General features: G+C 60.0%; 51 protein-coding genes, 1 pseudogene and 1 riboswitch (1 of these 53 running past the window's edge). Of the genes and pseudogenes, 19 read left to right on the forward strand and 33 right to left on the reverse strand.

What is annotated here, in order from left to right:
- On the reverse strand, window positions 1-287 hold a 287-nt coding region (locus tag BMZ46_RS27075; protein ID WP_139184879.1), incomplete at its 3' end, for a helix-turn-helix domain-containing protein.
- A gap of 323 nt (window positions 288-610) precedes the next feature.
- Between BMZ46_RS27075 and BMZ46_RS27080 the strand changes: the two genes are divergently transcribed.
- Window positions 611-1162 (forward strand): cytochrome b, encoded by a 552-nt coding sequence (locus tag BMZ46_RS27080; protein ID WP_074692051.1) that lies wholly within the window; start codon window positions 611-613, stop codon window positions 1160-1162.
- Between the two features lie 32 nt (window positions 1163-1194).
- On the forward strand, window positions 1195-1788 hold the full coding sequence (locus BMZ46_RS27085; protein ID WP_039768113.1) for a YceI family protein: 594 nt from the start codon (window positions 1195-1197) through the stop codon (window positions 1786-1788).
- Window positions 1789-1926: 138 nt separating this feature from the next.
- Here BMZ46_RS27085 and BMZ46_RS27090 read toward each other — a convergent pair whose 3' ends face one another.
- The 4 genes from BMZ46_RS27090 to ahcY form a co-directional block, all read right to left on the reverse strand.
- Entirely contained in the window at window positions 1927-3801 is a 1875-nt protein-coding gene (locus BMZ46_RS27090; protein WP_074692054.1) for an RNA helicase RhlE2, read from the reverse strand.
- 222 nt (window positions 3802-4023) lie between these two features.
- Window positions 4024-4836: a substrate-binding periplasmic protein gene (locus BMZ46_RS27095; RefSeq protein ID WP_039767962.1), complete on the reverse strand. Its 813-nt coding sequence runs from the start codon at window positions 4834-4836 to the stop codon at window positions 4024-4026.
- A gap of 148 nt (window positions 4837-4984) precedes the next feature.
- Window positions 4985-5830 carry a methylenetetrahydrofolate reductase [NAD(P)H] gene (gene metF / locus BMZ46_RS27100; protein ID WP_007959683.1) on the reverse strand — a complete coding sequence of 282 codons (846 nt, stop codon included), beginning with the start codon at window positions 5828-5830 and terminating at the stop codon, window positions 4985-4987.
- Between the two features lie 195 nt (window positions 5831-6025).
- Window positions 6026-7435: an adenosylhomocysteinase gene (gene ahcY, locus BMZ46_RS27105; RefSeq protein WP_039767963.1), complete on the reverse strand. Its 1410-nt coding sequence runs from the start codon at window positions 7433-7435 to the stop codon at window positions 6026-6028.
- Between the two features lie 22 nt (window positions 7436-7457).
- Window positions 7458-7556, reverse strand: a riboswitch (S-adenosyl-L-homocysteine riboswitch).
- 192 nt (window positions 7557-7748) lie between these two features.
- On the opposite strand from ahcY, the gene BMZ46_RS27110 reads away from it, so the two are divergent.
- Window positions 7749-8156 (forward strand): acyl-CoA thioesterase, encoded by a 408-nt coding sequence (locus BMZ46_RS27110; protein ID WP_011336338.1) that lies wholly within the window; start codon window positions 7749-7751, stop codon window positions 8154-8156.
- A 73-nt stretch (window positions 8157-8229) separates the two neighbouring features.
- On the forward strand, window positions 8230-9135 hold the full coding sequence (locus BMZ46_RS27115; RefSeq protein ID WP_074692057.1) for a formate/nitrite transporter family protein: 906 nt from the start codon (window positions 8230-8232) through the stop codon (window positions 9133-9135).
- On the opposite strand, the gene BMZ46_RS27120 is transcribed toward BMZ46_RS27115, so the two are convergent.
- Both BMZ46_RS27120 and BMZ46_RS27125 read right to left on the reverse strand, forming a co-directional pair.
- The gene (locus tag BMZ46_RS27120; RefSeq protein WP_039767965.1) at window positions 9136-10401 is read right to left on the reverse strand and encodes a cation:proton antiporter; all 1266 of its coding nucleotides are present in this window, start codon (window positions 10399-10401) and stop codon (window positions 9136-9138) included. It abuts the gene before it with no gap.
- A gap of 105 nt (window positions 10402-10506) precedes the next feature.
- Window positions 10507-11676, reverse strand: coding sequence for an MFS transporter (locus BMZ46_RS27125; protein WP_007959692.1), 1170 nt, complete (start codon window positions 11674-11676; stop codon window positions 10507-10509).
- Between the two features lie 219 nt (window positions 11677-11895).
- On the opposite strand from BMZ46_RS27125, the gene BMZ46_RS27130 reads away from it, so the two are divergent.
- The gene (locus tag BMZ46_RS27130) at window positions 11896-12729 is read left to right on the forward strand and encodes an EamA family transporter (protein WP_074692060.1); all 834 of its coding nucleotides are present in this window, start codon (window positions 11896-11898) and stop codon (window positions 12727-12729) included.
- A gap of 39 nt (window positions 12730-12768) precedes the next feature.
- Window positions 12769-13152, forward strand: a complete 384-nt coding sequence (locus BMZ46_RS27135) for an MAPEG family protein (protein ID WP_039767967.1) — start codon at window positions 12769-12771, stop codon at window positions 13150-13152.
- Between the two features lie 49 nt (window positions 13153-13201).
- Here the strand turns inward: BMZ46_RS27135 and BMZ46_RS27140 are convergent, their stop codons facing one another.
- A complete protein-coding gene (locus tag BMZ46_RS27140) occupies window positions 13202-14374 on the reverse strand; it encodes a murein transglycosylase A (RefSeq protein WP_074692063.1) in 1173 nt (390 codons plus the stop codon).
- A gap of 128 nt (window positions 14375-14502) precedes the next feature.
- Here BMZ46_RS27140 and BMZ46_RS27145 point away from each other — a divergent pair, with 128 nt between their 5' ends.
- The gene (locus BMZ46_RS27145; protein ID WP_074692066.1) at window positions 14503-14952 is read left to right on the forward strand and encodes a c-type cytochrome; all 450 of its coding nucleotides are present in this window, start codon (window positions 14503-14505) and stop codon (window positions 14950-14952) included.
- Between the two features lie 42 nt (window positions 14953-14994).
- On the opposite strand, the gene BMZ46_RS27150 is transcribed toward BMZ46_RS27145, so the two are convergent.
- The 4 genes from BMZ46_RS27150 to BMZ46_RS27165 all read right to left on the reverse strand — a co-directional run bounded on the left by BMZ46_RS27150 (window position 14995) and on the right by BMZ46_RS27165 (window position 19512).
- Window positions 14995-15390 carry a DUF1090 domain-containing protein gene (locus BMZ46_RS27150; RefSeq protein ID WP_039767970.1) on the reverse strand — a complete coding sequence of 132 codons (396 nt, stop codon included), beginning with the start codon at window positions 15388-15390 and terminating at the stop codon, window positions 14995-14997.
- A 97-nt stretch (window positions 15391-15487) separates the two neighbouring features.
- Window positions 15488-17164, reverse strand: coding sequence for an NAD-dependent DNA ligase LigB (ligB, locus tag BMZ46_RS27155; RefSeq protein ID WP_074692069.1), 1677 nt, complete (start codon window positions 17162-17164; stop codon window positions 15488-15490).
- Between the two features lie 143 nt (window positions 17165-17307).
- The gene (gene metK, locus BMZ46_RS27160; protein ID WP_011336330.1) at window positions 17308-18498 is read right to left on the reverse strand and encodes a methionine adenosyltransferase; all 1191 of its coding nucleotides are present in this window, start codon (window positions 18496-18498) and stop codon (window positions 17308-17310) included.
- 18 nt (window positions 18499-18516) lie between these two features.
- Window positions 18517-19512 (reverse strand): ArsR/SmtB family transcription factor, encoded by a 996-nt coding sequence (locus BMZ46_RS27165; RefSeq protein ID WP_074692072.1) that lies wholly within the window; start codon window positions 19510-19512, stop codon window positions 18517-18519.
- Window positions 19513-19783: 271 nt separating this feature from the next.
- Between BMZ46_RS27165 and tkt the strand changes: the two genes are divergently transcribed.
- From tkt to fba, 6 genes are all read left to right on the forward strand, one after another.
- Entirely contained in the window at window positions 19784-21781 is a 1998-nt protein-coding gene (tkt, locus tag BMZ46_RS27170; protein WP_039767973.1) for a transketolase, read from the forward strand.
- Between the two features lie 181 nt (window positions 21782-21962).
- Window positions 21963-23015, forward strand: coding sequence for an erythrose-4-phosphate dehydrogenase (gene epd / locus BMZ46_RS27175; RefSeq protein WP_039767974.1), 1053 nt, complete (start codon window positions 21963-21965; stop codon window positions 23013-23015).
- A 12-nt stretch (window positions 23016-23027) separates the two neighbouring features.
- Window positions 23028-24191, forward strand: coding sequence for a phosphoglycerate kinase (locus tag BMZ46_RS27180; protein WP_074692075.1), 1164 nt, complete (start codon window positions 23028-23030; stop codon window positions 24189-24191).
- A 34-nt stretch (window positions 24192-24225) separates the two neighbouring features.
- Window positions 24226-24447 carry a hypothetical protein gene (locus tag BMZ46_RS27185; protein ID WP_007959706.1) on the forward strand — a complete coding sequence of 74 codons (222 nt, stop codon included), beginning with the start codon at window positions 24226-24228 and terminating at the stop codon, window positions 24445-24447.
- 57 nt (window positions 24448-24504) lie between these two features.
- On the forward strand, window positions 24505-24837 hold the full coding sequence (locus BMZ46_RS27190; protein WP_074692078.1) for an MliC family protein: 333 nt from the start codon (window positions 24505-24507) through the stop codon (window positions 24835-24837).
- A gap of 125 nt (window positions 24838-24962) precedes the next feature.
- Window positions 24963-26027, forward strand: coding sequence for a class II fructose-bisphosphate aldolase (gene fba, locus BMZ46_RS27195; protein WP_007959708.1), 1065 nt, complete (start codon window positions 24963-24965; stop codon window positions 26025-26027).
- Window positions 26028-26100: 73 nt separating this feature from the next.
- On the opposite strand, the gene BMZ46_RS27200 is transcribed toward fba, so the two are convergent.
- Window positions 26101-27300: a type II toxin-antitoxin system HipA family toxin gene (locus BMZ46_RS27200; protein ID WP_074692080.1), complete on the reverse strand. Its 1200-nt coding sequence runs from the start codon at window positions 27298-27300 to the stop codon at window positions 26101-26103.
- Window positions 27297-27548: a helix-turn-helix domain-containing protein gene (locus tag BMZ46_RS27205; RefSeq protein WP_039767977.1), complete on the reverse strand. Its 252-nt coding sequence runs from the start codon at window positions 27546-27548 to the stop codon at window positions 27297-27299. Before BMZ46_RS27205 ends, BMZ46_RS27200 begins: the two co-directional genes overlap by 4 nt.
- Window positions 27549-27635: 87 nt before the next feature.
- On the opposite strand from BMZ46_RS27205, the pseudogene BMZ46_RS27210 reads away from it, so the two are divergent.
- Window positions 27636-27914 (forward strand): annotated as a pseudogene (locus tag BMZ46_RS27210) (class II fructose-bisphosphate aldolase); the annotation flags it as partial.
- Between the two features lie 332 nt (window positions 27915-28246).
- Here the strand turns inward: BMZ46_RS27210 and BMZ46_RS29245 are convergent.
- The 6 genes from BMZ46_RS29245 to BMZ46_RS27230 form a co-directional block, all read right to left on the reverse strand.
- Window positions 28247-28453, reverse strand: coding sequence for a hypothetical protein (locus BMZ46_RS29245; RefSeq protein ID WP_134334140.1), 207 nt, complete (start codon window positions 28451-28453; stop codon window positions 28247-28249).
- A 337-nt stretch (window positions 28454-28790) separates the two neighbouring features.
- Window positions 28791-29300 carry a hypothetical protein gene (locus tag BMZ46_RS29255; RefSeq protein ID WP_134334139.1) on the reverse strand — a complete coding sequence of 170 codons (510 nt, stop codon included), beginning with the start codon at window positions 29298-29300 and terminating at the stop codon, window positions 28791-28793.
- Window positions 29301-29532: 232 nt separating this feature from the next.
- Entirely contained in the window at window positions 29533-29976 is a 444-nt protein-coding gene (locus tag BMZ46_RS27215) for a hypothetical protein (protein ID WP_074692086.1), read from the reverse strand.
- 196 nt (window positions 29977-30172) lie between these two features.
- The gene (locus BMZ46_RS29260) at window positions 30173-30661 is read right to left on the reverse strand and encodes a hypothetical protein (protein ID WP_134334138.1); all 489 of its coding nucleotides are present in this window, start codon (window positions 30659-30661) and stop codon (window positions 30173-30175) included.
- A 494-nt stretch (window positions 30662-31155) separates the two neighbouring features.
- Window positions 31156-31515 (reverse strand): DUF6124 family protein, encoded by a 360-nt coding sequence (locus BMZ46_RS27225; protein ID WP_074692089.1) that lies wholly within the window; start codon window positions 31513-31515, stop codon window positions 31156-31158.
- Between the two features lie 366 nt (window positions 31516-31881).
- Window positions 31882-32550, reverse strand: a complete 669-nt coding sequence (locus BMZ46_RS27230) for a polysaccharide lyase family 7 protein (RefSeq protein ID WP_074692091.1) — start codon at window positions 32548-32550, stop codon at window positions 31882-31884.
- A 351-nt stretch (window positions 32551-32901) separates the two neighbouring features.
- Between BMZ46_RS27230 and BMZ46_RS27235 the strand changes: the two genes are divergently transcribed.
- From BMZ46_RS27235 to BMZ46_RS27245, 3 genes are read left to right on the forward strand one after another with little or no spacing between them, the layout of a single operon-like run.
- Window positions 32902-35025 carry a putative bifunctional diguanylate cyclase/phosphodiesterase gene (locus BMZ46_RS27235; protein ID WP_074692094.1) on the forward strand — a complete coding sequence of 708 codons (2124 nt, stop codon included), beginning with the start codon at window positions 32902-32904 and terminating at the stop codon, window positions 35023-35025.
- A 41-nt stretch (window positions 35026-35066) separates the two neighbouring features.
- A complete protein-coding gene (locus BMZ46_RS27240) occupies window positions 35067-35558 on the forward strand; it encodes a M48 metallopeptidase family protein (RefSeq protein ID WP_007959720.1) in 492 nt (163 codons plus the stop codon).
- Window positions 35559-35582: 24 nt separating this feature from the next.
- Window positions 35583-35879 (forward strand): winged helix-turn-helix domain-containing protein, encoded by a 297-nt coding sequence (locus BMZ46_RS27245; protein WP_007894945.1) that lies wholly within the window; start codon window positions 35583-35585, stop codon window positions 35877-35879.
- A gap of 42 nt (window positions 35880-35921) precedes the next feature.
- On the opposite strand, the gene BMZ46_RS27250 is transcribed toward BMZ46_RS27245, so the two are convergent.
- On the reverse strand, window positions 35922-36374 hold the full coding sequence (locus tag BMZ46_RS27250) for a GNAT family N-acetyltransferase (protein ID WP_064599990.1): 453 nt from the start codon (window positions 36372-36374) through the stop codon (window positions 35922-35924).
- Window positions 36375-36630: 256 nt separating this feature from the next.
- Between BMZ46_RS27250 and BMZ46_RS27255 the strand changes: the two genes are divergently transcribed.
- Window positions 36631-37368, forward strand: a complete 738-nt coding sequence (locus tag BMZ46_RS27255) for a substrate-binding periplasmic protein (protein ID WP_064599988.1) — start codon at window positions 36631-36633, stop codon at window positions 37366-37368.
- Window positions 37369-37374: 6 nt separating this feature from the next.
- On the opposite strand, the gene yccS is transcribed toward BMZ46_RS27255, so the two are convergent.
- The 9 genes from yccS to betI all read right to left on the reverse strand — a co-directional run bounded on the left by yccS (window position 37375) and on the right by betI (window position 51173).
- Complete coding sequence (gene yccS / locus BMZ46_RS27260) at window positions 37375-39558, reverse strand: YccS family putative transporter (RefSeq protein WP_074692097.1); 2184 nt, start codon at window positions 39556-39558, stop codon at window positions 37375-37377.
- 110 nt (window positions 39559-39668) lie between these two features.
- Complete coding sequence (locus tag BMZ46_RS27265) at window positions 39669-40847, reverse strand: BaiN/RdsA family NAD(P)/FAD-dependent oxidoreductase (RefSeq protein ID WP_074692100.1); 1179 nt, start codon at window positions 40845-40847, stop codon at window positions 39669-39671.
- Window positions 40848-41014: 167 nt separating this feature from the next.
- Complete coding sequence (dbpA, locus tag BMZ46_RS27270) at window positions 41015-42400, reverse strand: ATP-dependent RNA helicase DbpA (protein ID WP_007959732.1); 1386 nt, start codon at window positions 42398-42400, stop codon at window positions 41015-41017.
- Between the two features lie 121 nt (window positions 42401-42521).
- Window positions 42522-43949 (reverse strand): multidrug transporter subunit MdtD, encoded by a 1428-nt coding sequence (gene mdtD / locus BMZ46_RS27275; protein WP_039767988.1) that lies wholly within the window; start codon window positions 43947-43949, stop codon window positions 42522-42524.
- A gap of 151 nt (window positions 43950-44100) precedes the next feature.
- A complete protein-coding gene (locus BMZ46_RS27280) occupies window positions 44101-45438 on the reverse strand; it encodes a TldD/PmbA family protein (RefSeq protein ID WP_074692103.1) in 1338 nt (445 codons plus the stop codon).
- Window positions 45438-46880 (reverse strand): TldD/PmbA family protein, encoded by a 1443-nt coding sequence (locus BMZ46_RS27285; RefSeq protein ID WP_074692106.1) that lies wholly within the window; start codon window positions 46878-46880, stop codon window positions 45438-45440. Before BMZ46_RS27285 ends, BMZ46_RS27280 begins: the two co-directional genes overlap by 1 nt.
- Window positions 46881-47163: 283 nt before the next feature.
- Window positions 47164-48867, reverse strand: a complete 1704-nt coding sequence (gene betA, locus BMZ46_RS27290) for a choline dehydrogenase (protein ID WP_039767991.1) — start codon at window positions 48865-48867, stop codon at window positions 47164-47166.
- Window positions 48868-48998: 131 nt separating this feature from the next.
- The gene (gene betB, locus BMZ46_RS27295; protein WP_039767992.1) at window positions 48999-50471 is read right to left on the reverse strand and encodes a betaine-aldehyde dehydrogenase; all 1473 of its coding nucleotides are present in this window, start codon (window positions 50469-50471) and stop codon (window positions 48999-49001) included.
- Window positions 50472-50579: 108 nt separating this feature from the next.
- Window positions 50580-51173, reverse strand: coding sequence for a transcriptional regulator BetI (betI, locus tag BMZ46_RS27300; RefSeq protein WP_064599977.1), 594 nt, complete (start codon window positions 51171-51173; stop codon window positions 50580-50582).
- 483 nt (window positions 51174-51656) lie between these two features.
- Between betI and BMZ46_RS27305 the strand changes: the two genes are divergently transcribed.
- Complete coding sequence (locus BMZ46_RS27305; protein WP_223290698.1) at window positions 51657-53597, forward strand: BCCT family transporter; 1941 nt, start codon at window positions 51657-51659, stop codon at window positions 53595-53597.
- 241 nt (window positions 53598-53838) lie between these two features.
- On the opposite strand, the gene choV is transcribed toward BMZ46_RS27305, so the two are convergent.
- The 3 genes from choV to BMZ46_RS27320 form a co-directional block, all read right to left on the reverse strand.
- Window positions 53839-55017, reverse strand: coding sequence for a choline ABC transporter ATP-binding protein (gene choV / locus BMZ46_RS27310; protein WP_011336304.1), 1179 nt, complete (start codon window positions 55015-55017; stop codon window positions 53839-53841).
- Window positions 55014-55859, reverse strand: coding sequence for a choline ABC transporter permease subunit (choW, locus tag BMZ46_RS27315; protein ID WP_039767993.1), 846 nt, complete (start codon window positions 55857-55859; stop codon window positions 55014-55016). The genes choV and choW overlap by 4 nt, the downstream gene beginning before the upstream one ends.
- A gap of 76 nt (window positions 55860-55935) precedes the next feature.
- Window positions 55936-56822, reverse strand: the 3' portion of a protein-coding gene (locus BMZ46_RS27320) for a choline ABC transporter substrate-binding protein (protein WP_074692109.1). The gene runs 64 nt beyond the window's last position; only the last 887 of its 951 coding nucleotides appear in the window; the start codon falls outside the window, past its right edge; it ends in the stop codon at window positions 55936-55938.

The raw sequence follows: 56822 nt of genomic DNA on the forward strand, positions 1-56822 counted from the left end.
TTCGCCAGCGCCAACTGCTCCTCAAGCTCTTTGATTCTCTGCTCGGGAGTTAAGGGCAAAGTGGGCTCGTCCATCGGTCGGTTCCTTTGGGAACGAATGGAGGCGCCTTGGCTCCAGTCTTGCCGACCATGCTTGCGTAACCAAACCAACACCGTCGACCGACCCTGAATTCCGTAGCGCCGTTGAGCCTCTTTATAACTCAACTCGCCTTTTTCGACTTGGTCGACAACCGACAATTTAAAAGTCAGCGTGTAATCGCGTTGACTGCGTTTTGCGCCCGAATCCATTGCACCCTCCTGATAAGAAGCCAGAAGGTGTAAACCTTATTCAGGACGAGACACGGTGAATGAAAAAGCGCGGCTTTCAGGCCGCGCTTTTTTTTGCCTGAAAGATCGCCATCGCGAGCAGGCTCGCGATGGGATCAATGCGGGCACTGAAATTTGAAGACCTCTCAGCTAACCTCCAGTCACACTTTTGTCTTTAATCTTTCCTTAACTCCCCTGTTCAAGACTCTTGATCGTATTTCTCGATATTTCAAAGCGAAATTTTCCGCTTTAATTCGATAGATAACTCGCTAGTCTTGGTTCGCAGTTCTCACAGGATTTGGGCAATGCAGCTACGTAACTCTTCTTCGCGCTACGGTTGGGTCAGCATCTTCATGCACTGGGGTGTGGCGCTGGCGGTCTTCGGGCTGTTCGCGCTCGGTCTGTGGATGGTGGGGCTGGATTACTACAGCACCTGGCGCAAAGACGCGCCGGATCTGCACAAGAGCATCGGTCTGGTGCTGCTGGGTGTAATGGTGTTGCGAGTGTTGTGGCGCTTTGTCAGTCCACCGCCGCCAACGCTCCAGAGCTACAGCCGCATGACCCGCATCGGTGCGAAGTTCGGCCATGGGTTTCTTTACCTTGCTCTGTTCGCCGTGATGATTGCCGGTTACCTGATTTCCACCGCAGATGGTGTCGGGATCCCGGTGTTTGGCCTGTTTGAAGTTCCTGCACTGGTTTCCGGACTACCGGATCAGGCAGATACCGCCGGTGTGATTCATCTCTGGCTGGCGTGGGCGCTGGTAATTTTTTCCGGCCTTCATGCGTTGGCAGCATTGAAGCACCACTTTATCGATCGTGATGCGACCCTGACACGAATGCTGGGACGCAAAGCCTGATGTTCAACCTCGACTCCAAAGGAAAACAAAGCATGTTGAAAAAGACTCTGGCCGCTCTGGCAATCGGCTCTGCCGTCCTGTCCGCCAATGTGATGGCCGCTGACTACGTAGTCGACAAAGAAGGCCAGCACGCCTTCGTCGACTTCAAGATCAGCCACCTGGGCTACAGCTACATCACCGGTACCTTCAAGGACATCAGCGGCAAGTTCAGCTTCGATGCTGCCAAGCCTGAAGACAGCAAGATCGAGTTCGACGTGAAGACCGCCAGCGTGTTCACCAACCACGCCGAGCGTGACAAGCACATCTCCAGCAAAGACTTCCTGGACGTGGGCAAATACGCTGATGCCAAGTTCGTCTCCACCAGCGTCAAGTCCACCGGCAAGAACGCCGATGGCAAAGACACTGCCGACGTGACGGGTGACCTGACCCTGCACGGCGTGACCAAGCCGATCGTGGTCAAGGCCACTTTCCTGGGTGAAGGCAAGGATCCATGGGGCGGCTACCGTGCCGGCTTCGAAGGCACTACCAGCATCAAGCGTTCTGATTTCGGCAAGATGATGGACCTGGGTCCACAGTCTGACAAAGTCGACCTGTACATCTCGTTCGAAGGTGTCAAAGCGAAGTAATTTTCGCCGGCCATACAAAAACGCCCCCGGTCTTGCGATCGGGGGCGTTTTTAATTGCCTGCCGCCACTTTCGTTTCAGCGGCGCACAAAAAATGCCCCGGTTTTCAGGCCGGGGCATTTTTCATTGCAGTCGAAAACTCAGCGATTGCGGGTCAGCAAGGCCGGTTTTTCACCGCGTGGGCGGCTTGGCAGTTGATCCAGTTGCTCAGGCGTCGGGAAGCGGTCGGCTTTCGACTCCTTGTGCATGATCTTCGGCCCGCTGCTGCGCGGGTTCTGCACGGCCGGTTCAGCGCGTTGCTGATCGTCACGGGCCGGGCGGCGGTTGCGCGAGTTTTCGTCGCGACGACCCTGACCGTCACGCGGTGCACCGTTGCGTGGGCCACTGCGTTTGCCTGGCGGGGTGCCGGTGCTCGAGCCGTTGCTGTTGCGCGGGCCGTTCTGGCGACCTTGCGACTGACCGCCGCGGGGTGCGCCCGAACCTGCGCCTTGCGCCGGAGCGCCTGGACGACGGTTGCGACCACCGGTTGGAGCCTGCTTCGGCACGTAGTCGACGCGGTTACCGAAGTTATCGATATCGTCGTCGAGGAATTCGTCCGGAGCACGGTCAGCAGCGGCGCGTGGCGGCTGGCTTGGCTGGCGCTGTTCGCGGGCCGGAGTGCCTTCACGCGGCTTCTGTTGACGGGCTGGACGCTCGCCACGCTCACCGGCCGGTTTTTCCTTGCCCTTGCCCTTGTCTTTGCCTTTGTCTTTACGACCGCCGCCACCGCCGCCGCCATTCGGACCGTCACCGCGTGGGCCACGAGCATTGCGCGGGTTGCGCATGTCCGGACGTTCACGGGCTTCCGGCTTCTCGGCCTCGATGGTGCTGGCATCGAAGCCCATCAGGTCGCCGTCGGCGATTTTCTGCTTGGTCATGCGTTCGATGCTTTTCAGCAGTTTTTCTTCGTCCGGTGCGACCAGCGAGATCGCCTCGCCCGAACGACCGGCCCGGCCGGTACGGCCGATACGGTGCACGTAGTCTTCATCGACGTTCGGCAGTTCGAAGTTGACCACGTGTGGCAACTGGTCGATGTCCAGGCCACGGGCGGCGATGTCGGTGGCAACCAGGATGCGCACTTCACCGGCCTTGAAGTCGGCCAGGGCTTTGGTGCGGGCGTTCTGGCTCTTGTTGCCGTGGATCGCCACAGCCGGCAGGCCGTGTTTGTCCAGGTACTCGGCCAGACGGTTGGCGCCGTGCTTGGTGCGGGTGAACACCAGCACCTGTTCCCACGCGCCGGCGGTAATCAGGTGGGCCAGCAGCGCACGCTTGTGGCTGGCCGGCAGACGGAACACGCGTTGTTCGATGCGCTCGACCGTGGTGTTCGGCGGCGTCACTTCGATGCGTTCCGGGTTGTGCAGCAGTTTGCCGGCAAGATCGGTGATGTCTTTGGAGAAGGTCGCCGAGAACAGCAGGTTCTGGCGCTTGGCCGGCAGACGCGCGAGGACTTTCTTCACGTCATGGACGAAGCCCATGTCGAGCATGCGGTCGGCTTCGTCGAGCACGAGAATTTCGACGTGGGACAGATCGACGCTGCCCTGGCCGCACAGGTCGAGCAGACGACCGGGGCACGCCACCAGCACGTCAACGCCACGGGACATGGCCTGAACCTGCGGGTTCATGCCGACGCCGCCGAAGATGCACGCGCTGACGAATTTCAGGTCGCGGGCGTAGATCTTGAAACTGTCGTGAACCTGCGCCGCGAGTTCGCGGGTAGGGGTCAGCACGAGCACGCGCGGTTGGCGCGGGCCGTGACGCTGGGATTTGTCCGGGTGACCGTTGGGAAACAGCCGCTCCAGGATCGGAAGGGCGAAACCGCCGGTTTTACCAGTACCTGTCTGAGCCGCAACCATCAGGTCGCGACCTTGCAACACGGCGGGAATGGCCCGCTGTTGCACCGGAGTAGGCTCGGTATAGCCCGCATCTTCGATAGCGCGGACCAAAGCCTCGGAGAGACCGAGGGAAGCAAAGGACATGAGTAATCCTGTTTCAGTTAGGGCTTGGCCCAATGGGAGTCTTGCCTGGCGCGAATGGCGTTTAAGAGGACGCAATCCCGTCCGGTCCTGCTGCGGTTCCGAAGGCACGTCCGGAGCGCTCGCGCGGGCTGAAAAGCTGCGCTGTAGCGGGTCGGGAGGCCTGTTACGGTTCCGGGCGTCCGGGCGTGAGCCTGGCGGGAACGCCGGAGTATAACAGAGCAATCACTGCGCGCCGCTTTCCTGCTGCTCAACGGTTTTGCCGCTGGCGGTGGCGTTGCCCAGCGGTGCCGCCAGGGCGGGGGCCGCGCCGTAGCGAGCGCTGAGCTCGGCATAGGCCGGTTCGCGCTTGAAACGCTTGAGTTCGGCGCCGAAGCGCTGCACCAGCAAATCCATTCCGGCATTGCGTCGCACGGCCAGAAACTGGCTCTGGCGGCTGATGACCGTGGGGTTTTCAGTGATCTGGTTGCGGATATCCAATTCATCGAGCAAATGCTGGCCCACGCGGCGGTCGGTGATCAGCAGGTCGATACGCCCGCGCACCAGTTTGCCGAAATTGGCTTCGTGGGTCGGGGCCGGCTCGCGGGTGAACAGCGTCGATTCGCGAAAGTCGGGGCTGTACAGATAGCCCGGTGAGGTGCCGATGGTCAGGCCCTTGAGGTCTTCGAGGCTGCGAAAAGGGTGCGGGCGGTCGTTGGCGTAAAACATCACGAACTCGACGTCCGACAGCGGTTCGCTCGGATAGAGCAGGGTGGCGTCGCGTTCGTCGCTATGGAAGATGTCCAGCGCGCCGTCGGCCTGGCCGGTTTCGAGCATCGACAGGCAGCGTTTCCACGGCAGGAACTGCCATTCGACTTCGATGCCCAGGCGCTTGAACACGATGGCGGTGGTTTCGTAGTCGAGACCGAGGTTCTTGCCGTCTTGTTCATAGACGTACGGCGCCCACGGTTCGGTGACGATACGCAGCTTCTCGCCCCGAGCGGCAAAGCTCAGGCAAGCAAAAACCAGCACGGCGAATAACTGCGTGATCAAAGGCATGGCTTGAGATTACGACGAGAAACGGCAAAGAGCCAGAAACTGGCCGCAGAAGCTCTGTTTCGGGCGTTTAAAAGCAAAAGATCGCAGCGGCGAAAGCGCTGTAGGCACTGTCGTGGCTGCGATCTTCTGGTTCTGCGGTTACGTCTTTTTAGCGCGGCAGCTTCAGGTTGTTCCAGATCGCCAGGCTCGGTTCGGCCTGGTTCATGGAATAGAAGTGCAGGCCAGGCGCGCCGCCTTGCAGCAGGCGTTCGCACATTTCGGTGACGACCTGTTCGCCAAAACGCTGAATGCTCTGGCTGTCATCGCCGTAGGCTTCCAGCTGCTTGCGGATCCAGCGCGGGATTTCCGCACCGCAGGCATCGGAGAAACGCGCGAGTTTGCTGTAGTTGGTGATCGGCATGATCCCCGGCACGACCGGAATGTCCACGCCCAGCGCCTGCAAACGGTCGACAAAGTAGAAGTAGCTGTCGGCGTTGAAGAAGTACTGGGTGATCGCGCTGTCGGCGCCGGCACGGGCCTTGCGCACGAAGTTGGCCAGATCGTCTTCGTAGTTGCGCGCTTGCGGATGCATCTCCGGGTAGGCGGCGACTTCGATGTGGAAATGATTGCCGGTTTCTTCACGAATGAATTCAACCAGTTCATTGGCGTGACGCAGCTCGCCGCTGGTCATGCCCATGCCGGACGGCAGGTCACCGCGCAGGGCGACGATGCGCTTGATGCCGGCGGCCTTGTACTCGTTCAGCAGGCCGCGCAGGTCGTCCTTGCTGTCGCCGACGCACGACAGGTGCGGGGCGGCGGGGATTTTGACTTCGCTTTCCAGCTGCAGAACGGTGTTCAGCGTGCGGTCACGGGTCGAACCGCCAGCGCCGTAGGTGCAGGAAAAGAAGTCGGGGTTGTAAGTGGCCAACTGACGGGCAGTGGCGAGCAGTTTTTCATGCCCAGCATCGGTCTTGGTCGGGAAGAACTCGAAGCTGTAGCGACGGTCTTGGGACATGGAGGAAGCCTCCAGTTACGAGCGGCAAGCTACAAGCTGCGAGAGAAGCGGTGGTGCGCTGATCTATCGAGCGTGAAACCTGCTGCCTGAAACTGTTTTGAAATAGGGGCAGAGCTTTCAAGCTTCGTACGGCAAGTCCGGCTTTTGACCTTGCTTGCCGCTTGAAGCTTGAAGCTCGCAGCTGCTCTTATGCTCTTAGTAGCGGTAAGCGTGCGGCTTGAACGGGCCTTCGACGGTCACGCCGATGTAGTCAGCCTGTTGCTTGGTCAGTTGAGTGACCACGCCGCCGAAGCCGCGAACCATTTCCAGGGCCACTTCTTCGTCGAGTTTCTTCGGCAGTACTTCAACGGTCAGGCGCTCGGCTTTCTGGGCTGGCGACAGGTCGGCGTACTTCTGGCCGAACAGGAAGATCTGTGCCAGCACCTGGTTGGCGAACGAACCGTCCATGATGCGGCTCGGGTGACCGGTTGCGTTGCCCAGGTTCACCAGACGGCCTTCGGCCAGCAGGATCAGGTAGTCGTCGTTCTGTGGGTCGAACGAGCCAGCACCGGTACGGTGGATCTTGTGTACCTGTGGCTTCACTTCTTCCCATGCCCAGTTCTTGCGCATGAAAGCGGTGTCGATTTCGTTGTCGAAGTGACCGATGTTGCAGACAACGGCGCGCTTCTTCAGGGCTTTGAGCATGTTTGCATCGCAAACGTTGACGTTGCCGGTGGTGGTCACGATCAGGTCGATCTTGCCCAGCAGCGCTTTGTCGATGCTCGCTTCGGTGCCGTCGTTGATACCGTCGATGAACGGCGAAACCAGTTCGAAACCGTCCATGCAGGCTTGCATGGCGCAGATCGGGTCGACTTCGGAGACTTTGACGATCATGCCTTCCTGACGCAGGGACTGGGCCGAACCCTTGCCCACGTCACCGTAGCCGATGACCAGCGCTTGCTTGCCGGACAGCAGGTGGTCGGTACCGCGCTTGATGGCATCGTTCAGGCTGTGACGGCAGCCGTACTTGTTGTCGTTCTTGGACTTGGTCACCGAGTCGTTGACGTTGATGGCCGGGATTTTCAGCTCGCCCTTGGCCAGCATGTCCAGCAGACGGTGCACGCCGGTGGTGGTTTCTTCGGTCACGCCGTGGACGCGGTCCAGAACCTGTGGGTATTTCTTGTGCAACAGCTCGGTCAGGTCGCCGCCGTCGTCGAGGATCATGTTGGCGTCCCATGGCTGGCCATCTTTCAGGATGGTCTGCTCCAGGCACCACTCGTACTCTTCTTCAGTCTCGCCTTTCCAGGCGAAAACCGGGATGCCGGCAGCGGCGATGGAAGCAGCGGCCTGATCCTGAGTCGAGAAAATGTTGCAGGACGACCAGCGCACTTCGGCTCCCAGGGCAACCAGGGTTTCGATCAGCACGGCGGTCTGAATGGTCATGTGGATGCAGCCGAGGATTTTTGCGCCTTTCAAAGGCTGCTCGGAAGCGTACTTGCGGCGCAGACCCATCAGGGCCGGCATTTCCGATTCGGCGATGATGGTTTCGCGACGGCCCCAGGCAGCCAGGGACATGTCGGCAACTTTGTAATCGTTAAAATCTGCAGGCGTGATAACAGCGCTCATGAGAGCCTCCATTCGTAATGTATGCGAATGGGCGCCGTTGTGCGTTTAGTGTCCGGCCTGAGCCGGTCAACGCCCCATCCGAGCCTGACAGGTTGAACCTGCTGCAGCGCCCCTCGGACAGGTGGCGGGAAAACGGTATCAAGTGAAGGTTACCGTTTTGAAACGGGGGCGATTATAGCTTTCTTTGAGCTGCGAGTGGCAAGCCGCAAGCGACAAGTAACAGCGGCTCGGCTTTTAACTTGCAGCTCGTCGCTTGAAGCTTGAAGCTGGGGGCGTAACCCTATTGCACAAACAACTCGGAGGCCGCCCCCCCATGAATTTCCACACCCGCAAGTGGGTAAAACCCGAAGACCTCAACCCCAACGGCACCCTGTTCGGCGGCAGCCTGCTGCGCTGGATCGACGAGGAAGCGGCGATCTACGCCATCGTTCAACTGGGCAACCAGCGTGTGGTGACCAAGTACATTTCCGAAATCAACTTCGTCAGCGCCTCGCGCCAGGGCGACATCATCGAACTGGGCATCACCGCCACCGAGTTCGGCCGCACCTCGATCACCCTGACCTGCGAAGTGCGCAACAAGATCACCCGCAAGAGCATCCTGACCGTCGAGAAGATGGTCTTCGTCAACCTCGGCGAAGACGGCTTGCCGGCGCCGCACGGGCGGACCGAGATCAGGTATGTCAAAGACCAGTTCAAGGATGACGTGCCCGTTACCGAGTAATCGCGTCACACCGGCGAACGGAAGCCGAGCGGCGCGTGTCGTAGCCTTATGACCCCGCCACCGGTTTCCCGCCATGACCACACCAACAGACGGCAAGACCCCCGATCTCTCGGCCAAGGAACAGCACGAAGTCGAGAAAAACCAGCCGCCCCGGGCGGCGGTTCTGCATGAAATCATCCGCAAACAGGGCGACCAGGAACTGGAGCGCAGCATCGCCGCGCTGTGGTGGTCGGCGCTGGCGGCCGGGCTGACCATGGGCCTGTCGCTGATGGGCATGGGCCTGCTCAACTCGCGTCTGCCCGAGGGCGACGAATTCAAGGTGATCGCCAGCTTCGGCTACTGCGCAGGCTTTCTCGCGGTGATTCTCGCCCGCCAGCAACTGTTTACCGAAAATACCCTGACCGCCGTGCTGCCGGTGATGACCAAGCCGACCCTGGCCAATTTCGGCCGGTTGATCCGGCTCTGGACCGTGGTGCTGTTCGGCAACCTGTGCGGGACGATTCTGGTGGCGTACGTGATGCTCGAACTGCCGATCTTCGACAGCAAGACCGACGAGGCCTTCCTCGAAATCGGCCGCAAGGTCATGGAGAACCATGCGAGTCAGATGTTCGCCAAGGGCATCGTCTCGGGCTGGATGATCGCCACCATGGTCTGGATGATCCCGTCCATGGAAAGCGCGAAGATGTGGATCATCATCCTCATCACCTATCTGATGGCACTGGGCGATTTCACTCACATCGTGGTGGGGTCGGCGGAGGTGTCGTATCTGGTGTTTGCCGGCGAGTTGCCGTGGAGTGACTTCTGGGCGGTGTTTGCCGGGCCGACGCTGGCGGGAAACATCATCGGCGGCAGTTTCATCTTTGCCCTGATCAGTCATGCGCAGATCCGCAGCGAAAGCGGCGCGCCGAAAGAAACGGATGCGCCGAAGGAATCTGCGGATCAGGCCGAAAAGCCCGATCCGCAGCAGATCAAAAAATGATCAGTGGTGCGCCGGCTCGGCAGCGGTCACCGGCTCGTCGCGGGTTGCGTGCTTGACCAGTTTGCCGATGGTCAGGCCCTGCAACAGGATCGACGACAGCACCACGATGTAAGTGATGCTCAGCAGCAGATCGCGCTCCGGGCCCAGCGGCAGGGCCAGGGCCAGTGCCACCGAAACACCGCCGCGCAAACCACCCCAGGTCAGGATCCGGATGGTGCCGCGCGGCACCGTGCGCCAGCGCCGCAGCAAGACGATGGCCGGGGCCACGGTGAGCAGCCGCGACAGCAGAATCGCCAGCGCCAGCAGGCTTGCCGCCGCCACGTGCAGCCAGTTGAACGGCAGCAGCAACAGCTCCATCCCGATCAGCGCGAACAGCAACGCGTTGAGCATGTCGTCGAGCAACTCCCAGAAACCGTCCAGGTATTTGCGCGTCATGTCGTTCATCGCCAGGTTGCGACCGAGGTTGCCGATGATCAGACCGGCGACCACCATCGCAATCGGCGCCGACACGTGCAGCTCGGTGGCCATCGCCGAACCGCCGATCACCAGGGCCAGGGTCAGCATGACTTCGATCTGATGCTGCTCAATGCTTTTGATCATCAGGTACACCAGATAACCGATCAGCCCGCCGAACAGCACGCCACCGATGGCTTCATGGGCAAACAGCATGGCCGTGGCGCCGACAGTCGGGGTTTCGCCCAGTTGCGCGATGCCCAGCAGCACGGTGAACACCACCACGGCGGTGCCGTCGTTGAAAAGCGATTCGCCGACGATGGTGGTCTTCAGCGGTTTCGAGGCGTTGGCCGTACGCAGCACGCCGAGTACCGCGATCGGGTCGGTCGGGGAAATCAGCGCGCCGAACAACAGGCAGTAGAGGAAGCTCACGTGCCAGCCGAACAGGGCAAAAATGTAATAGGCGAGGCTGCCGATCACGGCGGTGGCGATCAGTACGCCGAAGGTCGCCAGCAGGCCGATGGGCCAGCGGTAACTGCGCAGGTCGTTGAGGTTCACGTGCAACGCACCGGCGAACAGCAGGAACGAGAGCATCCAGTTCATCAGCAGATCGCCGAAGTCGATCTGGCCGATCAGTTGCTGCACGCGCTCTTCCAGACCGGGGTAACCGAGCAGGCTCAAGCCTTGCAGCAACAGGGAAAACATCAGTGCGGTAACCATCACGCCGATGGTCGGGGGCAGGCCGATGAAGCGGAAATTCACGAAAGTGAGGAGGGTGGTGAGGCAGATGAAAGCGGCGACGAGTTCAAGCATCCGGGGTCCTTTGGATGGGGGTGGAAAGACAGCGCGCCCGTTCATGGACGCAAGGGTTGGATGGGCTGACGCCGGGTGGGGACACAATTGTGTCCCCCGGGAAAATCAGCCGGACACATTGACCGCAGCGACACCCCGACGTTGCAGGTAGATGAAAAACAGCGCCGTCAGCACGGTCAGCACGCCTACCAGCGCGCCGGTCCACGGCAGGTCCGCCAGGTCCGCGCCACTGGCCACCACCAGCCCGCCGATCCATGCGCCGGCGGCATTGCCGAGGTTGAAGGCGCTCTGGTTCAGGGTCGAGCCGAGGTTCGGTGCTTCGTGAGCCTGATCGATGATCAGCAGTTGCAGGATCGGGCACAGGGCGAAGGCAAAAATCCCCCACAGCACCAATGTGATTGCCGCCGGAACCACCGAGCGACTGGTCTGGCTGAACGCCGCCAGAATCACCACCACCGCCAGCGCGACACCCACCAATGACGGCAACAGACGACTGTCGGCCAGGCGTCCGCCGAGCATGCTGCCGCCGGTCAGGCCGACACCGAACAACAGCAGCATCACCGTCACGCCGTGGGGGCTGACGCCGGTGATGTCCTGCAAAATCGGCGCGATGTAGGTGAACACGCTGAACAGGCTGGTGGAGGCCAGCACGCTCATGCCCAGTGCCAGCAACACGTTGACCTTGCCCAGCACCTTGAACTCGCTGGCGAGGTTGGCCTTGTCCATCGGGATATGTTTCGGCAACCACAGCCATTGGGCGAGGGCGGCGATCACACCGATCACCGAGACCGCCCAGAAGGTCGAGCGCCAGCCGGCGTACTGGCCGAGCGCCGTGCCCAGCGGTACGCCGAGAACGTTGGCCAGGGTCAGGCCGGTGAACATCATGGCAATCGCCTGCGCCCGCTTGTTCGGTGCGACCAGCCCGGCGGCCACCACCGAACCGATGCCGAAGAACGCGCCGTGGCACAGCGCGGTGACCACTCGCGCCGCCATCAGCGTTGCGTAGTTAGGTGCCAGCGCGCACAGCACGTTGCCGAGGATGAACATCAGCGTCATGCCCAGCAGCGTGGCCTTGCGCGGCATGTTGGCGGTGCCGATCGCCAGAATTGGCGCACCGAACACCACCCCCAGGGCGTAGCCGGTGATCAACAGGCCGGCGTGGGGAATGCTCACCGCGAGGTCGCGGGCGACATCGGGCAGCAGGCCCATGATGACGAATTCAGTGGTGCCGATGCCGAAAGCGGCAACAGCGAGGGCAAGCAAAGCGAGTGGCATGCGCAAGGTCTCTGTCGGTAGTCTTGACGCTTTGATCAGGCATACGCAGGCCGGCGACCGGTCTCGGGCGAGAACGGGGCAGGCAGGAATTATTGGAATTTATCTGTGCGCAACTGAGTGCGGCGTGGTCGCTTGCAGTATAAACAGCTGCTGACACATCGCGAATCAATAATCTGACTAATTGGCTCAGGTTCAACAACAAGAACAAAGGAGTGGCACGTGCTGGCGACAGCTCTGGTGTTGGTGGCGGCGCTGTTGCACGCAGCGTGGAATACGTTGATCAAGTTCAGCGCCGAGCGGCTGCTGGTGGTGGCCTGCATGGACACCGTGGCGCTGTTGTTCGTGGCGCTGGCGATGCCTTTCATCAGCCTGCCGCCGCCGGAAATCTGGCCGTGGATTCTGGCGTCGGCGGCGTTCGAGCTGCTCTATCGCTATCTGTTGATCCAGGCCTATCGGGTCGGCGACCTGGGGCTGGTCTATCCGTTGATGCGCGGATTGTCGCCACTGGTGGTACTGGCGCTGACCCTGATCTTCGCCGGCGAAGTGCTGACCACCCAGCAAATCTTCGGAATCCTGTTGATCCCGCTGGGCATAGCTTGCCTGCTCTGGCAGGGCGGCGGCGGGAAACATTTGCCGTGGGCGATGCTGCCGGTGGTGGCGCTGATCGGCTTGTGCATCGGTTGCTACACCTACATCGACGGTCAGGCGTTGCGGCGCTGGTCGCATCCGCTGGATTACCTGGTCTGGGTCACGCTGCTCAGTGCCTGGCCGTTCCCGTTGCTGGCGTGGGTGGCCAAGCGGCCGGCGTTCAAGCTGTTCTGGCGCGAGCAATGGAAGCTGGGATTGGCGGTCGGGTTCTGCGTGTTGTTCAGCTACGCTCTGGTGCTGTGGGCGATGCAGTTGGGCTCGATTGCCGAAGCGGCGGCGTTGCGTGAAATCAGCGTGATCCTGGTGGTGCTGTTCGGCATGCGTTACCTGAAAGAACCTTTCGGCCGGCCGCGGCTCTTAGCCTGTGGGCTGGTGCTGATCGGTATGTTGGTGATGAAGTTCTGAGCGCCCGGCAACTCTAAAACTCGAAAGAAGGACGGTGTTATGACGGTGGCTTTGTGGTGTGTGTTGATCGCGATTTTTCTGCCCTATCTGTGCACCGTCGTGGCCAAGGCCTCGGGTGGTTTCAGACTGCGGGACAATCATGATCCCCGGGACTTTCTGGACAGCGTGGATGGCGTGGCGCGCCGTGCCCATGCGGCGCAACTGAACAGTTTTGAAGTGACCCCGGCGTTTGCGGCGGCGGTGATCGTCGCGCACCTGGTGGGCACGGCAGAGCTGGTGACGGTCAATGTGCTGGCGGTGCTGTTCATCACCAGTCGCCTGCTCTACATCATTTGCTATCTGGCGGACTGGGCGGCTTTGCGCTCGCTGGTCTGGTTTGTCGGGATGGTGCTGATTGCCAGCTTCTTCTTCGTTTCGATCTGAACCTGAAAAGATCGCAGGCTGACGAGGCCTGCGATCTTTTGCATTGTGCTTACGGCTTGTCGGCAACCTGCGGCACTTGCGGCAACGCCGCACCTTTCGGCCAGAGCATCCAGATCTGCCCTTGCTGCTTCATGTCGCCCGCCAGTTGCCCGGCGGCATCGCCGGTGCCCCAGAACAGATCCGCGCGAACCTCACCGGCAATCGCGCCGCCGGTGTCCTGAGCAGCCACCGGGCGCACCAGCGGCGTGCCGTCGGGGCGAGTGGTCGACAGCCACAACAGGCTGCCCAGCGGAATCACCTTGCGGTCCACAGCCGCGCTGTAACCGGCGGTCAACGGCACGTTCAGCGAGCCGCGCGGCCCTTCGTTGCTGTCCGGGTTGCGGGTGAAAAACACGTAGCTCGGGTTGCTCGCCAGCAGTTCCGGAATGCGCGACGGGTTGGCCTTGGCCCAGTTGCTGATCGCACTCATGGTCACTTCTTCTTTTTTCAGCTCGCCCTGTTCCACCAGCCAGCGGCCGATCGGTCGGTACGGGTGACCATTCTGGTCGGCGTAGGCGATGCGCAGTTGTCGGCCGTCATCGGTCTGAATTCGCCCCGACCCCTGAATCTGCAGGAATTGCAGGTTCATCGGGTCGGTCAGCCAGGCCACGACCGGCGCCTTGACGCCTTGGCTTTCGATGGTCGCCGCATCGTCGTAAGGCTTGAGCACGCGACCTTCGAGGCGGCCGCGCAGGCGCTTGCCTTTGAGTTCCGGGTAAATACTGTCCAGCGAGACAATGATCATGTCTTCGGGCACGCCATACACCGGCACGTTGGCGGTGGCGGTTTGCGTCAGGCTGCCGGGATAGACCGGTTCGTAGTAGCCGGTGATCAGGCCGTTGGGATTGTCGTTTTCGGCGCGCAGGCCGAACACGTCGAGGTTCTGCTTGAGGAAGGCGCGGATGTCGCCGGCACTTTGCGGGACATTGGCGGCGGCTGCACAGGTCGGGCCCCAGACCGGGTCAGCCTTGAGCCGGGTGCAGGCGCTGCGCCAGGAGCCGAAGCCGGCCACCAGATCGCTATCGGACACCGCCGGCAAGGCTTCCCAGGTGGCACTGGAATACGTGGCCAGGGCGTGGGTTTTCGGCTTGGCGCTGTCGCCACCGGTGCAGCCGGCGAGGATTGCCAGCAACGGGAGGGTCGCGATGAGCGGATGACGCCAGGCCTTGAAACGGCTGTTCATGGAGAATTTCCTGTGCCGGTTGCAGAAGTGCTCCATGCGCTCAAGCAACCCTTATTGTTAATAGGGCTATTGGTGTTTGGCGGTGACCCGAGGATACTGGCCGCCGATTTCCGTGACCTGAAGCCACCATGACTCTTAAAAGAATTTCTGTTGTATTGCTGGCCTGTCTGACCTTGTCCGCCTGTGGCGGTGTCGACCCGAATTCCCCGCTGGGCCAGCGCAAGGCGATCTTCAAGCAGATGCTCAAGACCGGCGAAGACTTGGGTGGCATGTTGCGTGGGCGCATCCCGTTCGACGGAGCGAAATTCGCCGAAGGCGCGGTCAAGCTCGATGCGTTGTCCCATGAGCCGTGGAAACATTTCCCGCAGGTGCGCGAAGAAGATCACACCAGCGCCAAGGACGATGTCTGGCAGAAACAGGCCCGCTTCCAGGAAATGGCCCGTACCCTTGAAGCGGCCACTGGTGAACTGGTGATCGCCAGCAAGGTTCAACCCTACAAGGCCAGTAACCTGGGGCCGGCGGTGCAGAAAGTCGAAGATGCCTGCAGTGCCTGCCATAAAGAGTTTCGCGACCACTGATGTTCAAGGGATCACAGCCTTTGGCCGTGATCCCCGGCTTTCTTACTTGTCGAGTTCGTCCAGCGCGTCCTGCAATTCCTTGCGCGATTCGGCGAGCTTGTTCTTGCGCTTGTCGATCTTCTCCGGATCGCCCTTCTTCATGGCCTTGTCCAGATCAGCCTGACGCCTGCTCACTTCGTGCTTGGCGTCGAGTACCTTGTTTTCCCGCTCTTTCTTCAGGCCGGCGTCGGTGCAGTGTTCGGTGACTTCGCGCAGGGCTGTTTCGAGGCCGGCCTGCTGGTCGGCATTGCCGCGGGACTTGGCCTGTTCGATCTGATTGATGATGCCCTGCTTCTTGGCAGCACAACCGGTCAGGCCCGGCGCGTCTTCGTCGGCCATCACGGGGGCGGCGAGGACTGCGCAGAAAGACAGCAGGGCGAGCGGTGCGAGAAATTTCATAAAAGCTCCATGTGCAAAGGCAATCGTATCGGTGAAGCACTGCGCTGTTGGAGCGCTCCGGCGGACTTGGGTTCCCGGCGGGCCGGGGATTGCGTGTTCAGAAGCCGTCGACGCCGGCGGCTTGCAAGGTTTCACTCAGGGCCAGTACCTGCGGGTCACGAAAAAAGGCGCTCAATTGCGCCGCGCGACCCGGGCCGATTCCGGCTTCTGCCTGCCATTGTTCGGTGTTGCGTTGTGCCAGCGCCTGCCATGAATCGGCAAGTGTTGCCTGACCGGTCGGTGGCAGCCCCAGGGCTTTGAGCCACTGCAGGAACGGCCGTTGGCGGGCGCTGTGAAAACTGTGCAGCAGGCGGGCGCTGCTGCGCTCGCCGAGACCGGCAATGTTAGCAAGCTCCGGCCCGTCGAGGGTCAACCAATCCAGCAGGCTGTTCAGGCGGCCTGTTTCCAGAAGTTTCTCCCAGGTGCCGCGACCGACATGGGGCAGGGCCAGTCCCTGCTTGCCGCTGAGCCAGGTCAGGCGGGCGAGGAACTGGCTTTCGCAGCCCGGCGTCGGTTGCCAGCAGCTCAGGGCGTGAAAGTCGCTGGCGAGCGGAACGTTCAGATCCACGCGTTCAGTGCTGCGCAGCACCACGCTGTCGAGGCGCGGAATCGTCAGCCCGGCCAGGCTGATTGCCACCTGATCGCCGGGGCGAATGTCCAGTTCCTGCCAGCGTCTGAGCGAACTGACGCTGACCCGTTTGATCTGCCGGTCATCGAGCATCACCGGCGACAGTTCAAGCACCGGCGTGATGCGCCCGGTGCGGCCGATCTTGAAATTTACTTTGCGCACATCGGCCAGCGCCTGGGCAAAAGGGTATTTCCAGGCGACAGCCCAATAGGGCGGACGAGCTTGCCAGCGCTCTGCCGGTGGCCGCAGGCTTTGGCGCAGAACCACTCCGTCCGTGGCAAATGGCAGTGGCGAGCGATACCAGTGATCGCGCCAGTGTTGCGCTTCGTTCAGGCTGGCGACGGCCTGGGTGTAGGGCTCCGTGGTGGGAAAACCGAACTGCGTCAGCGCCGCGATTCGCTCCGGCAAGTCCTTCGGCCCTTGCGGCCAGTCCCAGACAAACAGCCCGATGCCGGCGGCGTGTTCCGCGTCGAGATCCTTGCGCCCCAGCAGCCCGGCCACGGTGGCGCGGGCGTTGGCGCTGCCGGCACGTGCCTGTGTATGTCCGTTCAAACGCCAGTAGAGTTCGCCTTGCACCAGCATGTCCTGCGGTTGCGTCAGCTGTTGCGGAATGGCTCCGATCCTTTTTGCCGATACGGTCCAGTCCTGCCCGCGAACCCCATCCCCGCGACTGATCGCCTGATGCAGTCGGCCGTTGCGATAGATCAGGGTGACCGCCACGCCATCGACCTTGGGTTGTACCCAGACGTTTTGGCGGTCGCGCAGCCAGGTCGCGATGTCCGCCGCGTCGTGAAGCTTGTCCAGACCGGTGTGAGCGACCGGGTGCGCAACCGGGCCTGATGCGGTGCGCAACGGCTCGGGCGGTGAAGGAAGTTTGAAGCACTGGCGCCATTGGTTCAGGCGAAGGCGGGACTGATCGTAGAGCTCATCGGCGATTACCGAGCGACCTTCGCGATGATAGGCGTCGTCCCAGCGGTCGATCTGTTGTTGCAGGGCGGCGACTTCGCTCGAAGCCCGGGCGGCGGCCCAGTCGGGGCAGTCGGCAGCGAAGGTGTTGAGGTGGAAAAACGGCAGGAAAAACAAAAACAGGCGCAGTGTGGCAAGCATCGTGAGCGTCCTTGCTCAGAGAGATACCTGAAGGCTAGCCGGGATTTTGAAGCGGGCCGGGCGGCTGTTTTGCCGGTTGTTTCGCGGCCATGAAAAAGCCCCGCACGGCGAACCGTGCGGGGCTTCTTGTACCGCCAGGAAAATTACAGGCCGGCAGCGGAACGCAGAGCGTCGGCGCGGTCGGTTTTTTCCCAGGTGAACGTGGAGAAGGTGTCTTCGCCAACGGTCTTGGTCTGCGGAGCGCGGCCGAAGTGGCCGTAGGCTGCGGTTTCCTGGTACATCGGGTGCAGCAGGTCCAGCATGGTGGTGATCGCGTATGGACGCAGGTCGAACACTTCGCGGACCAGTTTGATGATCTTGTCATCGCTGATCTTGCCGGTGCCGAAGGTGTTCAGCGAGATCGAGGTAGGCTGGGCCACACCGATCGCGTAGGAAACCTGGATCTCGCAACGCTCGGCCAGGCCGGCAGCCACGATGTTCTTGGCAACATAACGGCCAGCGTAGGCAGCCGAACGGTCAACCTTGGATGGATCCTTGCCGGAGAACGCGCCGCCGCCGTGACGGGCCATGCCGCCGTAGCTGTCGACGATGATCTTGCGACCGGTCAGGCCGCAGTCACCTACCGGGCCGCCAATGATGAACTGGCCGGTCGGGTTGATGTGGAACTGGGTGTCCTTGCTCAGCAGTTCGGCAGGCAGCACGTGCTTGACGATCAGCTCCATCACGCCTTCGCGCAGGTCGTTGTACGACACTTCAGGGTTGTGCTGGGTCGACAGAACCACGGCGTCGATACCGACAACCTTGCCGCCTTCATAACGGCAGGTCACTTGCGACTTGGCGTCCGGACGCAGCCAAGGCAGCAGACCCGACTTGCGGGCTTCGGCCTGACGCTGCACCAACTGGTGCGAGAAGGTGATCGGTGCCGGCATCAGCACGTCGGTTTCGTTGCTGGCGTAGCCGAACATCAGGCCCTGGTCGCCGGCGCCCTGATCTTCAGGCTTGGCACGGTCAACACCCTGGTTGATGTCAGGGGACTGCTTGCCGATGATGTTCATCACGCCGCAGGTCGCGCCGTCGAAGCCGACGTCGGAGCTGGTGTAGCCGATGTCGCAAATCACGTCACGAACGATCTGCTCCAGGTCGACCCAGGCGCTAGTGGTCACTTCACCGGCAACGATGGCCACGCCAGTCTTGACCAGGGTTTCCACCGCAACGCGTGCGTGCTTGTCCTGGGCAATGATGGCGTCCAGCACTGCATCGGAAATCTGGTCGGCGATTTTGTCCGGATGTCCTTCAGACACGGACTCGGAGGTGAAGAGGGAGTATTCGCTCATCTCGATGTTTTCCTGAATTTACCGATGGTGAGTGTCGCCAGCCGGTCGCTGAAAATGGCGAACCTGGATCTGGAAACCATTACGTAAGCCTACATAGAGGCTTTCCCCGGGAACGAGTCCCGCAGCGGTGGCCCAACGGGCCAGATCGTCCTGTTCAAACCCCAACCACAGATCACCGCAGGCCTCCCTGGCCCAACTCTGGTTGTGGCTACATAACTCTGTCACGAGCAGGCTACCGCCCGGTTGCAGCAGGCTGGCCATGTGCTTGAGCGCTTCGGCCGGCGCGGCGAAATGGTGCAACACCATGTTCAACACCACGCAATCGGCCTGAAGGCTCACGCCATTCAATGCATCGGCCAATTGCAGGCTGACGTTAGCCAGCTGTTCACGTTCACATACCTGGCGAGCCAGTTCGAGCATCGCCGCGCTGTTGTCCAGTGCGGTTACGGTGTCGAAGCGACGCGCCAGTTCCGGCAGGAATGCACCATCGCCGGGGCCGACTTCAATGGCCGTGGCTGCGCCATCGAAATTCAGTTTGTCGAGCAGGGCCAGCACGCTTTCACGGTACTGCGGCAGGCCGGCAATCAAATCCTGCTGGGCGCGGAATTTCTCTGCAACCCTTGCGAAAAAGTCCTGGCTGTTGGCCGCGCGTTGCCCGTGAACCAGTGCGATCCGGGTTTCCACGTCGGCCGGCAGCGCCAGATTGTCGACTTCTTCTAACAATGCAGCGTGCAACTTGCCTCCCAGCAACTCGGTGTGGGGCAGGGCGCGGCGATAGAACACCGCATTGCCTTCGCGGCGAGTCGCCACCAGATCCGCCTGCGCCAGCACTTTAAGGTGATGGCTCATGCCGGACTGGCCGATACCGAAAATCTGCGCCAGTTCCAGTACGCCGAACGAGTCGTTGGCCAGGGCACGCAATACATTCAGCCGCAGCGGATCGCCGCCGGCCTTGCACAGGGCCGCCAGCTCGTCGCAATCGTCATGGCGAATGGAAGGCACGCGTAAGTTCATAGGGCTGGCAGTCTAGTGACGGCCCGGAAGCACCGCAAGGTCTATATCAAAAAGTTTTGATATTGCTCGATGGATGGCGCATTCGATTGCACTTCTCACTGCCCGGTCAACTCTACAAACGAACAGCGGAAAGGTTTCACCAACCGAAACCGATGTTATCCAATGGAAAAACGCCTCCGGATGACTATCTGTCATTGCCCCGAGGCGCTCGGGTGAGGGAAAATGCCCTCCTTTTTTCCGTTTCAATCTATTCACACCCAGGAGATCAGCGATGCCTAGCCGTCGTGAGCGTGCCAACGCCATTCGTGCCCTCAGCATGGATGCCGTGCAAAAAGCCAACAGCGGCCATCCCGGTGCCCCTATGGGTATGGCAGATATCGCCGAAGTGCTTTGGCGCGACTACCTCAAGCACAACCCGAGCAATCCATCGTTCGCCGACCGTGACCGCTTCGTGCTGTCCAACGGCCACGGCTCGATGTTGATCTACTCGCTGCTGCACCTGACCGGCTACGACCTGTCGATCGACGACCTGAAGCAATTCCGTCAACTGCACAGCCGTACCCCGGGCCACCCGGAATTCGGTTACACCCCGGGCGTTGAAACCACCACCGGCCCGCTGGGTCAGGGCCTGGCCAACGCTGTGGGCTTCGCCTTGGCAGAAAAAGTCCTGGGCGCGCAGTTCAACCGCCCTGGCCACAACATCGTCGACCACCACACCTACGTGTTCCTGGGGGATGGCTGCATGATGGAAGGCATTTCCCACGAAGTCGCTTCCCTGGCCGGCACTCTGGGCCTGGGCAAGCTGATCGCCTTCTACGATGACAACGGCATTTCCATCGACGGCGAAGTCGAAGGCTGGTTCACCGACGACACGCCGAAGCGTTTCGAATCGTACAACTGGCAAGTGATCCGCAACGTTGACGGTCACGACCCGGAAGAGATCAAGACCGCCATCGAGACCGCTCGCAAGAGCCCGCTGCCGACCCTGATCTGCTGCAAGACCACCATCGGTTTCGGTTCGCCGAACAAGCAAGGCAAGGAAGATTGCCACGGCGCCCCGCTGGGTGACGCGGAAATCGCCCTGACCCGTCAGGCGTTGAACTGGAACCACGGCCCGTTCGAAATCCCGGCCGACATCTATGCCGAGTGGGATGCCAAGGAAAAAGGCCGCGCCGCCGAAGCCGAGTGGGATCAGCGTTTCGCTGCCTACTCCGCCGCGTTCCCGACCGAAGCCAACGAACTGATCCGTCGCCTGAGCGGCGAGCTGCCGGCCGACTTCTCCGAGAAGGCTGACGCCTACATCGCCGACGTTGCTGCCAAAGGCGAAACCATCGCCAGCCGTAAAGCCAGCCAGAACGCCCTGAACGCGTTTGGTCCGCTGCTGCCGGAAGTGCTGGGCGGTTCGGCTGACCTGGCCGGTTCCAACCTGACCCTGTGGAAAGGCTGCAAAGGCGTCAGCGCCGAAGACGCCAGCGGCAACTACATGTACTACGGCGTGCGCGAATTCGGCATGACCGCGATCATGAACGGCGTTGCCCTGCACGGCGGTCTGGTGCCTTACGGCGCGACCTTCCTGATGTTCATGGAATACGCCCGCAACGCAGTGCGCATGTCCGCCCTGATGAAGCAGCGCGTGATCCACGTCTACACCCACGACTCCATCGGTCTGGGCGAAGACGGCCCGACGCACCAGCCGATCGAGCAACTGACCAGCCTGCGCAGCACGCCGAACCTCGACACCTGGCGTCCAGCCGATGCCGTTGAATCGGCAGTGGCCTGGAAAAACGCGCTGGAGCGCAAGGACGGCCCGTCGGCGCTGATCTTCTCGCGTCAGAACCTGCAGCACCAGACCCGTGATGCCGGCCAGATCGCCGACATCCGCCGTGGTGGCTACGTGCTGAAGGACTGCGCAGGCGAGCCTGAGCTGATTCTGATCGCCACCGGTTCGGAAGTTGGTCTGGCCGTTCAGGCCTACGACAAACTCACCGAGCAGGGCCGCAAGGTGCGCGTGGTTTCCATGCCATGCACCAGCGCGTTCGACGCTCAGGACGCCAGCTACAAGCAATCGGTCCTGCCGTTGCAGGTCAGCGCACGTATTGCGATCGAAGCGGCCCATGCCGACTTCTGGTTCAAGTACGTGGGTCTGGAAGGTCGCGTGATCGGCATGACCACCTACGGCGAATCGGCTCCGGCTTCGGCACTGTTCGAAGAGTTCGGCTTCACCCTGGAAAACATCCTGGGTCAGGCTGAAGAGCTGCTGGAAGACTGATCCAGAAGTTTTGTCGTCTGGACTGCCGTCCATCGCGAGCAGGCTCGCTCCCACAGGGAATTTGTTGTGTGACACAAACTGTGCTCACTACAAAGACCCAATGTGGGAGCGAGCCTGCTCGCGATAGCGGTGGTTCGAACAACAATGCAATAACGGATACACCACGGTAATCGAGAACCCCATGCCTCAACCGCGTCCCTACAAAGTTGCACTCAACGGCTACGGCCGCATTGGTCGTTGCGTCTTGCGTGCGTTGTTCGAGCGAGGCGAGAAGGCCGGGTTCGAGATTGTCGCGATCAACGATCTGGCCGACATGGCCAGCATCGAATACCTGACACGCTTCGACTCCACCCACGGCCGGTTCCCGGGCGAGGTGAAGGTCGACGGCGATTGTCTGCATATTAATGGCGACTGCGTGAAGGTCCTGCGCAGTGCCACCCCCGAAGGCATCGATTGGGCATCGCTGGGCGTCGATCTGGTGCTCGAATGCTCCGGCGCCTGGCACACCCGCGCAGACGGCCAGCGTTTCCTCGACGCCGGCGCGCCGCGTGTACTGTTTTCGCAGCCAATGGCCAGCGAGGCGGATGTCGACGCCACCATCGTCTACGGCGTCAATCAGGATTGCCTGACCGGCGACGAACTGCTGGTGTCCAACGCCTCCTGCACCACCAACTGCGGCGTACCGCTGTTGCGTCTGCTGGATCAGGCGGTCGGCCTGGATTACGTATCGATCACCACGATTCACTCGGCGATGAACGATCAGCCGGTGATCGACGCCTATCACCACGAAGACCTGCGCCGCACCCGTTCGGCGTTCCAGTCGGTGATCCCGGTGTCCACCGGTCTGGCGCGTGGTATCGAGCGCCTGCTGCCGGAACTTGCCGGGCGAATTCAGGCCAAAGCCGTACGCGTGCCGACGGTCAACGTGTCCTGCCTCGACATCACGATGCAGACCGCGAGCGACACCGACGCCGGCGAGGTCAACCGGATCCTGCGCGACGCCGCCACCAGCGGCCCGCTCAAAGGTCTGTTGGCCTACACCGAATTGCCTCACGCCAGTTGTGATTTCAACCATGACCCACATTCGGCCATCGTCGATGCCAGTCAGACCCGCGTTTCCGGCCCTCGGCTGGTAAACATCCTGGCCTGGTTCGACAACGAATGGGGTTTTGCCAACCGAATGCTGGATGTTGCAGAACACTATCTGCAAACAGCGACTTCAAAAAAACCGTAGGAAGTGCGACCCATGACCGTGTTGAAGATGTCCGACCTCGATCTGCAAGGTAAGCGCGTATTGATCCGCGAAGACCTCAACGTCCCAGTCAAGGACGGTGTTGTCACCAGCGATGCGCGTATCCTGGCTTCGCTGCCGACCATCAAGCTGGCCCTGGAAAAAGGCGCGGCCGTGATGGTCTGCTCGCACCTGGGTCGTCCGACCGAAGGCGAATTCTCCGCCGAGAACAGCCTCAAGCCTGTCGCCGATTACCTGAGCAAGGCTCTGGGCCGCGAAGTGCCGCTGGTGGCTGATTACCTGGGCGGCGTTGACGTCAAGGCCGGCGACATCGTGCTGTTCGAAAACGTGCGCTTCAACAAGGGCGAGAAAAAGAACGCCGACGAGCTGGCCCAGCAATACGCCGCCCTGTGCGACGTGTTCGTGATGGACGCTTTCGGCACCGCTCACCGCGCCGAAGGCTCGACCCACGGCGTCGCCAAGTTCGCCAAAGTCGCCGCTGCCGGCCCGCTGCTGGCTGCTGAGCTGGACGCACTGGGCAAAGCCCTGGGCGCCCCGGCCAATCCGATGGCGGCCATCGTTGCCGGTTCCAAGGTCTCGACCAAACTCGACGTGCTGAACAGCCTGAGCCAGATCTGCGATCAACTGATCGTCGGCGGCGGCATCGCCAACACCTTCCTCGCTGCGGCCGGTCACCCGGTCGGCAAGTCGTTGTACGAGCCGGACCTGCTGGACACCGCGCGCGCCATCGCCGCCAAGGTCAGCGTGCCGCTGCCGGTCGACGTGGTGGTTGCCAAGGAATTCGCTGAAAGCGCCGAAGCGACCGTGAAACTGATCTCTGACGTCGCTGCCGATGACATGATCCTCGACATCGGCCCGCAAACCGCGGCCAACTTCGCCGAACTGCTGAAGTCGTCGAAAACCATCCTGTGGAACGGCCCGGTCGGCGTGTTCGAATTCGACCAGTTCGGCAACGGCACCAAAGTGCTGGCCGAAGCTATCGCTGAAAGCGCGGCGTTCTCGATTGCCGGTGGTGGCGACACCCTGGCGGCCATCGATAAATATGGCGTGGCGGAAAAGATCTCCTACATTTCCACCGGCGGTGGCGCGTTCCTCGAATTCGTCGAAGGCAAGGTGCTGCCGGCCGTTGAAGTCCTGGAAAGCCGGGCCAAGGCCTGAGGCCGCCCGATTGGCCAGGCAAAGGAGTGTTCAGATGGTCAAGTCGTTAGCGCTGTTGTTGCTGACCGGTACGCTGGCGGCCTGCGGGAGTAACCCGAAGGCCGAGCCGACACCGGCACCGGGCGAGGCCCAGAAAGGCTGCTACCAGGCCGACTGGCAGGCCGAAACCAACCCGGTGCTGAACAAGCGCTCGGGCCCGGACGGTCTGGACAAATACGAGACGCAAACCCCGGCCAAGGAACATGGTTGTCCTTGACCGGTCTGACTCTTTAACTCAGGGCCGGCGGCGTGCGCTGCCGGTCGAGGAACACGGATGAAAGGCTTGATCGCCGTTGCGGCACTGGGATTGTTGGGTGGTTGCGCGCAGTGGAACCCGTTCCAGTCATCCGCCCCTGTGGATAACTGGACCATCTGGACCTGCGACAGCCAGGCCAAGGTGCTGTGGCGCTTCACCGATGCCGCCCGCAAGGAAGTCGATGTGCGTCTGGGCGGCGGCGATCAGGTCTATCGCCTGAAAGAAGAGCCGGGCGCCTCGGGCGCGCTGTACAGCGACGACATGCTGGCGTTTCACATCAAAGGTAATGAAGGCCTGGTTTACTGGGTCGCCACCAATGATTTGATCGGCCGGGGCTGCAAAGCCGAATAAAACAGAATTTGCTTTATCGAATCACCAGGCCGGGCCTCAACCCCCGATCTGCAATCACTTGAATAGCCGCCGCCGCTCCGGCAGGCTGGCACGATTAACGACCCAAACCGGGAGAGAGACACACAATGGCACTTATCAGCATGCGCCAGATGCTGGACCACGCAGCCGAGTTCGGCTACGGCGTTCCAGCCTTCAACGTCAACAACCTTGAGCAGATGCGCGCCATCATGGAAGCCGCTGACAAGACTGACTCCCCGGTGATCGTTCAGGCTTCGGCCGGTGCCCGCAAATACGCCGGCGCCCCGTTCCTGCGTCACCTGATCCTGGCGGCAATCGAAGAATTCCCGCACATCCCGGTGTGCATGCACCAGGACCACGGCACCAGCCCTGACGTCTGCCAGCGCTCGATCCAGTTGGGCTTCAGCTCGGTCATGATGGACGGCTCCCTCGGTGAAGACGGCAAGACCCCGACCGACTACGAATACAACGTCCGCGTGACCCAACAAACCGTCGCCATGGCTCACGCCTGCGGCGTTTCGGTAGAAGGCGAGCTGGGCTGCCTGGGTTCGCTGGAAACCGGCATGGCCGGTGAAGAAGACGGCATCGGCGCCGAAGGCGTTCTGGATCACAGCCAGATGCTGACCGACCCGGAAGAAGCCGCTGACTTCGTCAAGAAGACTCAAGTTGATGCCCTGGCCATCGCCATCGGCACCAGCCACGGCGCCTACAAGTTCACCAAGCCACCTACCGGTGACGTGCTGGCGATCGACCGCATCAAGGAAATCCACAAACGCATCCCGAACACCCACCTGGTGATGCACGGTTCCTCGTCGGTTCCACAAGAGTGGCTGGCGATCATCAACCAGTACGGCGGCGACATCAAAGAAACCTACGGCGTACCGGTTGAAGAAATCGTCGAAGGCATCAAGCACGGCGTGCGCAAGGTCAACATCGACACCGACCTGCGTCTGGCATCCACCGGCGCCATGCGTCGCCTGATGGCCACCAACCCGAGCGAATTCGACCCGCGTAAATTCTTCGGTGAAACCGTGAAGGCGATGCGCGATGTATGTATCGCTCGTTACGAAGCTTTCGGTACTGCCGGCAACGCTTCGAAGATCAAGCCGATCTCGCTGGAAAGCATGTATCAGCGTTATCTGAAGGGTGAGTTGAACGCCAAGGTCAATTGAGACTGGGTGTTGAGCTGATTTGAAAGAAACCCGCCGTGAGGCGGGTTTTTTGTGGGTGGCGATTTTGTGCGCGTCACCCAAAAGTCAGGGTGAATGGCGCTGCTGCCTGCTCAATGGCACTCACCACATGAGGCGCCTGTTCCCGATATTGTGGATAGCGCGCTAGTACCGCTTCAACCGAGGCAAGCAATCGCTGAATGCGCGCCCTCGGCTGCTCGATCTCACAGGTGTGGGCAAACTCCAGCAATCCCTGTCGCGAGGCAAACATCGACTTGTTGCCCGCCAGATCCAGAGCCAGCACATCCTCCGGAATATAAGCCGTGGTGTTGACGATGTCATAAGCCGGCGCCAGGCGCGCGTCGCGCTGAGTGGGTTCGGAGTAAAGCAATCCAAAGTTTTTCAAATGAGCGTCGCCATTCCCGACAATGCAGCTCAAGGCAACGCCATCGAAAAGTTGATCAAGTGATGCGCGTACATGCTCGGCCGGGCAGTACACACGGATGGCCTTGGCAATTGCCGCATAGCTTTTGCTGTACTTCTGGCTGGCCGACAACCCCATCAACACTGCCATGTCTTCAAAACCGATCGGGTTGAGCTGATCGTCGCGGTCAAAGCGGCGCATGACGAACAGCTTGGCATTATCGGAAATGTAAAACGGCGGAACGGGAATACCCGCTTCTTTCGCCATGGACATACAAAGGAATTCGTTGACTGCCAGACCGGGAAATTCGTCTCGGCCACTTTTGATAATCAAGTCTGAGGTTTTCGAGGTCACGCGGGGTAACGCGGCTTCCTGTTGTTCCGGAACCAGCAATTTTGGCTGAACACCCGAAATGCCTGCTCGCAGAATGTAGCGATCCATCAGGCCGGCGAAGATATCTTCCGTGCCGTCCCACGTCAGAATCTCCTCAAGTTTTTCTCCTGGAAATTGTTGTTCTTCCAGCAAGGCATCAACCGTGTCAGAGCGCACTTGAACCCTGCCGATGGGTGAAGTACTACCGGAAAGCGCCAATAGAAGCATCGGATCGACATTCACCGTCTTGGCCAAGCGATTACGCAGTTGCTCCAGCACGTAGCCTTCCGGCAGGTTCATCTGAAAAACAGGGTGGAGCTCGCGTCGGCGAAACTCGTCATGCCGCACTGGCATCGACAGGCTGATAGCCACATCTGGCAATGCATCGTCGTGATAACGGAACGTGAAGTCCTCGCCATCGCTGAAAAGCCTGCCACTATGCCCCTCAGGCGTACTGACTTTGAGAGAGATCATTTTCATTCGAATAAATCCCCAAGCTCTTCAAGGGTTGGCATGGCGGCTGGGACGACAGCGAGTTCGCAATCCAGTGCACCGAGCACGCGCGCATAGGCGATCATGCCAACAGAAAGGGTGCCTTTTTCTACGGCGATGACCTTGTATCGTGTCAGCCCGGCGAGGTCGGCAAGCTGAGCTTGGGTCAGGCCTCGGCGAATACGCTTTTCGCGCAACTGGTCGCCAAGGCGAGCGATCAACAAAAAATAATCCATGTGCTGCTACCGGAACATAAATATATGAATGTTACGTTAGCACAACATTCTGGTAGGGGTAGTGTTTCGTAGGCTTACCGCAGACGGATCGTCGAAGGCATCAAGCACGGCGTGCGCAAGGTCAACATCGATACCGACCTGCGTCTGGCATCCACCGGCGCCATGGGTCGCCTGATGGCCACCAACCCGAGCGAATTCGACCCGCGTAAATTCTTCGGTGAAACCGTGAAGGCGATGCGCGATGTATGTATCGCTCGTTACGAAGCTTTCGGTACTGCCGGCAACGCTTCAAAGATCAAGCCGATCTCGCTGGAAAGCATGTATCAGCGTTATCTGAAGGGTGAGTTGAACGCCAAGGTCAATTGAGACTGGGTGTTTAGCTTAAGAAGCGGGTTTTCTTTTGCCTGGGTTTTATGTCGAGCTAATATTCTGCTGCGTGAAATGTCACCTATAACGGACAAAATCCAGACTGCCTTGGCCGAAGTCCGATATAGGTGACATATGAAACCGTCATTAGACGGCTTTGTGTTTGATAAGCGCGTTAGCACTTTGTGAAGTTAATGTTATAGGTTTTACCTACATTCGGCCCGCCGCGATCGACTCGAACCGTACCATTTAAATTGGAGCAACTCTCTTCAGGTGAACTCATGCTAATGGCGAGCATATTAAATTCAGGACCTCCGGCCTCTGCTTGCAGATTAAAATTTACGGCGGATCCATATGATGGGTTTTGATGAAAAAAAACTTCCAGCAACGTTAAAGTAAAGCCCAAAGTAAGCCATGCTAGCTTGACTTATGTTGCCTGTCTGTGGATCTGATGAATTGATTGTCAACGTGGCGTTGTGGCTCTCGCCGGCATCATATACACGTCCGTTATAAGTTCCATTCGGATCGATCTGGTCCATTTGTTTTTCCTTCATCTGTTGTGTAAAAAGGTGACGGATTAATTCTTTGTGGTAAATAAATCCGTCCCCAATTTTCCTCGAGCGTATTGCCGAGGCGATGACTCAAGCGTTGGCGAATCATCAGGCGCGAGTGAACGGAGAGTTGTTTGCTGATATGCAGCGGGAATGGGATGCGGGGCGGGTAGTGGCGTTGAATGACTCCGTCGGCTCAGGAATGAAACGAAAGCCAATCGGTACGACCCGTATTTGATACCTGTCGGCTGAGTTGAAACTAAAGTAAAGCGGGTGGGCAGATTTATTTAATCGATCAGCAGATAAATAAATCTGTCCCAATTTTTCATGTTTCTAAAGCAGGTCCCGCATCGACGATTAAAATAATTGCCGAAGTGGGAGGTTCTGCAGTTACAGTCCGTTGCGCGATGTCACTTTTGGAGCGTTGTATGGTGACTCTGCCAATTGTTTCTATTTCGTATGATAAATCTGCTAGCTCTGCTAGATCAGAGCCGGGGCCGAGTAAACCTTTTCGAACTATGAACTCAGCGCCGGGGGCGAACTTTAATGGGTGGCGTTTGCGGATGCCATAATATCCTTCGTCGTTCAGAATTAGTAAGTTATTATAGTGGAGTCTAGCATTTGAGAGCGGTTCATCATTGAAGGAAACACTTGAAATATCACGTACAAATACTATTTGCTTACGATTTGTAGTGCGTTCTACGATGCCTATTGTTTCAGTGTCTTCTTTGGTAACGTGAACTATTCCTTCTATTACATCGCCTTTAGTAGTCAGGACGGTTAATTCTGAGCCGCTTTCGATTTTAAATGCCAGTAAACTTCTTTTAAGGCCCATTTGCGTTATTCCTTTTGTGGGTGTGGAGGTGAAGTAAAGCGGGGGCAGATTTATTTAATCGATCAGCAGATAAATAAATCTGTCCCAATTTTTTTAATCGATCAGCAGATAAATAAATCTGTCCCAATTTTTCTATTTCTCTTCTCCATTTTGCTTTCAGCTCAATCGGTTGACTGCTGAGTAAGTGTCGTTCGAATCCGTTCTCTTTTGCTCCACTATTGAACCAGTTTGTCTAGGGGGTCTGGATTGTAAAAAAAAGAGACTTCATGGCATAAACAGTGTTATTTGCATTGTCTGTCACAGAGCCATAACATTCAATTAGGCCATTATCCAGTTTTTCCATGCTTGGAATTGCCATGAAGATCCTAACGTCGGCATTGTTGTAATTGCTGGGGAGTGTCCGCTGGTTGGTGAATGAGTTTGCAGTTATGCCTGTACTGTTATTGTCTGCGTTAAAGTCTATTACCATGCCCGGTTTAAATGGAATGGATCTTGGAAACAGAAAGGTACAGCCGCCTAGGAATTGATACTTATCGTATGGTTTGTTGTACAAGGTATAGGCTACATTGTTTATGTCCTTGGGTTTTACACCCATGATGGGTTCTGCTATTTCAGTTGTTGTGTCTGAATAGAAGTGTGTAAGTGGTTCGTCAACAATAATGTACGAGGTGGCCATGGAGAGCTTCCTTGTTTGTTCGAGTGATCACGCTATCTTTCAATGCTGGATTGTCAGATAGCGTTGTCCTGTTGTTATCAATGCGCTTGTGTATGGCCCCGGAAATCATTGCCAGCAAACAGTCATGATGTTTGCGGTAATGCCGTTTTGGTTTTTAAGACAATTTAGAGAAGTTTCAGGATGGATATCTAATTTTTTATCTGGCTAGGTGCAAAATAATTGCGATTTCTCGTGATAGTGAATGTTTATCAATGATGCTAGGAAAGTCAAATTCATAATCAACTGGCCTAATAAAATCGAAGTTCTCTACGTTCCACACTGATGGTAAGAGCACTCCATGCACTTCATGCACTGCAGGTTCAGGTTCAGGTTCAGGTTCACGTGCAGGTGCAGGTGGAAGTGGAGGATGCATTTGGAATGTACCGTCTGGATGTTTGTACCATCTGCTTAGTGCGAAGGAATTATTTAGTGATTCTTCAGTCAGTTTGAGTGATTTAATTTCCTCCATGTTGATTTTTATTGTTGATCCTGACTGGCTATCTTTGATTGATACGCTGTTATTAGCTTGATCGATGTTGTCTATTTCTCCGTTAACTACTTTTGTTTTTCCATTTTTTACTTGTACTGCAAGGATTTTGGATCCAGTACTATAGATAACGCCGATTTTTTCGCTTCGAAATCCCATTTTCATGCTCCTTTACTTTCTTTCGTGGTGATGGATTCAGTTTGAGCGGTTTTTCTGCGCCTTGCACCTGTCAAATGTGACAGGTTTATAGTCTTGTTCGGAATTTGAAATTGGTTTTTTATAGTCTTTCTATATTTTGGTCTTTTTTTTGGAGGGGCTCGTTTTTTCAAGTTTGAGCAAATGACGTTTGTCAGTAATCGCTTTTTGACCGAGAGTTGTTCGAAATGGTGGCGGGTTAATTAAAAGTGAAAGGTGACAAAGAGAAATGGGTCTCCCATTAGCCGATCTCCAGTCAAGTTAATGGGCGCTCGGCCAGTTGTACTTGCGTCAGGCCACGAGCTATACGTTTTTCGCGTAGTTGATTACCTAGACGGCTGATCCATAGGACGTAGTCTATGTTCCGCTACCGCAACATTTGAAGATTCATGTTGTGCAATCACAATATTTCACTTCGAGAAACCCGCCGTGAAGCGGGTTTTTTTAGATAGACCGGATTATTTCGGCTCTACGTGATCCAGCGCTTGATTTACCGCCAGTTCTCCAAGCATCACCAGTTGCGCAATGCCTATAGCGGTTTTGCGGTCGGTGGGAGGGAGAGTGGCGGCGAAGTTGTTGAGCATTTCGCTGGCGGAGCCGAGGGTTTCGCTGGCGTTGGCCAGCAGGGATTCGGTGTTGTAGGCGGGGTTGGCGAAGTACATGCGGTCGGGTTCGTTGACCGTGGCCATGATGCGGGCGCCGGGGCAGAGGTAGTGGTCGAGGGCGCGTTCGGCGGCTTCGTTGAGTTTTTTGGAATCGAGGGATTCGTAGGGGGAGGCCAGATCGGTTTCTGGCGGGTTCGGCGTAATTTTGAACATATGCTGAAAACTCCTGTAAGGAGCTGCTTGTCCTTCCCTACTAAAAGAAGGGTGGCAGCTGTGCGCAGGTTAGTAGACCGGGGAGTATTCAGCATTGACCGGCGCGCCGAAGCGCCCTGCGCACAGCCACCATCACAGTCAGACTGGAATGTCTGATAGACAGCGCGTTGCACGTAGCTGAAAACACCACGGGCTACTAAACCCGATCACTGCGAATCAGTGACCGGAATCAAGTTACCGATGGCCCTCCAGGCGCACAAGCCGGCGGATTCTGGCGTACCGGTAGGCAGCGACGCAAGCCGTTGTAGGCTTCAGGAAGTAACGCGAACCGTCTTTAAACAGAAGCCTTAAACGGTCGCGTGGCTACTATTTATCGTGATCAATATCCAGCTTGCTGAACGTCACCTGCCCACCCTCGCTGGTGTACCCGGTGTTGTCCTGCACATACACACCCGCCTTGAAATACAGCGGTTTGTTGCGCCACGTCGCGCTGATCTGCGAATCCCACTGATACCCGGCCGCACTCACGCCCAGCGCGCCGCCGGGGCTCAGGTGAATGAGGTAGTTGAACTCGCGATTGAGTTTGATCCCGGTGGCGAGGGTGATGACGCGGCTTTCGGCCTGATCCGGATGGGTGCGCAGTTTGATCACCAGGTTGCCGGTCTCGGTTTTTTCTTTGTATTGGTATTCAAGCTTGAGCATCGGCTTCTGGCTTTCATAGGCGTGGATCTGGCCGATGACGATCTTGCCGGAACTGGGCACCTTGTTGACCGAGAGGGTCGCGCGCAGCAGGTTGTCGGCGTCGGGGTAATACCAGTTGCGCAATGTTCCGTTGCTGTAGGTCTCGCGCAGTTCGGTACGCGGATAAATGGCGTTCTCGGTTTTCGAACCGGTCACCGGGGACCAGAAAAACAGGGTGCCGGTGTCGGAATGGAAGTACTGATCCTTGAAGCCGTTCACCAGTTTGGAGGTTTCGACGGTGTAGGGCGGGCTGCCAACGGGAACGCTGAGGTTCCAGGTTGCGAGGTCGATCATGTCGGTTCTTCCACTCTGTTGCTGTTGCACGCGCGTGCCAGAAGCTCTAGCCCGCGCCTCTTGGGGGCGGCCTTTATAAGCGTAGAGGGATTTTTTGTTAATGGCCGTCCGGCAGATGATTGGCGTCAACATCCTGTCGAAATGCCACCTTTCCCGGTTTTCGGGGGCTTCAGCGGTGACCGTTAGTCGGCTGCCTGCTGGTTTGTTTAAATGATGGCTGGATGACAGCTATTGCTTTTACAGATCCCGGACTAGAGTGAAGACTCGGTGACTGTACGGTTTTCACGAGAAGCCGCGCGGAACACTGACCCGAGATGCCCCGACACGAGTTGTCCCGACAAGAGAAGCAGCATGGAATGCGCGCAACCCCAGCCAGGTGAAGGCAGCTCAGTCCTTTTGATCGTCGATGATTACCCTGAAAACCTGATCAGCATGCGCGCGTTGCTGCAGCGCCAGGACTGGCAGGTATTGACCGCCGCTTCCGGTTACGAAGCCCTCAACCTGTTGCTCGAACACGACATCGACCTAGTGCTGCTGGATGTGCAGATGCCGGGCATGGACGGTTTCGAAGTCGCGCGGCTGATGCGCGGCAGCCAGCGCACGCGCCTGACCCCGATCATTTTCCTTACCGCCAACGAGCAGTCCCAGGACGCCGTGATCAAAGGCTACGCCAGCGGTGCGGTGGATTACCTGTTCAAACCCTTCGATCCGCAGATTCTCAAACCCAAAGTCCAGGCGCTGCTGGAACACCAGCGCAATCGCCGGGCCTTGCAGCGCTTGAGTCAGGATCTGGAATCGGCGCGGGCCTTCAATGCCTCGGTGCTGGATAACGCCGCCGAAGGCATTCTGGTGTTGGGCGAGGATGGTTTGATCCGCTTCGCCAACCCGGCGATTTCCCGGCTGCTCAATGCGCCGGTGAAGGAGCTGGAAGGGCAGGAGTTTCTCGATTACCTGCAGAAACCGCACATTCCGCTGTGGGCCGATTCCGAGTTTTACGCCGGGTACAAACGTGGCGAGACGCTGCGTCTACACGATGCGTCGCTACGCACCGCACCGGGGCAGCAGGTGCCGGTGGCCTTGTCCTGTGCGCCGCTGCCGAGTGAACAGCACGCGATGGTGGTGACGGTGCTGGACATGTCGGTGGTGCGTCATCTGCATCAACAGCTGGAATTTCAGGCCGTCACCGACCCGCTGACCGGGCTGCTCAATCGTCGGGGTTTTTACCAGACCGTTGAAAACCTGCTGCTGCGCGGCGAGCGCACCGACAGCAGTTGGGTGCTGATGTACCTCGATCTCGACGGCTTCAAAAGGGTCAACGATTCCCTCGGCCATGATGCCGGGGACCGGGTGTTGCGCTGGGTCTCGGAACAACTGAAAGCCTGCCTGCGGCCGTTCGATATTCTGGCGCGGATGGGCGGCGATGAATTCACCGCGCTGCTGGATCTGGAATTCCCCGAGCAAGCGGCGAAGATTGCTGAAAAACTCATAGAGCGGGTGTCGATCTGTCAGCAGATTGAAGGGCTGGATATTGCGCTGGGTGCGAGTATCGGCATCGCCACTTACCCGGATTGCGGCAACAACCTCGACGGTTTGCTGCGCGCCTCGGACATCGCCATGTACGAGGCCAAGCGTGCCGGGCGTCAGCAATATCGTTTCTACGATCATGAAATGAACGGCCGCGCGCGGTCGCGGCTGATGCTGGAAGAAAGCGTGCGTAATGCCATCGAGAACCGCGATTTCAATCTGGTGTATCAGCCGCAGGTGGCCATTGGCGATGGTCGCGTTCGTGGTTTCGAGGCGTTGCTGCGCTGGCAGCACCCGAGTGTCGGCGACGTGCCGCCGGGGCTGTTTCTGCCGTTGCTGGAAGAGGCGACGTTGATCAGCCGCCTCGGCAGCTGGATCTATCATCGCAGCGCCGGGCAGCGTAAGGCGTGGGAGGCCGAGTTCTCCAGGGATCTGGTGATCGGCGTGAGCCTGAGCAACACTCAGTTCGGCCTGCCGAATCTGGTGACCGAATTGCGCCAGGTGCTGGAGCGCCATGGTTTGCAGCCGCACCAGATGGAAGTGGAAGTCACCGAAGAGGCGCTGACGATCAACCCGGACGAGACCCGCAAGCAGCTGAAGCTGCTGCGCAATCTCGGGGTGCGGGTGGCGCTGGATGATTTCGGTTCCGGAGCCTGCTCGCTGGCGCATCTGCGCGATCTGGAACTGGACACTCTCAAGCTCGATCGCCACCTGATCGCCCGATTGCCGGACTCGTCCCGCGACGCTTCGCTGGTGCGCACGGTCATCGACCTGTGCAAGGAATACGGCTTGCTGGTGATTGCCGAAGGCGTGGAAACCGTCGAGCAATACCAGTGGCTGCAAGCCCATGGTTGTCAGTACGTGCAAGGCTTTCTGGTGGCGCGGCCGTTGGTCGCCGAGGACACCGCACGCTTTACCGAGCCGTTCGACTGGAGCGCGTTGGCCGGTTGAATTCGCTACACTGGCGGCCTTTTCATGACCCGTGCCGCCCCATGACTGCGTTGAAATACCTCCAGGCCTATCCCGCGAATCTGCAGGATCAGGTGCGCCAATTGATCGCCGACAACCGCCTCGGTGATTACCTGAGCCAACGCTATCCGGGCCGCCACGATGTGCAGAGCGACAAGGCGCTGTACGGCTACGCGCTGGACCTGAAGCAGGAATACCTGCGCAACGCCCCGGCCATCGACAAGGTGCTGTTCGACAACCGCCTCGATCTGACTCACCGCGCCCTCGGCCTGCACACCACGGTGTCGCGGGTGCAGGGCGGCAAGCTCAAGGCCAAGAAAGAGATCCGCATCGCCTCGCTGTTCAAGGACGCCGCGCCGGAGTTTCTGAAGATGATCGTCGTCCACGAGTTGGCCCACTTCAAGGAGTCGGATCACAACAAGGCGTTCTATAAGTTATGTGAGCACATGCTGCCGGGCTACCACCAGGTCGAGTTCGACCTGCGGGTGTACCTGACGTGGCGGGACATGCAATAAGACATCAAACAACGGAGCGCATGCATGGACGTGAGCAAGACCAAGAGCAGTTTCTACCGGCGCTTGTACGTGGCGTACCTGATCGACAGCGGCCTGGCCAGCAGCGTGCCGGCGTTGACCGAGGTCACCGGCATGCCCCGGCGTACGGCGCAGGACACGATTGCGGCGCTGGCGGATCTGGATATCGTCTGTGAGTTCGAACAGGAGGAGGGCGCGCGCAATCATGCGGGGCGCTATCGGATTCGGGAGTGGGGGGCGATCGATCGGGGGTGGATCGAGCGGAATTTGCGGCAGATCAAGGCTGTTCTCGAGTATCCCTGACTTCAGCAGTCCCTTCGCGGGCAAGCCCGCGAAGGGGAAATCTCAAGACCGACGCATTCCTATGTGCGGAATGTCATCCTCAAGATATTCCTCACCCGCCACCACAAACCCATACCGCCCGTAATACCCCTGCAAATGCGCCTGGGCCGACAGATAGATCGGCACTTCAGGCCAACGCTTCTGCGCCTGTTTCAGCGCCTGTTCCATCATTTCATGCCCCAGCCCCTTGCCACGCCCGGCCGGCGCGGTCAGCACGCGGCCGATCACCACGTCGCCACCCTGGGATTCCGGATCCAGCAGGCGCAGGTACGCCACCAGTTGATCATCGTCCCAGCCCATCAAATGGCAGGTGTCACCGTCCAGATCCTGACCGTCCGGATCCAGGTACGCGCAGCGCTGTTCGACCACGAACACTTCCGAGCGCAATTTCAAAATGGCGTACAGCTGCTCCAGTCCCAGATCGCTGTGATGTTTGCAGACCCACTCGATTGTCATCTTCCGATTCCTTGAACAACGTCGCCCGATACTAAGCGCCCCGCCGAAATATGTCTGTATGGCTGAGAAATCTGTGACAAAGGCCAAAATGCCATCATTCCAATATCGCGGCTCGCCGTACTTTGTGTAATCTGCTGGGAAGCACTGTGCAATGGCTTCAATGAGCTAAGGTTAGGGCCTGGGATTCGCCGGTAAGGGGCCTTGGGGTTTTGACTGAAAACACGCCGGGCGGCCCGCCCGCTAAGGATTTTCAAGCATGCCGCGATTGCATCGAGCCTTTGCTTTGATCGGATTGCTGTTGCTGGGTCAAAGCGCGGCAGCGGAGAAATTGCGTCTGGTGTTCGACGTCTGGCCGCCCTTTACCGATGACACGCTGGTCAACGGTGGGCTGGCGACCGACATCGTCAGCACGGCCCTGGCCCGTGCCGGTTATGCCAGCGGTTATGAGCAGGTGCCGTGGGCGCGGGCGTTGCTGGGTGTTGGCGAAGGTCGTTACGACGTGCTGGTCAACGCCTGGTACAACGACGAGCGCACGAAGATCGGGCAGTTTTCCGCCGAGTACCTGCTCAATCGCGTGCGCTTCCTCAAGCGCAAAGACGCGCCCATCGAATACAACAACCTGCAGGAACTGCACACCTATCCGGTTGCGGTAGTGCGCGGCTACGCCTATTCGGCGCCGTTCGATGCCGACACCGCGTTGCAGAAAGTCCCTGTGCATAACTTCGCCATGGCCGTGCGCATGCTCGCGGCGGACCGGGTCAAGCTGACCCTGGAAGACGAATACGTGGCCCGCTATTACCTGGCCCGGGAATCACAGAAGGTACGTAACGCGGTGGAGTTTCTGCCGAAGCCGCTGAGCGAGAACAGCCTGCATATTCTGGTCAGCCTGAAGAACCCGCAGCACGAACAGATCGTGGCCGGGTTCGACAAGGCGATTGCGTCGATGAAGGCCGATGGCAGCTATGAAAAGCTGCTGAGGCAGCATGGCATGTGAGGCGGCTCAATCTTCGGCTGTGTCCTTGATCAGGTGCGCCGCCAGCGTGCGCAACGGGCCGAGCTGGCGGCAGATCAACGCCAGTTGCGTCTGCACCAGCCGCTGGCCTTCGTCGATTTCGTCCGGCATCTGCTCAAGCTCGTTGGCCAGCGCTTCTTCCTCATCGCTTTGAATGGCAATCGGCTGTTTGCTCGCCAGACCTTGGGCGATCTCATCGATGCTCGCCGCCAGACTCACCCCGGCGCCGTCGATCAGGTGTTCGCGCACCTCGGCCGGCAGCTGGGTTTCGCGGTGTGCGCCAAGCCCTGACAGATAGCTGAGCAAGGTGTGCGACAGCACCAGGAAGCGGAAGCCGACGTCGGCTTCCTTCCGGAAATGCCCCGGCTCCATCAGCATGTTCGCCAACGTTGTTGATAGTGCGGCGTCGGCGTTGTGCGCGTTGCGCCGGGCCAGGCGATAGGCGAGGTCGTCGCTCTTGCCGGCGGCGTATTGCTGCATGATCTGGCGCAGGTAGATGCTGTTGCAGGTGAGGGTGTTGGCCAGCACTTTGTTCAGGCGCCGACCTTGCCAGTCCGGCAGGAACAGGAATACCGCAAGCCCCGCAATCAGGCTGCCGAGCAAGGTATCGAACAGTCTCGGCACGAACAGCCCGTAGCCGTCACCGACCTGGTTGAAGCAGAACAGCACCATGATCGTGATCGCGGCGGTCGCCACGGTGTAGCGGGTGGTGCGGTTGGTAAAGAACACCACGCCGGCGGCGATGGCGAAGCACGACTGCACCAGCGGGCTTGGGAACAGATCGAACAGCGCCCAGGCAATCGTCAGGCCGATCGCCGTGCCGAAAATCCGCTGGCCGAGTTTGCGCCGGGTGGCGCCGTAGTTCGGCTGGCAGACGAACAGCGTGGTGAGGATGATCCAGTAGCCTTGCGACGGGTGTATCAGGTGCACCATGCCGTAGCCGATGCTCAACGCCAGCGGCAAACGCAGGGCGTGGCGGAACAGCAGCGAAGTCGGCGTCAGCTGCGTGCGCAGACGAATCCACACGTCCTTGAAGTTGCGCGGCGAGCGGTCGAGCAGGCTGCTGTCGGTGGCATCCGCCAGCGCATCGGGGTTGCTCGCATCGCTGAGCAGACGGTCGAGGGTGCCGAGGTTGGCGGCCAGTGCGCGCAACGAACGGAGCAGTCCGCGCCAGGCCGGGTTGCTCTGGATGCGCAGGTGTTCGAGGGAGGCGTGCAGGTCGCTCAGGGCTTCGGCGAAACTCGCGTCGTAGATGAACGGCTGGCGCATCTGGATCGATTCGGCCAGCGCCCGGCAGGCCTTGCCTTGCTGGCGCAGCAGGCGCTGGCAGCGGAACAAGACATCGCTGTGGAAGAACGCATCGGCCAGGGCGTTGTAGGGATAGTGCGAAGAGCTGGCGCGTTCGTGAATGTCCTGCGCCAGGAAGTACAGCTTCAGGTAACGGCTGACTTTCGAGCCCGGACGACCGTTGCCGACCCGGTGCAGGATGATTTCCTTGGCGCTGTTCAGGGCTGCGACGACCCGGCCATTCTGCTGGGCCAGTTCCAGTCGCCGCGCTTCGACGTCCATCTGACGGATCGGCTCGAACAGCGAGGATTTCAACTTCAGGTAATAGCCGAGTTCGCGGAACAGCCGCGCCAGACTCTGCTGCACCGGCTGATTGGAAAACATCGCCTGCCACAGCACCGACAGCAGGCCGTACCACGCGGCACCGGCCACCAGCAGCATTGGCTCATGCCAGAAATCCGTGACCGCGCCACCGCGCTGATCCACGCCGATCATGGTGTAGACGGACAGAATCAGGGTCGCCGAAGCAATCGCCCCGTAACGTTCGCCGAGCGCACCGAGCATGGTCAGGCCGAAGCTGGCCAGTGCCAAAGCGATGACGAACACGATGGGGTAGGGGAACAGCAATTCAACGGACAGCGCCGCGACGCTGAAACACACCAGCGTCACCGCCAGTGCGTTGAGACGGCCCTGCCAACTGTCGTCGGTCTCGGCCAGGGCGCTGGCGATGATCCCGAGGAACAGCGGGATCAGCAGCCCCATTTCATCCTGATACCAGCACAGCGCCATGCTGCCGGTCAGGGCGATAAATACCCGCACGCTGTAGCTGAATTTATCCAGCGCCCACAGGCGCCGCAAAGACTGACGAAACGAGGTCGAGGACATGAAGTGCGAAGGCCTTCCGAGGCGATGCCGCTAAATTGAGCCAGTAATGACGCCGACGCAATGGCGCCGATCACATCTGACAGCAAAAAGTGTTCCGCACGGCCTTCGAATCAGACGTATTGCGCCGCCGCGTAACCCGATGCCCACGCCCACTGGAAGTTGAATCCGCCCAGATGTCCGGTGACATCCAGCACTTCGCCTACGAAGTAGAGGCCCGGGCTTTTCAGCGATTCCATGGTCTTGGACGAGACTTCGCGGGTGTCGACGCCACCGAGCGTCACTTCGGCGGTGCGGTAGCCTTCGGTGCCAGCCGGGACGACTTTCCAGCTGCCGAGCTTCTCGGCGATGTCCGCCAGTTCGGCGTGGGTGTACTGCTTCATCGGTTTGGAGACAAACCAGTTGTCGGCCAGCAGGTTGGCCATCTTCTTGGTGAAGATTTCACCGAGCAGGGTTTTCAGCTCGCTGTTCGGACGCTCGGCGGTTTGCTGTTGCAGCCAGCTCGCGGCGTCATGATCGGGCAGCAGGTTGATTTCGACCGTGTCGCCCGGCTCCCAGAACGAGGAAATCTGCAGAATCGCCGGACCACTGAGGCCGCGGTGAGTGAACAGGATGTTCTCGCGAAAACTCTGGTCATTGCAGCTGACCAGACAATCCACCGAGGTGCCGGACAGTTCGGTGCACAAGTCCTTGAGCTGATCGGTGATGGTGAACGGCACCAGACCGGCGCGGGTAGGCAGCAGTTCATGGCCGAACTGTTTGGCGACCTGATATCCGAAACCGGTCGCGCCCAGCGTCGGGATCGACAGCCCGCCGGTGGCGATCACCAGCGACTGGCACTGGATCTGGCCGAGGGTGGTGTCGAGCAGGTAACCGCCTTCGACTTTCTCGATGGTCTGGATCGAGGTGTCGAGGTGCAGGTTGACGCCGACCTGATCGCACTCGTCCAGCAGCATGCCGAGGATGTCGCTGGATTTGTTATCGCAGAACAGTTGGCCGAGTTTCTTCTCGTGATACGGCACGCCGTGTTTGGCAACCATGCCGATGAAATCCCACTGGGTGTAGCGGGCCAGCGCGGATTTGCAGAAGTGCGCATTCTGCGAGAGAAAATTGCTCGGTTCGGTGTACATGTTGGTGAAGTTGCAGCGCCCACCGCCGGACATCAGGATTTTCTTGCCGGCCTTGTTCGCGTGGTCGAGCAGCAGCACCTGACGCCCGCGCCCGGCGGCGGTCAGTGCACACATCAACCCTGCGGCGCCAGCGCCAATGATCACGACTTCGGTAGAGCGCAAAACGGTGTCCTCACACAATGATCACGCAGATCGTTCCCACGTCGAGGCGTCGAACCGTCTGCGTGGGAATGCATCCTGTGACGCTCCGCGTCACGATTTAAAAGCGGACGCAGAGCGTCCATGGCGGCATTCCCACGCGGAGCGTGGGAACGATCATTTAAGCGTTCTTACAAGACGCGAACGCGCAGCGAACGGCCCTTGATCTTGCCGTTGTTCAAGCGCTGCAGCGCTTGCATGACCACGGTGCGTTCAACAGCCACATAGGACTGGAAGTCGAAGATCGCGATCTTACCGACCTGGGCGCCCGGAATGCCGGCCTCACCGGTCAGTGCGCCGAGAATGTCGCCCGGACGCACCTTGTCCTTGCGCCCGCCAGCGATGCACAGCGTGCTCATCGGCGGTTGCAGCGGGGCACCGCCCTGGGACTTGAGGTTATCCACCTGATCCCAGTTCAGCGGGGTTTTCTGCAGTTGTTCGATGGCTTGCGCGCGGTGGGCTTCGGACGGCGCCACCAGGCTGACCGCGATGCCTTTCTCGCCGGCACGACCGGTACGGCCGACGCGGTGAATGTGAATTTCCGAGTCGCGGGCCAGTTCGACGTTGATCACCATGTCCAGTGCATCGATGTCCAGACCACGGGCGGCAACGTCGGTGGCAACCAATACCGAAGTGCTGCGGTTGGCGAACATCGCCAGCACCTGATCGCGGTCACGCTGTTCCAGATCGCCGTGCAGGCCGACGGCGGAAATGCCTTTGGAGGTCAGGTGATCGACGGTTTCCTGCACCTGCTGCTTGGTGAAGCAGAACGCCACGGTGGAGGCCGGACGGAAGTGATGCAGGACCTTGGTCACCGCGCTCATGCGCTCTTCCGGGGAAATCTCGTAGAAGCGCTGTTCGATCTGGGTGTCGTCGTGGAACGCTTCGGCCTTGACCGTTTGCGGGTCGCGCATGAACTTCGACGCCAGCTGCTTGATGCCCACCGGGTAGGTGGCCGAGAACAGCAGGGTCTGACGGCGGGCCGGGGTCTGTTCGATGATGTCTTCGATGGCGTCGTAGAAACCCATGTCGAGCATGCGGTCGGCTTCGTCGAGGATCAGCGTGTTGAGGCCGTCGAGAACCAGCGAACCCTTGCGCAGGTGCTGCTGGATGCGGCCCGGCGTACCGACGATGATGTGCGCGCCGTGCTCCAGCGAGCCGATCTGCGGGCCGAAGGATACGCCGCCGCACAGGGTCAGGACCTTGATGTTGTCTTCGGCGCGGGCCAGACGACGGATTTCCTTGGCGACCTGGTCGGCCAGCTCGCGGGTCGGGCAGATCACCAGCGCCTGGCAACCGAAGTAGCGCGGATTGATCGGGTTCAGCAGACCGATACCGAACGCGGCGGTCTTGCCGCTGCCGGTCTTGGCCTGGGCGATCAGGTCCATCCCCTTGAGGATCACCGGCAAGCTCTGCGCCTGGATCGGCGTCATCTGGGCATAACCGAGGGAGTCGAGGTTAGCCAGCATGGCGGCGGACAGCGGCAAAGTATTAAAAGCGGTGGCGATGGTGGTCACGGGACTGGCCTGCAAAACAAAATGTCGCGCAGTGTAGCAGCCTCTGGCCACTTTCCTCGAAAGTTCTGGACGAACGCAAAGCCTGTGACGAGGGCCGGTCCCCTCGCCACGCAGACCCCGGTCAATGCTCGATGTGTTCCTCCCGGCGCTTGGCGCGCCGTCCGTCCTCTTTCGAGAGCTGCGAGAAAATCGTCGCCGCCAGCATCGCCATGATCCCGACGGTCACGAACGTGAGCTGGAAAGCGCCCAATACGGTCTCGACGCCATCGTTGCCGATCTCCGCCGTAAAGCCGCCGAGCAGCGCACCGGCACACGCCACGCCAAGGCTCAGCGACAACTGCGCCACCACCGACAGCAAACTGTTGCCGCTGCTGGCGCTGGCGTCGTCGAGGTCGATCAGGGTCACGGTGTTCATCGCGGTGAATTGCAGCGAGTTGATCGCCCCGAGAACCGCCAGCAGGCACAGCAGCAGCCAGTACGGCGTCTGCTCGCTGACCAGACCCATGCTCGCCAGCATGATCCCCAGAAACAGCGTGTTGCCGGTCAGCACGATGCGATAGCCCAGACGCTCGATCAGCGGCCGCGCGCCCCACTTGGCGACCATCGCCGCAGCCGCCAGCGGCAGCATGCTCATCCCGGCCTGGGACGGCGAATAACCCAGCGCCACTTGCAGCAGCAACGGCACCAGAAACGGCAGGGCGCCGCTGCCCAATCGGGCGAACAGGTTGCCGAGGATGCCGACCGCGAAGGTGCGGGTCTTGAACAGCGACGGCGCGAACAGCGGGTTTTCAATGTGCCCGGCGCGCAACCAGTACGCTGCCAGACACGCCATGCCGCCGAACAGCAACAGCATCACCCGTAGGTGCGGCAGGTGCAGTTCGCCGAGGCCTTCCATGGCGATGGTGATCAGTACCATCGCCGCGCCGAACAGCAGGAACCCCAGGCTATCGAAACGCGTGCGCTCGGTACCGCGCAGGTCGGGGATGAACTTCCACACCGCATAGCAACCGATGACGCCGACCGGCAGGTTGATCAGGAAGATCCAGTGCCACGTCAGGTATTCCACCATCCAGCCGCCCATGGTCGGGCCGATCAGCGGGCCGAGCAGGCCGGGAATGGTGATGAAGCCCATGATCCGCACCAGTTCCGAGCGCGGGTAGGCGCGCAGCACCACCAAACGTCCGACCGGCAGCATCAGGGCACCGCCGAGGCCCTGGATCACGCGCGCGCCGATCAGCATGCTCAGGCTGCTCGACAAGGCGCAGAGCAGCGAGCCCAGGCTGAACAGCAGGATCGCGCCGAAGAAGATTTTCTTGGTGCCGAAGCGGTCGGCGATCCAGCCCGACGCCGGGATCAGCAAGGCCACGGTGAGCATGTAGGCGATGATCACGCCCTGCATGCGCAGCGGGTCTTCGGCCAGGTCCCGGGCCATGGCCGGCAGGGCGGTGTTGAGGATGGTCCCGTCGAGGGACTGCATGAAGAAAGCGATGGCGACGACCCATGGCAACCAGCGGGCGGTGATGGCGTCGAGAGGCGGGCGGTTGGGCATGGAACCTCTTGTGGGTTGTTGGATGATCGTTCCCACGTCGAACCGTCCGCGTGGGAATGCCGCCATGGACGCTGTGCGTCCGCTGTAAAGTGACGCGGAGCGTCACGGGATGCATTCCCACGCAGAGCGTGGGAACGATCAGGTCCGGGATTTACAGGGTCAAGGTCAATCGGCTCACCAGCGCCCCCGGCAACAACGCCGACGAGGTATTGCGCTGGCTATAGGTGCTCGCCGACAGCAGCAACTCACGCTCGGCAGTCAACGCTTCCAGCTGCGAACCCAGCAGGCTGTAGGCGCTGTCGTCGAAGCGCATGGTGCTGACCGGCGCCTGAATCTCGCCGTTTTCCACCCAGAATGTGGCAAACCGGGTCATGCCGGTCAGGCGCGCCGCCGGTTGATCCGAGAAGTTCAGGTACCAAAGGTTGCTGATATACAACCCGGTACCCAACTGCTTGAGGATCTCGGCCTGGGACAAGTCGCCGGCGGCCATGTTCAGCGCGCTGGGCGATTCACCGCCGCCGGCGCCGTTGGCGGTGAGGCCGTATTCGGCTGCGCTGCGCGAGCCGACCAGTTGCTCGCCGGCCTGGCCTTCGATGATCAGCCGCAGATCGCTGCGCGGGTAACCCTCGCCGGAAAACGCCGGACTCAGCGAACCACTGACTTTTTCGTCGAGGGACACCAGCGGGCTGAACGCCTGATCGCCGGCATACAGCTTCTGCAACGGGCTGCTCTTGCTGGCAATCGACTGCGCCGAGAAACCGCCCCAGCACAACATGCCCATGATTTCTTCCAGCGCCGCCGGTGCCAGATAGGCGCGGTACTGGCCGGGCGGCAAGGTGCGCAGCGGTCGACCGAGAAACTCGAGTTGCTCGCGGGCCTGCTGGAAGCGGCGGGCGAAGTCTTCGCTGTTCCAGTCATGTCCGGCGTAGCTGGCCTTCACCGCTTCGCCGTTCTCGTGGAACAGGCTGAAGTCGAAGTTGAAGCTGTTGGCCTGATGCCAGCCGAATGCGCCGGAAGAACTGGCGAAGCCACGGCTGATGGGGCCAGCAGCGTAGAAACCGACCAGATCCAGACCTTCGGCCGCTTGAGCGATTTCAGCGACAACTTGCTCGGTGTCCGGCAGCGGATGCTCCTGCACATTCTTGCTCTGCCAGCCGTTGTGGTTGAGCAACAGGTACGGATCCTGCGGCAGCAGCGGCAGGGTTTTACGCAGCTGTTGCAGGCCTTCGGCAAGGCGTTGCAGGTCGGCTTCCTGATCGCCGGACAAGGTGATCTGCAGGTCGGCATGGCGACCGTCGTCGATCAGTTTCAGACCGATACCGGCTTGCTGAACTTGCCCGGCCTGACGCACCTTGGCGTGGTTGAAGCGCACGAAGGCCGATGATTCGGCGTCGTAACTCAGGGTGAACTGTTCCGGCTCGCGCACGGCATCGCGCAGCCAGTTGACCAGCAGCTTGAACGCCTCGGACTGGCTCTTGGAAATACTCATCAGGCGTCTCCCCCAAACACATCAACATTGCTGAACACGCAGGCCGGCGATGCATGGCCGACGCGGATCACCTGGTTCGGTTCGCCCTTGCCGCAGTTCGGCGTGCCCAGCACCTGGGTGGTGCCGGCGTTGCCGACGGCGCGCAGGCTCTTCCAGAAGTGCGCGGAAATGCCCCGGTAGTTCGGATTCTTCACGACGCCCTTGAGTTCGCCGTTTTCGATCAACTGGCCCCACTCGCAGCCGAACTGGAATTTGTTGCGTGCATCGTCGATCGACCATGAGCGGTTGGTGCTCATCAGGATGCCGTTTTCGATACCGCCGATCAGTTGCTCCAGCGGCTGGTCGCCCGGCTCGATGTTGAGGTTGGCCATGCGGTCGATCGGCGGTCGGTTCCAGCTGCAGGCGCGGCTGTTGGCAACGCCGTCCAGACCTGCGCGAAATTGCGACAAGGCACCGCCCAACGGACGGACCAGCAGGCCTTCGCGAATCAGGAATTGTTTGCTGGCCTTGGAGCCGTCGTCATCGTGACCGTAACTCGCCAGTTCTTCGGGAATGCCCGGATCGAACGTCACGTTGAGCAGTTTCGAGCCGTATTGCAGGCTGCCGAAATCCGAGGCTTTGACGAAACTGGTGCCAGCGTAATTGCGCTCGTCGCCGAGAATCCGGTCGAGTTCCAGCGGGTGGCCGATGGATTCGTGGATCTGCAACATCATCTGGTCGGGCATTAGCAGCAAATCACGCGGGCCTTGCGGAGTGTTCGGCGCGAGCAGCAATTGCAGCGCCTGATCGGCGACTTGCGGACCGGCGCCAATCAGTCCGCAGCGGCTGATCACGTCGGCGCCGCCCTGCTGACCGAAGTTCTCGCGGCCGAGGCTGCGGGTCTGGCTGTCGTTGCCGTCGTAGGCAGTAACGTCAAGGCCCGGGTAGACGAAGCGTTGGGCCTGGCGCAATTCGGCGCCGGCGCTGCTCAGGTAGATCTGTTCGACGTGGGTGATGCCGATGCTCACTTCCCAATTCACCAGGCGCTCATCCTTAGGCACAGAGGCGGATTCCGCGCCGAGCAGCTCGAAGCATTCGCTCAGGGACGGGAAGGGTTGTTCCAGATTGGGTGAAAAGTAATCGGCGCGGTCGCTGGACACCGGCTGCTGGCTCAGGTCGAGCAGGGCGTGCGGTTTGATCCGCCGGGCCTGCTGTTCGGCGCGCTCGAGGGCGGCTTGCAGGCCTTGTTGCGACAGGTCATTGGTCGCGGCGTAGGCTTCGACGCCGTTGATGCGAACGGTGAGCATCGCGCCTTCGTCGCGGCTCAGGCTCGGCGGTTCGGCGACGTTCTTGCGCACCGACAGGTACTGGCCGGACTCGCGCACATACCGCAAGGAAAAAAACTCGGCGCCCGTGCGCAAGGCAGCGAAGCGCTGCTTGAGCTGGGGGTGGAAATCGAACATCAGGGAACCTCCTTGTCATGGGAGCAGCGGCGAAGCGGATTCGGCGGGGAGGGATGAAGCGATCAGGCGAGGACTAGAGTAGGCCTGCGTGGGGTGTAGGATCAAGTGAAGAGGGGGTGTAGGGGGATTTACTCTGATAACAGCAGATCGTTCCCATGCTCCGCGTGGGAACGCCGCCATGGACGCTCTGCGTCCGCTGTGTGACGCGGAGCGTCACGGGATGCATTCCCACGCAGACGGTTCGACGCCTCGACGTGGGAACGATCCGAAGAGGTATTACGGCTTACTGAGCAACAGCACTCACATCACGCATCGGCTTGCCTTTCACCGGCGCATCGCCAGCGACGTAGTAAGGTGCGTTGCTGCGCGGCAGCGGCTTGCGGCCACGGATCTTGTCGGCGATTTTCTCGGCGATCATGATCGTCGGCGCGTTCAGGTTGCCGGTGGTGATGATCGGCATGATCGACGCATCGACCACACGCAGACCCTGCATGCCATGTACGCGGCCTTCGCCATCCACTACGGCCATGTCGTCGGTGCCCATCTTGCACGAGCAGGACGGGTGGAACGCGGTTTCTGCGTGCTCGCGGATGAACTTGTCCAGCTGCTCATCGGTTTGCACTTCGATGCCCGGGCTGATTTCGCGGCCACGGAAGGCGTCCAGTGCAGGCTGTTGCATGATTTCACGGGTCAGGCGGATGCCGTCGCGGAATTCCTGCCAGTCCTGCTCGGTGGCCATGTAGTTGAACAGGATGCTCGGGTGCTGGCGCGGATCCTTGGATTTGACCTGGATGCGACCGCGGCTCGGCGAACGCATGGAGCCCATGTGCGCCTGGAAGCCGTGCTCTTTCACGCCGTTGCTGCCGTTGTAGTTAATCGCGACCGGCAGGAAGTGGTACTGGATGTTCGGCCACTCGAATTCCGGACGGGTGCGGATGAAACCGCCGGCTTCGAACTGGTTGCTGGCGCCGATGCCGGTGCCGTTGAACAGCCACTCGGCACCGATGGCCGGCTGGTTGTACCAGAGCAGCGACGGGTACAGCGAGACCGGTTGGGTGCAAGCGTATTGCAGGTACAGCTCAAGGTGATCCTGCAGGTTTTCGCCGACGCCCGGCAGATCGTGAACCACCGGGATGTCGAGGCTTTCCAGCAGTTTCGCCGGGCCGACGCCGGAGCGTTGCAGCAGTTGCGGCGAGGCGATCGCGCCGGAGCAGACGATGACTTCCTTGCGGGCGCGGGCTTCGACGCGCTCTTCAGCGGCGCCGACCAGGTAACGCACGCCAACGGCACGCTTGCCTTCGAACAGAACCTTGTCGGTCAGGGCGTGAGTGACGATGGTCAGGGTCGAACGCTTCTTGGCCACGTCCAGGTAACCACGGGCGGTGGAAGCACGACGGCCGTTCGGCGTCACGGTGCGGTCCATCGGGCCGAAGCCTTCCTGCTGGTAGCCGTTGAGGTCTTCGGTGCGCGGGTAACCGGCCTGTACGCCAGCTTCGACCATGGCGTGGAACAGCGGGTTGTTGCCCGCCTTCGGCGTGGTCACGCTGACCGGGCCGTCGCCACCGTGGTAGTCGTTCGGGCCGATGTCGCGGGTTTCCGCTTTGCGGAAATACGGCAGGCAATCGAGGTACGACCAGTCTTCCAGGCCTGGCAGTTTCGCCCAGCCGTCGTAGTCCATCGCGTTGCCACGGATGTAGCACATGCCGTTGATCAGCGAGGAACCGCCGAGGCCCTTGCCGCGACCGCATTCCATCCGGCGACCGTCCATGTGTGGCTCTGGATCGGTTTCGTACGCCCAGTTGTAGCGACGGCCTTGCAGCGGGAATGCCAGAGCGGCCGGCATCTGCGTGCGGAAATCGAGACGGTAGTCCGGGCCGCCGGCTTCAAGCAGCAGGACGGTGACGCCTTCGTCTTCAGTCAGACGGGTCGCCAGGGTGTTACCGGCAGAGCCGGCACCGACGATGATGTAATCGAATTCTTGGGACATAGGTCCTCCGGGAGTTTCAAGCTGCAAGCTTCAAGCTGCAAGAGAGCAGCGAGCGGTGCTGAGATAGAGCGGCAAACCAAGCTGCTTTTACTTGCAGCTTGAAGCTTGCCGCTTGTCGCTGGATCAGCTGATCAAAATACCGAAACGTACTCGCCCAGCTCGACTTGCACGGACTTGATGCGCGTGAAGTTATTGAGAGAGCTGATCCCGTTCTCACGACCGACGCCCGACTGCTTGTAACCGCCAACCGGCATTTTTGCGTCGGACTCGCCCCAGGCGTTGATCCAGCAGATACCGGCTTCCAGTTGATGAATCACGCGGTGGGCGCGGTTCAGGTCGCGGGTGACGATGCCGGCGGCCAGGCCGAAGTCGGTGTCGTTGGCGCGGCGGATCACTTCTTCTTCGGTTTCGTAGCTCAGGATCGCCATCACCGGGCCGAAGATTTCTTCACGGACGATGGTCATGTCGTCGGTGCAGTCGGTGAACACGGTCGGGGCCACGAACGCGCCTTTGGCGAACTCGCCGTCGGTCAGACGCTCGCCGCCGCACAGAACGCGGGCGCCTTCTTCTTTACCTTTGGCGATGTAGCCCAGCACGCTTTCCATGTGCGGGAAGCTGACCAGCGGGCCGAAGTTGGTGTTTTCGTCTTCCGGGTTGCCAACGCGGATGCGCGCAACGCGCTCGACGATCTTGGCTTCGAAAGCGGCTTTCAGGTGGCTCGGCACGAACACGCGAGTGCCGTTGGTGCAGACCTGACCGGAGCTGTAGAAGTTGGCCATCATGGCGGTGTCGGCGGCGCGATCCAGGTCGGCGTCGTCGCAGATGATCAGCGGGGACTTGCCGCCCAGTTCCATGGTCACGTCCTTGAGCGACGAAGCCGAAGCGCTGGCCATGACCTTCTTGCCGGTGTCGGTGCCGCCGGTGAAGGAGATCTTCTCGATGCGCGGGTGCTCGGTCAGCCAGGTGCCGACTTCACGGCCGCTGCCGGTCAGAACGTTGAACACGCCATTCGGAACGCCGGCTTCGGTGTAGATTTCGGCCAGTTTCAGGGTAGTCAGCGAGGTGACTTCGCTTGGCTTGAAGATCATCGCGTTACCGGCCGCCAGGGCTGGAGCGGATTTCCACAGGGCGATCTGGATCGGGTAGTTCCACGCGCCGATACCGGCGACAACGCCCAGCGGCTCGCGACGGGTGTAGACGAAGGAAGTGTCACGCAGCGGGATCTGTTCGCCTTCGATGGCCGGTACCAGGCCTGCGTAGTATTCCAGCACGTCGGCGCCGGTGACGATGTCGACGTACTTGGTTTCGGAGAAGGCTTTACCGGTGTCCAGGGTTTCCAGGGCCGCCAGTTCATCGTTGCGCTCGCGCAGGATGTCGACGGCGCGACGCAGGATGCGCGAACGCTCCATGGCGGTCATCGCGGCCCAGATCTTCTGGCCCTTTTCGGCGCTGACCACAGCACGCTCGACGTCTTCCTTGGTCGCGCGTTGCACCAGTGCGAGGACTTCACCGTTAGCCGGGTTGATGGCTTCGAAGGTGGCATCGCTGCCGGCGTCGGAGTACGCGCCATCGATGTAGAGTTTTTGCAGTTCGAAACGGGCCATAGTGTCCTCGCAAGTGCATTAGTGGTTGGCGTTGGTCACCGGGTGAGCCATATAGCTGTGGCATCGCGGGTCGGTGACAGTTCAGGGGCCGAGCGTTTTCTCTGTGCTCTAGCTCACCTGCTTGGCCAATTGGAAATCCATGTATTCGTAAGCGATCTGTTGCGCCTGCGCAGTGTCGAAAGCGTCTCCCGACAGCGCGCCGCGCAACCACAAACCGTCGATCAGAGCTGCCAGTCCACGGGCGGCGGTGCGCGCATCTTCGAGCGGCAACACACGGCGGAACTCGCAGCACAGGTTGGAATACAGACGGTGATCGTTGATCCGCTGCAACCTGTGCAAAGACGGCTGGTGCATGCTGGTGGCCCAGAAGGCCAGCCAGGTTTTCATTGCCGGGCCATTGACCTGGCTGGCGTCGAAGTTGCCTTCGATGATCACCTGCAGATGCGCCCTAGGGCTGCTGTCTGCCAGCGCCTGACGGCGCGCGGTGACGCTCTCGCTGAGGACGCTCATCAGATACCGCATCGTGGCGGCGATCAGGCCATTCTTGTCCTGAAAATAGTGACTGATGATGCCATTCGAGACACCGGCCAAACGGGCGATCAGCGCAATGCTGGCGTCCCCCATTCCGACCTGATCAACCGCCTGCAATGTGGCTTCGATCAGTTGTTGGCGGCGGATGGGTTGCATACCGACCTTGGGCATCTTGCACATCTCCTTAGGCCTTCCGACGGGCGAATGACGCCTATCGGATTGAGGGCCAGTCTATTTTGTTTTGATTGAACGTTCAATCAACAAAGAATAAGATCTGCGACAAATCGTCGCTGCCTACAGAATTTTCTTACGTGTAAGTGGCGATAAAACCGACATCCGAAAAGGCTCGAAACCTGCGCGCGGCAAGGCGCGGTTCGACGTTCGACGGACGTGTTGAATGGGCAAGACGCTCAAGGCCAGGTTTCGGATGAACGTCCATGCCTCGGCCACGACGGCGATTCGCGATGCCATCTCTGCAGGTTCGGGCTTTTTTCGGGGTGTCTTTATATCACCCGCCGGTCGGCTGCCAACTAACCGATTGGTCGGGTTCCGTGTTGCCTTGTGTTCTTCTCTCGCACTGCCTGGAGCATTTGTGCCATGAGTTCTGCCTCGCTAATAAAGACCCCGCCCGAGAAGGTGACGGTCAACGGTTGGGTGTTCTACACCTCTACCGCGCTGATTCTGTTGTTGACCGCCATTCTGATCATCGCCCCGCAAGAGGCCGGCAGAATGCTGGGAGTGGCTCAGGCCTGGTTGTCCCGCAGCTTCGGCTGGTACTACATGGTGGTGATCGCCGCTTACCTGGTGTTTGTGGTGGGCCTGGCGTTTTCCTCGTACGGCAAACTCAAACTGGGCAGCAAGGACGACACCCCGGATTTCAGCTACGGCGCCTGGGCCGGGATGCTGTTCTCGTCGGGTATCGGTATTTCGCTGCTGTACTTCGGTGCATCCGAGCCGCTGGATCACTACTTCAATCCGCCGGAAGGTGCGTCGGCTACCAACATGGCGGCACGTCAGGCTGTTCAGCTGACTTTCCTGCACTGGGGACTGCACGGCTGGGCGATCTACGCACTGGTCGGTCTGGCCGTGGCCTATTTCGCTTACCGTCATAACCAGCCGCTGGCCCTGCGTTCGGCGCTGTATCCGCTGGTGGGCGAGCGTTGGGTCAAGGGCGCTGCCGGTCATGCGGTGGACGGCTTCGGCATGTTCGTGACCCTGCTGGGTCTGGTGACCAACCTGGGGATCGGCTCGCTGCAAGTGTCCTCGGGCCTGGAAAACCTGTTCGGCATGGAACACAGCAACACCAATCTGCTGATCGTGATCATCGTGATGAGCACCGTGGCCACCATCGCCGCCGTGTCCGGTGTGGAAAACGGCATCCGTCGTCTGTCCAACCTCAACATCATCCTGTTCAGCGGCCTGCTGATTTTCGTCCTGCTGTTCGGCCCGACCCTGCACTTGCTCAACGGCTTCGTGCAGAACATCGGCGACTACCTTAACGGCGTGGTGCTGAAGACGTTCGACCTGTACGTCTATGAAGGCGACAGTGAGAAGTCCGACCGCTGGCTGGGTCTGTGGACGCTGTTCTACTGGGCGTGGTGGATTTCCTGGGCCCCATTCGTCGGCATGTTCATCGCGCGTATTTCCCGTGGTCGTACCGTGCGTGAACTGGTGGCTGGCGTGCTGCTGATTCCGCTGGGTTTCACCCTGGCGTGGCTGTCGATCTTCGGTAACTCGGCGCTGGATCTGGTGATGAACCAGGGCGCGGTGGAACTCGGCAAGACGGCGCTGGAACAGCCGTCGATGGCGATCTATCAGTTGCTGGAACACTACCCGGCGTCGAAAGTCGTGATCGGCGTGTCGATCTTCGTTGGTTTCGTGCTGTTCCTGACCCCGGCCGACTCCGGCGCGGTGATGATGGCGAACCTGTCCTGCAAGGGCGGCAACGTCGACGAAGACGCTCCGCACTGGCTGCGGATCTTCTGGTCGGTCGTGATCACCCTGGTGACCATCGGCCTGCTGTTCGCCGGTAACTTCGAAGCCATGCAGACCATGGTGGTGCTGGCCGGCCTGCCGTTCTCGGTGGTGCTGGTGTGCTTCATGTTCGGCCTGCACAAGGCGATGCGCCAGGACATGCAGATCGAACAGGAGCAGGCGCAACTGGCTGAACGCGGTCGTCGTGGTTTCAGCGAGCGCCTGACCCAGCTGGATCTGCAACCGAGCCAGTCGGTGGTGCAGCGCTTCATGGACAAACACGTCAGCCCGGCGCTGGAAGATGCCGCGGCGCAGATGCGTGCACAGGGTCTGGAAGTGCAGACGCTGCTGGGCAAGTCCAAGCGCTGCATGGGCGTGCGGGTCGAGATGGAAGAGGGCAACCCTTTTGTCTACGAAGTGAGCCTGGACGGCTACCTGGCCACCCCGAGCGAGTCGGTCCAGTCCGATGAAGCGCGTCAGCGTTTCTACCGCGCCGAGGTGTACCTGCACAACGGCAGCCAGGACTACGACCTGATGGGCTTCACACAGGATCAGATCACACGTGATGTGCTCGATCAGTTTGAAAGCCATCGGCAGCTCCTTGGCCGGGTCTATAGCTGAGTTGTGAAGTGATCTTTCCTGCACGTTGTGCGGGAATACAAAGGGGCTCAAGTTGAGCCCCTTTTTTGTGTCTGATCGTTCCCACGCTCTGCGTGGGAATGCCTCAACGGACGCTCCGCGTTCGGCTTTTGATTTGGGACGCGGAGCGTCCCGGGCTGCATTCCCACGCGGACGGTTCGACGCCTCGACGTGGGAACGATCACGCCGCGATCCTCTCGCGGCGTTTTTGTGTCTGCTCTCTTTACCCCAGGTTCTTCCCGAGCAGCGCGTGATACAGCTCGCTGTCGCCGAGAATCCCCACCACATGATTGTTGTCGTGCAGCACCAGTTTGTTGCCGGTCTGGTAACGGATCTGCAACGCGTCGCGCATGCCGATGTTCGAGTCCACCAGCGTCGGTTTGCGCTCCAGGCCTTCCACGGCTTGCCCCGGTGCCCAGTTCTGCAGGTTCAGCACCGAACCGTTCTGCCGCGCACCCTTGATGGTGTTGCCTTCGGCCAGATCCAGCCACGAATCGCCGCCCGGATCCAGACACACCGAACCGTTGATGCGTTTGCAGTTGTCCAGGGTGCGCATCAGGCTGCGACCGCACAGCACGTTCAGCGGGTTGGTGTGGGCGACGAAGGTGCGCACGTAATCGTCCGCCGGGTTGAGCACGATCTCTTCCGGCACGCTGTACTGGATGATCCGGCCGTCTTTCATGATCGCGATGCGGCTACCGAGTTTCAGCGCTTCGTCGAGGTCGTGGCTCACGAACACGATGGTCTTGCTCAGCTTGCGTTGCAGTTCCAGCAGTTCATCCTGCAGGCCCTGACGGATCAGCGGGTCGAGCGCGGAGAAGGGTTCGTCCATCAGCAGAATGTCGGCGTCCATCGCCAGCGCGCGGGCCAGGCCGACACGCTGCTGCATGCCGCCGGACAGTTCGTCGGGCTTCTTGTTGCGCCATTGGGTCAGGCCAACCAGTTCGAGTTTGTCATCGACCAGTTTGCGCCGTTCCTTCTCCGGACGACCCTGCATTTCCAGACCGAAACTGATGTTCTCGCGCACCGTCAGCCAGGGCATCAGGGCGAACTTCTGGAACACCATCGCGATGCGTTTGGTGCGCATCATTTTCAGCTCGGCCGGGGAGCAGGAAGCGATGTCGATCTGCTTGCCTTCATGTTCGACGAACAGCTTGCCGCGGCTCACGGTGTTGAGGCCGTTGATGCAGCGCAGCAGGCTCGACTTGCCGGAGCCGGAGAGGCCCATCAGCACGCAGATCTCGCCTTTGTTGATGTCCAGGCTGGCCTTTTCAACGCCGACGATCTGCCCGGTCTTTTTCAGGATCTCACTGCGAGTCAGGCCTTGATCGAGAAGTTTCAGTGCTTCGCGCGGATCCTTGGTGAAGATAACGTCAACGTTATCGAAGCGAATTATGCTCATGCGTCACCCCCTGCTTTGGCGTCGGGTTGTTTGCAGATACGGTCGAGCATGATCGCCAGCAGTACGATCGCCAGGCCCGCTTCGAAGCCGAGGGCGATATCAGCAGTGTTCAGTGCGTTGACCACCGGTTTGCCGAGTCCGTCGGCCCCCACCAGTGCCGCGATCACCACCATCGACAGCGACAGCATGATGCACTGGGTGATGCCGGCCGCGATGCTCGGCATGGCGTGAGGCAGTTCGATCCTTGAAAGCAGTTGGCGACGCGAGCAGCCGAAGGCCTTGCCGGCGTCCATCAGTTCTTGCGGGACATCGCGGATGCCCAGGTAGGTCAGGCGGATCGGCGCGGCGATGGCGAACACCACCGTCGAGATCAGGCCCGGCACCACACCCAGCCCGAAGAGGGTCAGGGTAGGAATGAGGTAAACGAAGGTCGGTACGGTCTGCATCAGATCGAGTACCGGCCTCATCAAAGTGTAGAACATCGGTTTGTGCGCGGCGACGATGCCCAGCGGCACGCCGATGACCACGCAGACCAGGGTCGCGAACATGACCTGGGCGAGGGTTTCCATGGTTTCCTGCCAGTACCCCAGGTTGAGGATCAGCAGGAAGGAGGCGACCACGAACGCGGTCAGGCCCCATTTGCGTTGAATGAAGTGGGCCAGCAGGGCGATGAGGCCGATCAGCACCAGCGGGTTGAACCAGGTCAGCGCAAACGTCACGCCGTGGATCATCGTTTCCAGTGTCACGGCGATTGCGTCGAAGGTGTTGGCGCCGTGTTGCGTCAACCATTCAACGAAGCCCGCGATGTACTGGCCTAAAGGGATTTTCTGATCAATCAGCATGGTAGTGAACGTCCGCATGCAAGGAATAAACAGCCCGGGCGGTTAGCCCGCCCGGCATAAGCGATGCCTCTTTAATTCAAGGCTGTGCGAGTTTGGCTTTCACGGCCTCCAGGCCTGGTTTACCGTCAATGGTGGTCACGCCAGCGAGCCAGGTATCGAGCACCTGTGGATTCTTTTTCAGCCAGGCCTTGGCGGCCGCGTCAGGCTTCATCTTGTCGTCCAGGATGTTGCCCATCAGTTCGCTTTCCATGTCGACGGTGAACTCCAGGTTTTTCAGCAGTTGGCCAACGTTGCTGCATTCCTCGGCGTAGCCCTTGCGGGTGTTGGTCGCCACGGTGGCGGCGCCGAAATCCGGGCCGAAGAAGTCATCGCCGCCGGTCAGGTACTGAATCTTGAAGCGCTTGTTCATCGGGTGCGGCGCCCAGCCGAGGAACACCACGGCGGTGTCGCGTTTTTGCGCGCGGTCGACCTGCGACAGCATGCCCGCCTCGCTGGATTCGACTACCTTGAAGCCGGCGTCTTTCAGGCCGAAGGCGTTCTTGTCGATCATGCTCTGGATCAGACGGTTGCCGTCGTTGCCCGGCTCGATCCCGTAGATCTTGCCGTCGAGTTCCTTCTTGAATTTGGCGATGTCGGCGAAGTCGTGCAGGCCCTTGTCATACAAGGCCTGCGGAACGGCGAGGGTGTACTTGGCGCCCTTGAGGTTGGTGCGCACGGTTTCCACGGTGCCGGCGTCGCGGTAGGCCTTGATGTCGTTTTCCATGGTCGGCATCCAGTTGCCGAGGAACACGTCCATGTTCTTGCCGTCGGCCAGCGACTTGTAGGTCACGGGTACGGAAATCATGGTGGTCTTGGTCTTGTAGCCGAGGGCCTGAAGCACGACGGAGGTGGTGGCGGTGGTTGCGGTGATGTCGGTCCAGCCGACATCGGAGAAGTTCACGGTATTGCACTGCGCCGGTTCTG

It is taken from the genome of Pseudomonas sp. NFIX49 (assembly GCF_900115915.1).
GTDB classification, from domain to species: Bacteria; Pseudomonadota; Gammaproteobacteria; order Pseudomonadales; family Pseudomonadaceae; genus Aquipseudomonas; species Aquipseudomonas pharyngis.

Excerpts from the sequence above, each read along its gene's own strand:
- betI (WP_064599977.1), bottom strand. The coding sequence starts at position 51,173 with ATGCCCAAGGTCGGTATGCAACCCATCCGCCGCCAACAACTGATCGAA.
- BMZ46_RS27215 (WP_074692086.1), bottom strand. The coding sequence starts at position 29,976 with ATGGCCACCTCGTACATTATTGTTGACGAACCACTTACACACTTCTAT.
- BMZ46_RS27150 (WP_039767970.1), bottom strand. The coding sequence starts at position 15,390 with ATGAAATTTCTCGCACCGCTCGCCCTGCTGTCTTTCTGCGCAGTCCTC.
- BMZ46_RS27280 (WP_074692103.1), bottom strand. The coding sequence starts at position 45,438 with ATGAGTATTTCCAAGAGCCAGTCCGAGGCGTTCAAGCTGCTGGTCAAC.
- betA (WP_039767991.1), bottom strand. The coding sequence starts at position 48,867 with ATGTCCCAAGAATTCGATTACATCATCGTCGGTGCCGGCTCTGCCGGT.
- BMZ46_RS27240 (WP_007959720.1), top strand. The coding sequence starts at position 35,067 with ATGACTGCGTTGAAATACCTCCAGGCCTATCCCGCGAATCTGCAGGAT.
- BMZ46_RS27285 (WP_074692106.1), bottom strand. The coding sequence starts at position 46,880 with ATGTTCGATTTCCACCCCCAGCTCAAGCAGCGCTTCGCTGCCTTGCGC.
- betB (WP_039767992.1), bottom strand. The coding sequence starts at position 50,471 with ATGGCCCGTTTCGAACTGCAAAAACTCTACATCGATGGCGCGTACTCC.
- mdtD (WP_039767988.1), bottom strand. The coding sequence starts at position 43,949 with ATGCCCAACCGCCCGCCTCTCGACGCCATCACCGCCCGCTGGTTGCCA.
- tkt (WP_039767973.1), top strand. The coding sequence starts at position 19,784 with ATGCCTAGCCGTCGTGAGCGTGCCAACGCCATTCGTGCCCTCAGCATG.
- BMZ46_RS27190 (WP_074692078.1), top strand. The coding sequence starts at position 24,505 with ATGAAAGGCTTGATCGCCGTTGCGGCACTGGGATTGTTGGGTGGTTGC.
- BMZ46_RS27205 (WP_039767977.1), bottom strand. The coding sequence starts at position 27,548 with ATGGATTATTTTTTGTTGATCGCTCGCCTTGGCGACCAGTTGCGCGAA.
- BMZ46_RS27235 (WP_074692094.1), top strand. The coding sequence starts at position 32,902 with ATGGAATGCGCGCAACCCCAGCCAGGTGAAGGCAGCTCAGTCCTTTTG.
- BMZ46_RS27125 (WP_007959692.1), bottom strand. The coding sequence starts at position 11,676 with ATGCCACTCGCTTTGCTTGCCCTCGCTGTTGCCGCTTTCGGCATCGGC.
- BMZ46_RS27080 (WP_074692051.1), top strand. The coding sequence starts at position 611 with ATGCAGCTACGTAACTCTTCTTCGCGCTACGGTTGGGTCAGCATCTTC.
- BMZ46_RS27120 (WP_039767965.1), bottom strand. The coding sequence starts at position 10,401 with ATGCTTGAACTCGTCGCCGCTTTCATCTGCCTCACCACCCTCCTCACT.
- BMZ46_RS27140 (WP_074692063.1), bottom strand. The coding sequence starts at position 14,374 with ATGAACAGCCGTTTCAAGGCCTGGCGTCATCCGCTCATCGCGACCCTC.
- metF (WP_007959683.1), bottom strand. The coding sequence starts at position 5,830 with ATGTCCCAAGACCGTCGCTACAGCTTCGAGTTCTTCCCGACCAAGACC.
- BMZ46_RS27200 (WP_074692080.1), bottom strand. The coding sequence starts at position 27,300 with ATGAAAATGATCTCTCTCAAAGTCAGTACGCCTGAGGGGCATAGTGGC.
- BMZ46_RS27090 (WP_074692054.1), bottom strand. The coding sequence starts at position 3,801 with ATGTCCTTTGCTTCCCTCGGTCTCTCCGAGGCTTTGGTCCGCGCTATC.
- BMZ46_RS27110 (WP_011336338.1), top strand. The coding sequence starts at position 7,749 with ATGAATTTCCACACCCGCAAGTGGGTAAAACCCGAAGACCTCAACCCC.
- BMZ46_RS27180 (WP_074692075.1), top strand. The coding sequence starts at position 23,028 with ATGACCGTGTTGAAGATGTCCGACCTCGATCTGCAAGGTAAGCGCGTA.
- BMZ46_RS27095 (WP_039767962.1), bottom strand. The coding sequence starts at position 4,836 with ATGCCTTTGATCACGCAGTTATTCGCCGTGCTGGTTTTTGCTTGCCTG.
- BMZ46_RS29260 (WP_134334138.1), bottom strand. The coding sequence starts at position 30,661 with ATGGGATTTCGAAGCGAAAAAATCGGCGTTATCTATAGTACTGGATCC.
- BMZ46_RS27185 (WP_007959706.1), top strand. The coding sequence starts at position 24,226 with ATGGTCAAGTCGTTAGCGCTGTTGTTGCTGACCGGTACGCTGGCGGCC.
- BMZ46_RS27145 (WP_074692066.1), top strand. The coding sequence starts at position 14,503 with ATGACTCTTAAAAGAATTTCTGTTGTATTGCTGGCCTGTCTGACCTTG.
- BMZ46_RS27085 (WP_039768113.1), top strand. The coding sequence starts at position 1,195 with ATGTTGAAAAAGACTCTGGCCGCTCTGGCAATCGGCTCTGCCGTCCTG.
- choV (WP_011336304.1), bottom strand. The coding sequence starts at position 55,017 with ATGAGCATAATTCGCTTCGATAACGTTGACGTTATCTTCACCAAGGAT.
- epd (WP_039767974.1), top strand. The coding sequence starts at position 21,963 with ATGCCTCAACCGCGTCCCTACAAAGTTGCACTCAACGGCTACGGCCGC.
- metK (WP_011336330.1), bottom strand. The coding sequence starts at position 18,498 with ATGAGCGAATACTCCCTCTTCACCTCCGAGTCCGTGTCTGAAGGACAT.
- BMZ46_RS27230 (WP_074692091.1), bottom strand. The coding sequence starts at position 32,550 with ATGATCGACCTCGCAACCTGGAACCTCAGCGTTCCCGTTGGCAGCCCG.
- BMZ46_RS27255 (WP_064599988.1), top strand. The coding sequence starts at position 36,631 with ATGCCGCGATTGCATCGAGCCTTTGCTTTGATCGGATTGCTGTTGCTG.
- BMZ46_RS27225 (WP_074692089.1), bottom strand. The coding sequence starts at position 31,515 with ATGTTCAAAATTACGCCGAACCCGCCAGAAACCGATCTGGCCTCCCCC.
- BMZ46_RS27250 (WP_064599990.1), bottom strand. The coding sequence starts at position 36,374 with ATGACAATCGAGTGGGTCTGCAAACATCACAGCGATCTGGGACTGGAG.
- BMZ46_RS27165 (WP_074692072.1), bottom strand. The coding sequence starts at position 19,512 with ATGAACTTACGCGTGCCTTCCATTCGCCATGACGATTGCGACGAGCTG.
- BMZ46_RS29245 (WP_134334140.1), bottom strand. The coding sequence starts at position 28,453 with ATGGACCAGATCGATCCGAATGGAACTTATAACGGACGTGTATATGAT.
- BMZ46_RS27135 (WP_039767967.1), top strand. The coding sequence starts at position 12,769 with ATGACGGTGGCTTTGTGGTGTGTGTTGATCGCGATTTTTCTGCCCTAT.
- yccS (WP_074692097.1), bottom strand. The coding sequence starts at position 39,558 with ATGTCCTCGACCTCGTTTCGTCAGTCTTTGCGGCGCCTGTGGGCGCTG.
- choW (WP_039767993.1), bottom strand. The coding sequence starts at position 55,859 with ATGCTGATTGATCAGAAAATCCCTTTAGGCCAGTACATCGCGGGCTTC.
- BMZ46_RS27245 (WP_007894945.1), top strand. The coding sequence starts at position 35,583 with ATGGACGTGAGCAAGACCAAGAGCAGTTTCTACCGGCGCTTGTACGTG.
- ahcY (WP_039767963.1), bottom strand. The coding sequence starts at position 7,435 with ATGAGCGCTGTTATCACGCCTGCAGATTTTAACGATTACAAAGTTGCC.
- fba (WP_007959708.1), top strand. The coding sequence starts at position 24,963 with ATGGCACTTATCAGCATGCGCCAGATGCTGGACCACGCAGCCGAGTTC.
- ligB (WP_074692069.1), bottom strand. The coding sequence starts at position 17,164 with ATGCTTGCCACACTGCGCCTGTTTTTGTTTTTCCTGCCGTTTTTCCAC.
- BMZ46_RS29255 (WP_134334139.1), bottom strand. The coding sequence starts at position 29,300 with ATGGGCCTTAAAAGAAGTTTACTGGCATTTAAAATCGAAAGCGGCTCA.
- BMZ46_RS27115 (WP_074692057.1), top strand. The coding sequence starts at position 8,230 with ATGACCACACCAACAGACGGCAAGACCCCCGATCTCTCGGCCAAGGAA.